This is a genomic window from Bradyrhizobium sp. MI1.4 (genome assembly GCF_055811315.1).
The window spans coordinates 1-56276 of sequence record NZ_JBVVPP010000015.1 but is presented as its reverse complement, the minus strand read 5'-3'; the positions used below and the strand labels follow the sequence as shown (position 1 = coordinate 56276).

Annotated in this window: 55 protein-coding genes and 2 pseudogenes (1 of these 57 running past the window's edge); 35 read left to right on the top strand and 22 right to left on the bottom strand. The window is 61.1% G+C overall.

The window, feature by feature from the left end:
• Positions 1–1227 carry the 5' portion of a threonine--tRNA ligase gene (thrS, locus tag AC0L23_RS18965; RefSeq protein WP_162496431.1) on the bottom strand. Its footprint begins 855 nt before the window's first position, so the window shows 1227 of its 2082 coding nt (coding positions 1–1227); its start codon is at positions 1225–1227; the stop codon falls past the left edge of the window.
• Positions 1228–1413: 186 nt separating this feature from the next.
• On the opposite strand from thrS, the gene AC0L23_RS18960 reads away from it, so the two are divergent.
• The gene (locus AC0L23_RS18960) at positions 1414–2586 is read left to right on the top strand and encodes an MFS transporter (RefSeq protein ID WP_085396177.1); all 1173 of its coding nucleotides are present in this window, start codon (positions 1414–1416) and stop codon (positions 2584–2586) included.
• Positions 2587–2678: 92 nt separating this feature from the next.
• On the top strand, positions 2679–3068 hold the full coding sequence (locus AC0L23_RS18955) for a hypothetical protein (protein WP_085385007.1): 390 nt from the start codon (positions 2679–2681) through the stop codon (positions 3066–3068).
• Positions 3069–3136: 68 nt separating this feature from the next.
• Here the strand turns inward: AC0L23_RS18955 and AC0L23_RS18950 are convergent, their stop codons facing one another.
• Positions 3137–4471, bottom strand: a complete 1335-nt coding sequence (locus tag AC0L23_RS18950) for an alpha/beta hydrolase (RefSeq protein ID WP_473357233.1) — start codon at positions 4469–4471, stop codon at positions 3137–3139.
• A 330-nt stretch (positions 4472–4801) separates the two neighbouring features.
• On the opposite strand from AC0L23_RS18950, the gene AC0L23_RS18945 reads away from it, so the two are divergent.
• Positions 4802–6169, top strand: coding sequence for an APC family permease (locus AC0L23_RS18945; RefSeq protein WP_085385005.1), 1368 nt, complete (start codon positions 4802–4804; stop codon positions 6167–6169).
• A 2-nt stretch (positions 6170–6171) separates the two neighbouring features.
• Positions 6172–7386 (top strand): hypothetical protein, encoded by a 1215-nt coding sequence (locus AC0L23_RS18940; protein ID WP_085351145.1) that lies wholly within the window; start codon positions 6172–6174, stop codon positions 7384–7386.
• On the opposite strand, the gene AC0L23_RS18935 is transcribed toward AC0L23_RS18940, so the two are convergent.
• Entirely contained in the window at positions 7387–7599 is a 213-nt protein-coding gene (locus tag AC0L23_RS18935) for a hypothetical protein (protein WP_026232939.1), read from the bottom strand.
• A gap of 91 nt (positions 7600–7690) precedes the next feature.
• A complete protein-coding gene (yidD, locus tag AC0L23_RS18930; RefSeq protein ID WP_085385004.1) occupies positions 7691–8029 on the bottom strand; it encodes a membrane protein insertion efficiency factor YidD in 339 nt (112 codons plus the stop codon).
• 253 nt (positions 8030–8282) lie between these two features.
• Here yidD and AC0L23_RS18925 point away from each other — a divergent pair, with 253 nt between their 5' ends.
• Positions 8283–9182: a COG3904 family protein gene (locus AC0L23_RS18925; protein ID WP_085385003.1), complete on the top strand. Its 900-nt coding sequence runs from the start codon at positions 8283–8285 to the stop codon at positions 9180–9182.
• A 57-nt stretch (positions 9183–9239) separates the two neighbouring features.
• Here AC0L23_RS18925 and AC0L23_RS18920 read toward each other — a convergent pair whose 3' ends face one another.
• Positions 9240–9695, bottom strand: a complete 456-nt coding sequence (locus AC0L23_RS18920; RefSeq protein WP_007602629.1) for an iron-sulfur cluster assembly scaffold protein — start codon at positions 9693–9695, stop codon at positions 9240–9242.
• Between the two features lie 229 nt (positions 9696–9924).
• Here AC0L23_RS18920 and folE point away from each other — a divergent pair, with 229 nt between their 5' ends.
• The 4 genes from folE to AC0L23_RS18900 all read left to right on the top strand — a co-directional run bounded on the left by folE (position 9925) and on the right by AC0L23_RS18900 (position 13616).
• The gene (gene folE, locus AC0L23_RS18915) at positions 9925–10617 is read left to right on the top strand and encodes a GTP cyclohydrolase I FolE (protein WP_007602630.1); all 693 of its coding nucleotides are present in this window, start codon (positions 9925–9927) and stop codon (positions 10615–10617) included.
• Positions 10618–10644: 27 nt separating this feature from the next.
• Positions 10645–11067, top strand: a complete 423-nt coding sequence (hisI, locus tag AC0L23_RS18910; protein WP_473357232.1) for a phosphoribosyl-AMP cyclohydrolase — start codon at positions 10645–10647, stop codon at positions 11065–11067.
• A 131-nt stretch (positions 11068–11198) separates the two neighbouring features.
• A complete protein-coding gene (locus AC0L23_RS18905; protein ID WP_473357231.1) occupies positions 11199–12236 on the top strand; it encodes a lytic transglycosylase domain-containing protein in 1038 nt (345 codons plus the stop codon).
• A gap of 204 nt (positions 12237–12440) precedes the next feature.
• On the top strand, positions 12441–13616 hold the full coding sequence (locus AC0L23_RS18900) for a DUF2336 domain-containing protein (protein WP_085385000.1): 1176 nt from the start codon (positions 12441–12443) through the stop codon (positions 13614–13616).
• A gap of 124 nt (positions 13617–13740) precedes the next feature.
• On the opposite strand, the gene AC0L23_RS18895 is transcribed toward AC0L23_RS18900, so the two are convergent.
• The 3 genes from AC0L23_RS18895 to AC0L23_RS18885 form a co-directional block, all read right to left on the bottom strand.
• The gene (locus tag AC0L23_RS18895) at positions 13741–14319 is read right to left on the bottom strand and encodes an Hpt domain-containing protein (protein ID WP_473357230.1); all 579 of its coding nucleotides are present in this window, start codon (positions 14317–14319) and stop codon (positions 13741–13743) included.
• A 31-nt stretch (positions 14320–14350) separates the two neighbouring features.
• The gene (locus tag AC0L23_RS18890) at positions 14351–14896 is read right to left on the bottom strand and encodes a response regulator (RefSeq protein WP_007611745.1); all 546 of its coding nucleotides are present in this window, start codon (positions 14894–14896) and stop codon (positions 14351–14353) included.
• 87 nt (positions 14897–14983) lie between these two features.
• The gene (locus tag AC0L23_RS18885) at positions 14984–15763 is read right to left on the bottom strand and encodes an NAD kinase (RefSeq protein ID WP_085384999.1); all 780 of its coding nucleotides are present in this window, start codon (positions 15761–15763) and stop codon (positions 14984–14986) included.
• A gap of 255 nt (positions 15764–16018) precedes the next feature.
• Here AC0L23_RS18885 and AC0L23_RS18880 point away from each other — a divergent pair, with 255 nt between their 5' ends.
• On the top strand, positions 16019–17584 hold the full coding sequence (locus tag AC0L23_RS18880) for a S10 family peptidase (RefSeq protein WP_085396189.1): 1566 nt from the start codon (positions 16019–16021) through the stop codon (positions 17582–17584).
• Here the strand turns inward: AC0L23_RS18880 and AC0L23_RS18875 are convergent.
• Together AC0L23_RS18875 and AC0L23_RS18870 are read right to left on the bottom strand one after the other, a co-directional pair.
• On the bottom strand, positions 17571–18959 hold the full coding sequence (locus AC0L23_RS18875) for a serine hydrolase domain-containing protein (RefSeq protein WP_085396191.1): 1389 nt from the start codon (positions 18957–18959) through the stop codon (positions 17571–17573). The genes AC0L23_RS18880 and AC0L23_RS18875 overlap by 14 nt on opposite strands.
• 110 nt (positions 18960–19069) lie before the next feature.
• Positions 19070–19612 carry a tetratricopeptide repeat protein gene (locus AC0L23_RS18870; protein ID WP_085351154.1) on the bottom strand — a complete coding sequence of 181 codons (543 nt, stop codon included), beginning with the start codon at positions 19610–19612 and terminating at the stop codon, positions 19070–19072.
• A 242-nt stretch (positions 19613–19854) separates the two neighbouring features.
• On the opposite strand from AC0L23_RS18870, the gene AC0L23_RS18865 reads away from it, so the two are divergent.
• The 4 genes from AC0L23_RS18865 (at position 19855) to AC0L23_RS18850 (ending at position 22528) form a co-directional block, all read left to right on the top strand.
• Positions 19855–20253 carry a His-rich protein BRANT gene (locus AC0L23_RS18865; RefSeq protein WP_473357229.1) on the top strand — a complete coding sequence of 133 codons (399 nt, stop codon included), beginning with the start codon at positions 19855–19857 and terminating at the stop codon, positions 20251–20253.
• Positions 20254–20642: 389 nt separating this feature from the next.
• On the top strand, positions 20643–21038 hold the full coding sequence (locus AC0L23_RS18860) for a hypothetical protein (protein WP_473357249.1): 396 nt from the start codon (positions 20643–20645) through the stop codon (positions 21036–21038).
• A gap of 286 nt (positions 21039–21324) precedes the next feature.
• On the top strand, positions 21325–22032 hold the full coding sequence (locus AC0L23_RS18855) for an outer membrane protein (protein ID WP_473357228.1): 708 nt from the start codon (positions 21325–21327) through the stop codon (positions 22030–22032).
• A 253-nt stretch (positions 22033–22285) separates the two neighbouring features.
• Positions 22286–22528 carry a hypothetical protein gene (locus AC0L23_RS18850; RefSeq protein WP_018455389.1) on the top strand — a complete coding sequence of 81 codons (243 nt, stop codon included), beginning with the start codon at positions 22286–22288 and terminating at the stop codon, positions 22526–22528.
• A 39-nt stretch (positions 22529–22567) separates the two neighbouring features.
• Here AC0L23_RS18850 and AC0L23_RS18845 read toward each other — a convergent pair whose 3' ends face one another.
• Both AC0L23_RS18845 and AC0L23_RS18840 read right to left on the bottom strand, forming a co-directional pair.
• Positions 22568–22822, bottom strand: a complete 255-nt coding sequence (locus AC0L23_RS18845; protein WP_018455390.1) for a hypothetical protein — start codon at positions 22820–22822, stop codon at positions 22568–22570.
• 304 nt (positions 22823–23126) lie between these two features.
• Positions 23127–23501, bottom strand: a complete 375-nt coding sequence (locus AC0L23_RS18840) for a hypothetical protein (RefSeq protein ID WP_317246152.1) — start codon at positions 23499–23501, stop codon at positions 23127–23129.
• A gap of 102 nt (positions 23502–23603) precedes the next feature.
• Between AC0L23_RS18840 and AC0L23_RS18835 the strand changes: the two genes are divergently transcribed.
• The 9 genes from AC0L23_RS18835 to AC0L23_RS18795 all read left to right on the top strand — a co-directional run bounded on the left by AC0L23_RS18835 (position 23604) and on the right by AC0L23_RS18795 (position 32980).
• Positions 23604–23768 carry a hypothetical protein gene (locus AC0L23_RS18835; RefSeq protein ID WP_007602663.1) on the top strand — a complete coding sequence of 55 codons (165 nt, stop codon included), beginning with the start codon at positions 23604–23606 and terminating at the stop codon, positions 23766–23768.
• An 826-nt stretch (positions 23769–24594) separates the two neighbouring features.
• Complete coding sequence (locus AC0L23_RS18830) at positions 24595–25314, top strand: class I SAM-dependent methyltransferase (RefSeq protein WP_473357227.1); 720 nt, start codon at positions 24595–24597, stop codon at positions 25312–25314.
• A gap of 67 nt (positions 25315–25381) precedes the next feature.
• A complete protein-coding gene (locus AC0L23_RS18825; protein WP_473357226.1) occupies positions 25382–26125 on the top strand; it encodes a class I SAM-dependent methyltransferase in 744 nt (247 codons plus the stop codon).
• A 73-nt stretch (positions 26126–26198) separates the two neighbouring features.
• Positions 26199–28037, top strand: a complete 1839-nt coding sequence (locus AC0L23_RS18820) for an outer membrane protein assembly factor BamB family protein (protein WP_473357225.1) — start codon at positions 26199–26201, stop codon at positions 28035–28037.
• 75 nt (positions 28038–28112) lie between these two features.
• On the top strand, positions 28113–28520 hold the full coding sequence (locus AC0L23_RS18815; RefSeq protein ID WP_473357224.1) for a GFA family protein: 408 nt from the start codon (positions 28113–28115) through the stop codon (positions 28518–28520).
• A gap of 176 nt (positions 28521–28696) precedes the next feature.
• The gene (locus AC0L23_RS18810; RefSeq protein ID WP_018455399.1) at positions 28697–29428 is read left to right on the top strand and encodes a Crp/Fnr family transcriptional regulator; all 732 of its coding nucleotides are present in this window, start codon (positions 28697–28699) and stop codon (positions 29426–29428) included.
• 3 nt (positions 29429–29431) lie between these two features.
• A complete protein-coding gene (locus AC0L23_RS18805) occupies positions 29432–29659 on the top strand; it encodes a DUF6894 family protein (protein ID WP_018455400.1) in 228 nt (75 codons plus the stop codon).
• A 281-nt stretch (positions 29660–29940) separates the two neighbouring features.
• Entirely contained in the window at positions 29941–31581 is a 1641-nt protein-coding gene (locus AC0L23_RS18800; RefSeq protein WP_473357223.1) for a hypothetical protein, read from the top strand.
• 517 nt (positions 31582–32098) lie between these two features.
• On the top strand, positions 32099–32980 hold the full coding sequence (locus AC0L23_RS18795; protein WP_473357248.1) for a hypothetical protein: 882 nt from the start codon (positions 32099–32101) through the stop codon (positions 32978–32980).
• 214 nt (positions 32981–33194) lie between these two features.
• On the opposite strand, the pseudogene AC0L23_RS18790 reads toward AC0L23_RS18795, so the two are convergent.
• Together AC0L23_RS18790 and AC0L23_RS18785 are read right to left on the bottom strand one after the other, a co-directional pair.
• A pseudogene (locus tag AC0L23_RS18790) lies at positions 33195–33406 on the bottom strand (caspase family protein); the annotation flags it as partial.
• Between the two features lie 707 nt (positions 33407–34113).
• Positions 34114–34878: a bestrophin-like domain gene (locus AC0L23_RS18785; protein ID WP_473357222.1), complete on the bottom strand. Its 765-nt coding sequence runs from the start codon at positions 34876–34878 to the stop codon at positions 34114–34116.
• A gap of 256 nt (positions 34879–35134) precedes the next feature.
• On the opposite strand from AC0L23_RS18785, the gene AC0L23_RS18780 reads away from it, so the two are divergent.
• The 4 genes from AC0L23_RS18780 to AC0L23_RS18765 all read left to right on the top strand — a co-directional run bounded on the left by AC0L23_RS18780 (position 35135) and on the right by AC0L23_RS18765 (position 40195).
• On the top strand, positions 35135–36322 hold the full coding sequence (locus AC0L23_RS18780) for an FIST signal transduction protein (protein WP_473357221.1): 1188 nt from the start codon (positions 35135–35137) through the stop codon (positions 36320–36322).
• 52 nt (positions 36323–36374) lie between these two features.
• Positions 36375–37919: a sensor histidine kinase gene (locus AC0L23_RS18775; protein ID WP_473357220.1), complete on the top strand. Its 1545-nt coding sequence runs from the start codon at positions 36375–36377 to the stop codon at positions 37917–37919.
• Positions 37916–38305, top strand: coding sequence for a response regulator (locus tag AC0L23_RS18770; RefSeq protein WP_473357219.1), 390 nt, complete (start codon positions 37916–37918; stop codon positions 38303–38305). Before AC0L23_RS18775 ends, AC0L23_RS18770 begins: the two co-directional genes overlap by 4 nt.
• A 1704-nt stretch (positions 38306–40009) precedes the next feature.
• Entirely contained in the window at positions 40010–40195 is a 186-nt protein-coding gene (locus AC0L23_RS18765; RefSeq protein WP_473357218.1) for a hypothetical protein, read from the top strand.
• 541 nt (positions 40196–40736) lie between these two features.
• On the opposite strand, the gene AC0L23_RS18760 is transcribed toward AC0L23_RS18765, so the two are convergent.
• The gene (locus AC0L23_RS18760) at positions 40737–41501 is read right to left on the bottom strand and encodes an outer membrane protein (RefSeq protein WP_473357217.1); all 765 of its coding nucleotides are present in this window, start codon (positions 41499–41501) and stop codon (positions 40737–40739) included.
• Between the two features lie 580 nt (positions 41502–42081).
• Between AC0L23_RS18760 and AC0L23_RS18755 the strand changes: the two genes are divergently transcribed.
• Together AC0L23_RS18755 and AC0L23_RS18750 are read left to right on the top strand one after the other, a co-directional pair.
• Positions 42082–43635 carry a Do family serine endopeptidase gene (locus AC0L23_RS18755; protein WP_473357216.1) on the top strand — a complete coding sequence of 518 codons (1554 nt, stop codon included), beginning with the start codon at positions 42082–42084 and terminating at the stop codon, positions 43633–43635.
• Positions 43636–43820: 185 nt separating this feature from the next.
• Entirely contained in the window at positions 43821–44099 is a 279-nt protein-coding gene (locus AC0L23_RS18750; protein WP_473357215.1) for a hypothetical protein, read from the top strand.
• Between the two features lie 9 nt (positions 44100–44108).
• Here AC0L23_RS18750 and AC0L23_RS18745 read toward each other — a convergent pair whose 3' ends face one another.
• Together AC0L23_RS18745 and AC0L23_RS18740 are read right to left on the bottom strand one after the other, a co-directional pair.
• On the bottom strand, positions 44109–44867 hold the full coding sequence (locus tag AC0L23_RS18745; RefSeq protein WP_473357214.1) for an outer membrane protein assembly factor BamB family protein: 759 nt from the start codon (positions 44865–44867) through the stop codon (positions 44109–44111).
• Positions 44868–45069: 202 nt separating this feature from the next.
• Positions 45070–46050 carry a helix-turn-helix domain-containing protein gene (locus AC0L23_RS18740; protein WP_473357213.1) on the bottom strand — a complete coding sequence of 327 codons (981 nt, stop codon included), beginning with the start codon at positions 46048–46050 and terminating at the stop codon, positions 45070–45072.
• Positions 46051–46211: 161 nt separating this feature from the next.
• Here AC0L23_RS18740 and AC0L23_RS18735 point away from each other — a divergent pair, with 161 nt between their 5' ends.
• The 4 genes from AC0L23_RS18735 (at position 46212) to AC0L23_RS18720 (ending at position 50021) form a co-directional block, all read left to right on the top strand.
• A complete protein-coding gene (locus AC0L23_RS18735) occupies positions 46212–46403 on the top strand; it encodes a hypothetical protein (protein ID WP_473357212.1) in 192 nt (63 codons plus the stop codon).
• A 485-nt stretch (positions 46404–46888) separates the two neighbouring features.
• Positions 46889–48955, top strand: a complete 2067-nt coding sequence (locus AC0L23_RS18730; protein WP_473357211.1) for a sensor histidine kinase — start codon at positions 46889–46891, stop codon at positions 48953–48955.
• Positions 48956–49567 carry a response regulator transcription factor gene (locus tag AC0L23_RS18725; RefSeq protein ID WP_473357210.1) on the top strand — a complete coding sequence of 204 codons (612 nt, stop codon included), beginning with the start codon at positions 48956–48958 and terminating at the stop codon, positions 49565–49567.
• A gap of 76 nt (positions 49568–49643) precedes the next feature.
• Entirely contained in the window at positions 49644–50021 is a 378-nt protein-coding gene (locus tag AC0L23_RS18720) for a response regulator (RefSeq protein ID WP_473357209.1), read from the top strand.
• Positions 50022–50445: 424 nt separating this feature from the next.
• Here AC0L23_RS18720 and AC0L23_RS18715 read toward each other — a convergent pair whose 3' ends face one another.
• Together AC0L23_RS18715 and AC0L23_RS18710 are read right to left on the bottom strand one after the other, a co-directional pair.
• A complete protein-coding gene (locus AC0L23_RS18715; RefSeq protein ID WP_473357208.1) occupies positions 50446–50991 on the bottom strand; it encodes a DUF1003 domain-containing protein in 546 nt (181 codons plus the stop codon).
• Between the two features lie 329 nt (positions 50992–51320).
• A pseudogene (locus AC0L23_RS18710) lies at positions 51321–51807 on the bottom strand (DUF1269 domain-containing protein).
• Positions 51808–52221: 414 nt separating this feature from the next.
• Here AC0L23_RS18710 and AC0L23_RS18705 point away from each other — a divergent pair.
• On the top strand, positions 52222–52653 hold the full coding sequence (locus AC0L23_RS18705; protein WP_473357207.1) for a DUF992 domain-containing protein: 432 nt from the start codon (positions 52222–52224) through the stop codon (positions 52651–52653).
• Positions 52654–52761: 108 nt separating this feature from the next.
• Here AC0L23_RS18705 and AC0L23_RS18700 read toward each other — a convergent pair whose 3' ends face one another.
• Entirely contained in the window at positions 52762–53016 is a 255-nt protein-coding gene (locus tag AC0L23_RS18700; protein ID WP_473357206.1) for a hypothetical protein, read from the bottom strand.
• 792 nt (positions 53017–53808) lie between these two features.
• On the opposite strand from AC0L23_RS18700, the gene AC0L23_RS18695 reads away from it, so the two are divergent.
• Complete coding sequence (locus AC0L23_RS18695) at positions 53809–54255, top strand: hypothetical protein (protein ID WP_473357205.1); 447 nt, start codon at positions 53809–53811, stop codon at positions 54253–54255.
• Between the two features lie 279 nt (positions 54256–54534).
• On the opposite strand, the gene AC0L23_RS18690 is transcribed toward AC0L23_RS18695, so the two are convergent.
• Positions 54535–54903 carry a hypothetical protein gene (locus AC0L23_RS18690; RefSeq protein ID WP_473357204.1) on the bottom strand — a complete coding sequence of 123 codons (369 nt, stop codon included), beginning with the start codon at positions 54901–54903 and terminating at the stop codon, positions 54535–54537.
• 656 nt (positions 54904–55559) lie between these two features.
• The coding region (locus AC0L23_RS18685; protein WP_473357203.1) for an HlyD family secretion protein at positions 55560–56276 on the bottom strand (717 nt) is incomplete at its 5' end.

The window sequence follows — 56276 nt, the reverse complement described above, 5'->3', positions numbered from 1 at the left end:
CGGCTCGTAGCGGTGCACCACGCCGAACTCGGCGAGCCGCAGCGGCAGGTCGCGGTAGCTCTTCAGGCCATGCTTGAAGATCTGCACGTGGCCTGGGCAGTTCATCGGCTTCAGCGCGAACCAGCGCTTGTCTTCGGCCTCCTCGCCGGCCGACTGCGCCGCGAACATGTTCTCGCGGTACCAGCCCCAATGGCCGGAGGTCTCCCACAGCGACTTGTCGAGGATCTGGGGGGCGTTGACCTCGCTATAGTCACCGGCCAGGCGGCGTCGCATATAGGCGATCAGCTGCTGGAAGATGGTCCAGCCCTTGGCGTGCCAGAACACGACGCCCGGACCTTCCTCCTGGAAGTGGAAGAGGTCGAGTTCGCGCCCGAGCTTGCGATGGTCGCGCTTTTCCGCTTCCTCGATCTGCTTCAGATAAGCGTCGAGGTCCTCCTGCTTGGCGAATGCCGTGCCGTAGATGCGGGTCAGCATCGGGTTGTTGCTGTCGCCGCGCCAATAGGCGCCGGCCACCTTCATCAGCTTGAAGGCGTTGCCGACCTTACCGGTCGATGTCATGTGCGGGCCGCGGCAGAGATCGAACCAGTCGCCCTGGTAATAGATCTTGATCGGCTCGTTGCCGGGAATGGCATCGACCAGCTCGACCTTGAACGCCTCGCCCTTGTCGCGGAACACCTGTTTGGTCTTTTCGCGATCCCAAACCTCCTTCGTAAAAGGCTTGTCGCGCGCGATGAGCTCGCGCATCTTCTTCTCGATCGCGGCAAAGTCTTCCGGCGTGAACGGCTCGTTGCGGAAGAAATCGTAATAGAAGCCGTTCTCGATCACGGGGCCGATGGTGACCTGCGTGCCCGGCCACAGCGTCTGCACGGCTTCGGCCAGCACGTGGGCGCAGTCATGGCGGATCAGCTCGAGCGCGCGCGGATCGTCCCGGTTGATCAGCTCGATCCTGGCATCGGCTTCGATGGGATCGTCGAGGTCGGAGACCACGCCGTCGAGCGCCATCGCGACCGTACGCTTGGCCAGCGACGGCGAAATTCCCTTGGCGAGTTCGAGGCCGGTGATGCTCTTGGCGTATTCGCGCCGGGCGCCGTCGGGGAAGGTGAGGGTGATTTTTTCCGGTGGGGTCACGGGTCTCAAATTGCTGAGGCTGTACTGGAAGCCGGATTCGGATTTGGGCTGCTCGGACTTGGATTGGTCCTTGGATGGGTCCTTGGGCTGGTCGGTCATGGCATGTCTCCTGAGGCTCACTCCTGCGAACGAGCGCAGGTAAGCGGGAACGAGCGATATATCAGGCGAGTCGGCCTGCGCAATCCGGCATTTCCAAGAAACCGGCGCGCAAAAGCGGAGGCGCTGCACGAACTATTCCGGGCAACGCCCTTTAACTGGTCGCAAGGCGGCTCTACATGCGTTTGCATGGAAAATGCACGCGCCGGCCGTTTCGCGCCAACCGCCCTGATGCTCGGCAATCTCGTCACCGGCTGCTCAGTACTGGCGCCGGCGGGCATGCTGCCGGAATTGGCGACGGGGCTCGACGTCAGCATCCATGCGGCTGCGCTCCTGATCACCTTCGGGGCTGTCATCCTCTGCATCGGCTCGCCGCTGACGGCCTGGCTCACCAGCCGGATCGAGCGCCGGGCGTTACTCACCACGACGCTGGCGGTGCTCGCTTTTGGCAATCTGGCCTCGGCCTTTGCGCCCGACTATGCGAGCCTCCTCGTCATCCGCCTGGTGATGCTCGCGGTCGGCGCGCTTTACACGCCGCAGGCCGCCGGTACGGCGGCGTTGATCGTGCCGGTGGAGCGTCGCGGCAGCACGATTGCCTACATCTTTCTCGGCTGGTCGCTCGCTGCCGCCGTCGGCCTGCCGCTGATCACCTTCATCGCCAGCCGCTATGGCTGGCGCGCGGCCTATGGCGGAATCGGCGCGCTCGGTTGCGTCAGCTTCCTGCTGTTGCTGATGCGGCTGCCGGGGGGCTTGAAGGGGACGCCGGTGGATCTGAAGACCTGGAGCGCGGTCGGTCGCAACAGAACGATCCGGCTTCTGCTTGCGATCACGATGTTGCAGATGTCCGGGCAGTTCGTGGTGTTCACCTTCATGGGGCCGCTGCTCAACAAGCTGACCGGCGCAGGGCCCGATGCGATCGGCCTGGTGTTCGCTCTCTATGGCGTCTGCGGCTTCCTCGGCGTTGTCATCGCGACCCGCATCGTCGACACCTCGGGACCCTATCGCACCTCGCTGCTGTTCACCTGCCTGCTGCTTGCAGGAATCACGGGCTGGGCACTCGGCGCCGGCACGCTCGCGTTGATGGCGGGTGCGGTCGCGATCTGGGGCCTCGGTTTTGCCGCGACCAATTCGATGCAGCAGGTGCGGCTGGTCTCGGCCGCACCGTCGCTGGCATCGGCGACCGTCGCACTCAACACCTCCGTCCTTTATATCGGCCAGGCGGTCGGCTCTGCCGTCGGCGGACTGCTGTTCGCCCGCGAGCTCCTGCATACGCTCGGCTTCGTCGCAGTCGGTTTCGTGGTGGTGGCGCTGATCCTGGTCGTCCTGACCCGGCCCCGGCCGGCAACAGCCGCCCCGGCCTGAACGGAAGCGTGCCTGTGTGCGCAAGGTGCTTGGCAAACCGCGCGCCGGGAGGCTAGAAGGCCGGTCATGGGGACCAAAGAGGGTTGACTGAGATGAGGATGATTCTGGCGGTTGCCGCGGTGCTCTATTCAGCTTCCGCTTTCGCGCAAGCCGACAAGCCACCAATGATCGGAGACAAGCCGTTGGTGCAGGTCAAGCCCAAAGGGACCAAGGCGGGCACCAAGGAGGCTGCGGCCAAGCCGGCTGCCGCGCCGAAGGGCAAGCCACAATCCATCGCGGCGCGGCTGCAGGCTTGCCTGGAACTCGATGACGGCACCAAGGACCGGCTCAATTGCTACGACGCCGTGATCCCGCCGACGCCAAAGCCGAAGCCGGCCAAGGCCAAGGGCTACGCCGATTGCCGTTTCTTCAAGGAAGAGGACGAGCGGCTGGCCTGCTTCAACGGCTTTGCCGAAAGCATTCCGAAGCTGCCAAAGACCTGAGGCAGATCAGGGCCTGCGACAGTTACAGGCCCACCTAGCCAAAATACCGACGGCGCAATATCGCGGGCTTACCGGCTCGACGGGGATGGATTGGTGGAGGCCACGCGCGTGAGCGCGAGTGATGGCGTCGCCGACATCTTCACGAGGACGTCCTTGAGCGGGTCCCGCGCCCACGCTCGCGTCACATAGTCACGATGCGTGATGCCGTCCCCGGTTTCGACGAACACCACGCTGCCCGGACGCAAGGGGCCGTCCATGTCTTCGGAGACGGTTATGCCTTTCTGCCGCAGCGTGCTCATCAGTTCGCGGTCGCGCCGCGCGGTGTAGCGGGTGTAGGAGCTGACGAAGAAGCCGGAGCGGTGGCTCTCGATCCATGAGGCGAACTTGTCCATCTCGCCATAGACGGCGTCGAGCAACACGACGCCGCGGACACGGTCACTGATGCCACCAACCTCGAGGCTCCAGGCCGTCGGCAGGAAGCCGCCGCTGTAGCCGACGACCACGATCGGCATGTTGGCGAAGGCGCGGGCGCTGTTGGGATCGCCGGTGAGGCGGGCGAGATGGTTCGCCGACTCGTCGATGAAGCGCTTGAGGCCGCCAGCCTGCCAGAATTTTCCTGCGCTGGAATCGGCGGCATCGACTGCCATCTGCGGTGCGAGCAGGATGGCGTTGGCGCCGGAATCAGTGATCTGTTGCGGCACCAGCTGGCGGTCGCGCACGTCGCGCTCCAGCGTCGCGCCATTGCCGTGGAAGAACACCACGATCACGCCTGGCTTCCGCACGTCGAAATGTTCGGGCACGTGCATCAGGACGCGGTTATCGTTGTAAGTCTCGTCCTGCCAGAACACGCGCCCGGAATAGCTGCGGTGGCCGCGGCGGTCGCCCTTGGAGATGTTGAGGAATGGCGCGTCGGAGGCAGGGTTGTTGCCGAAATAGGGGAAGGCTGACGATTTCATGCTGACGAGCGTCGTCAGGTCCTCGCGTGGCGGACGCTGGTAGGGGGCCTGCGGCGCGAGCGAAGCAACCTTGTAAGGCGCCTGCTCCGGCTGCGGCTGCACGGCGCGCTTGGGTGAGAAGTCGGACATCTGCCGTTGCAGAAAACCCTCGCTCGCGGATGGGAAGCGCTCCCTGAACTGGGGGGCCGGGAATCGATCCTCGAACGTGTGGTCGTTGCTTGCGACTTGCTGGTTTGTCTTCGCAACGACCTGGACGTTGGCTTGGACGTTGGCCTGCGAGTTCGCCGCGAGCGCTGCCGGATTGGGCGCCTTGCCGCATTGAACCAGTGTCAGCGACAACGGCACCAAGGCTGAGATCAGAGCGGTCCGAAGCGCACGACCGCGTGCGCCGGACGTGGTCCGGTCAGCGCGGATGTCAGCTCTCGGCTTCGGAACGGCCCCGACCATTCACCCATGACCCCAAGTCATGACCACAAGTCCATCGGCAATCATTAAGGCAATTGAGCCGATGGGCGTTTAGGCGACGTTAAGTGTCCGGAGAAACTTCCCCACATCCGGAACGCTCAAAGGGACCACGCAATCGTGTCGTGATTGTGGGGGGAGGGAGACGGGATGTCCCGGTGTTTACGACGCTTTATTGCCCGCATCGTGCATTGATGGTGCTGCAGTACCGATTCGGCCCCGCCTCATTTAACCCTTGTTAACCCTGCTTGAATTGACTGGACCGAGCTGCACGATGCTTCCCACGAGACGTGACGCCTGAGGTTGAGGACGGCGATGACGGCATCAGATGCGGGTACTGCACCCTGGACCGGCCGGCTGACCGGAAGCGGGTCGGGGGTCTCCGTTCTGGTCGCAACCGCCATCGTCGTGGCCGACATGATCGGGGTCGGCGTCTTCACCAGCCTCGGCTTCCAGGTCAAGGACATTCCCTCGGGCTTCTCGATCCTCTTGCTTTGGACGGTCGGCGGCATCGTCGCGCTGTGCGGGGTGTTCTCCTACAGCGAGCTCGGCGCCATGTTTCCGCGCTCGAGCGGCGAATACAATTTCCTCGGCCGAGCCTATCATCCCGCCTTCGGCTTTCTCGCCGGCTGGGTGTCGGCGACGGTTGGCTTTGCAGCACCCGTCGCGCTCGCCGCGATGGCCTTTGGCGAATACGCCAAATCGGTGGTCCCCGATGTGCCGCCGATCCCGCTTGCCATCGCCGTGGTGTGGCTGGTCTCGCTCGTGCAACTGACCGGGGTCAGGCATTCCTCGACCTTCCAGTTGATCTCGACCATCCTGAAGGTCGTGCTGATCGTTGCCTTCCTGGTCGCCGGCTTCATCGTCGGCGTGCCGCAGCCGATCGCCTTCACGCCGCAGGCGGGTGATCTCGTGCATATCGTCAGCGCGCCTTTCGCGATCGGGCTCGTATTCGTGATGTATTCGTTCTCGGGCTGGAATGCCGCGACCTACATCATCGGCGAGATGAACATGCCGCAGCGGGACCTGCCGCGTGCGCTGCTCGCGGGCACGCTGATCGTGCTCGTGCTGTACGTCGCGCTGAATGCGGTGTTTCTCCATTCTACGCCGGTGGGCGCGCTCGCGGGTCAGCTCGACGTCGCCAGCGTCGCCGGCAGCGCGATCTTCGGCAATCTCGGCGGCCGGATCGTCGGCGCGATGATCTGTTTCGGCCTGATCTCCTCGATCAGCGCGATGATGTGGATCGGCCCGCGCGTGATGATGACGATGGGGGAGGATATTCCGGCGCTGCGCGTGTTCTCGCGGAGATCGGTGCGCGGCGCGCCGGCCTATGCCATCCTGTTTCAGCTCGCCGTCGCCAATTTGCTGCTGTTCACGCGCAGCTTCGAGGCCGTGCTCGACTTCATCCAGTTCGCGCTGCTGTTCTGCTCGTTCTTCACGGTCGCCGGCGTGATCAAGCTGCGCATCACGGATCCCGATTTGCCGCGGCCCTATCTTGCCTGGGGATACCCGTTCACGCCGCTCGTGTTCCTGCTCGTGACCGCGTTCATGATGTACTATTTATTGACTGAGCGGCCGGTGCAATCGCTATCGGGGATGCTCGTCATGGTCTCGGGCCTGTTGATTTATGCTGTTTTCCGCAGGCGGCCGGTCGCCGCTGGCACGTCACACAATCGCGAATAGACATGTTTCGACCCATGAGAATTGCGGCCGTGGCTCTCGCCTTGCTGGCTGCGGCCGTCTCGTCCGCACGTGCTGCCGAGGCAACCTTCGACGACACCGCGCGCTTCCTCGCGGGCATGCAGCCTTCGGCGGATTCGCCGCTGGTGCCGCTCACAAAGGACTCGGGTTGGCAACGCCACGCGAGATTCTTCGACAGTGCCTTCGCCCAGCTCGAGGAGCGCCAGCTCGCGAAGATCCGCAACTGGGCCGACGTCAATTTGGCGGCGACCAAGCCGACCATGTTTTATTGGTTCAGCGGCCCCGACTTCCTCTACGCCAACGCCTTCTATCCCAAGGCCAGCACTTACGTGCTTGGCGCGCTGGAGCCGGTCGGTGCAGTGGCTGACCTGACGCGATTGCCGCGCAGTTCGGTCGGCGCCGCGCTCTATAATGTCGAGCGCTCGCTCGGCTCGATCCTGAGTTTTTCCTTCTTCATCACCAAGCAAATGAAGGTCGACCTGCACACCAACCAGGTCAACGGCACCTTGCCGATCCTCTACGTCTTCCTCGTCCGCTCCGGCAAGATCATCCGCAATGTCGAGATGGTCGCACTCGACGACAGGGGCGGCGTGCATGTCGGCAACGACAATCCAGGACCGAACGCGACGCGCGGCGCCCGCATCACCTTTGCGGGCCCCGACGGCGAGGCGCGCACGCTGTATTATTTCTCGACCGATCTCTCCAATTCAGGTGCACGCGCGGCAGGATTCCTGAAGTTCTGCGAGACGCTCGGACCCGGCAACAGCCTGATCAAGAGTGCGTCCTATCTGCTGCACTCCGGCAATTTCACCGTGGCGCGCGACTGGTTGCTCGCCAACAGCGCGACCATCGTCCAGGACGATTCCGGCATTCCGCTTTCGAGCTACAATTCGCGGCAATGGCGGTTCTTCCCGTTCGGCCGCTATCTCGGACCGATCGGCGAATTCCCCGGCCGCTACCAGGAACGCTACGCCGCGCTGTTCACGCGCGCCCAGCCGATCGATTTCGGCGTCGGCTACCGCTGGCGGATGCACGAGTCGAACTTGCTGCTGGCGGTGAAGGTGCCGGGAAGCGAGACGGCGCCGGGGGCGGAGACCACCTCGTCCGCCGAGCCGTCGCCGAAACCGCTGCGTCCGAAGCGGCCACGTCCGCCTGAGCCGGTCCCGCCGCCACCCGGACGCTTTTTCTGGTCCCGCTAATTACCAGTGCACGCTCTGGCTCGGCACGATGAATGCCGTCGTGCTAGGCGGCGTGGCAAGACTCGTCTCCAGATACCAGCCGGAGCCGACCACGAGCAGCAGCAGGGCGATGATGGCGAGCATGTCGAGGGTTCTGGGATCGTGGCCTCGCGAACCACCCCGGGAATCCGGTCCAAGTCTGACGTGAAAATGAGGGCTGATTTTCCAGCGCATTGTTGTTTCCTCCCGCGGGAGCATCACAGCAACGCGAGGAGAGAGTTTCGGTTCCACTCAAGGTAGCGACACCTGAGGCGCCGCATCATGCTCAGGATGCGTTGACGCCGCGCCAGCGGCCGTAGCGCCAAGGCAAGTACCAGCGCGCGCCCTGTGGTGCGGTGAGGGGCACGTTGTCGATGCCCGAGGTGCCGAAAGGGTTGCAACGGAGCAGGCGTGCGAGCGTCATCCAGCCGCCGGCCCACAGCCCGAACCGTTCGATTGCCTCGTCGCCATAGGTGGAGCAGGTCGGCACGTGCCGGCAATTGTAGCCAACCAGCGGCGAGAGCGTGTGGCGGTAGAGCCAGATCAGCGCGCGGGCGAATCTGCGTGGAAGCCGGAGCGCGCCCGCGACGGGATTGGAACAGGGCTCGCGGGCTGATTGCTTCATGGGCGCTTTGCTGAGATCGTGGGCGAGGTTTTGCGCGGTTCCGGTGCAGGGAACTGTAAGCTGTTGTTTGTACGTCATATTTTGCGTGCTTTTTGGGAGCAGTGCAGCAAATGCCTATGGACGAGCTGTATTCCCCCGGATACCATTTTTGTGACGTCCATGTGAGACTCATTGGAATGTCGGAACGGGGCTTGGCTGAGTCGGCTCGCCGTAAGGCTTGGGCTAAAGCTTGGGACTTGGGGAAGGGACCAGTTTGAAACTTCTGAAGGCACTCAATCTTCGCGGCTGGTTGCTGGTGGGAACCGCTGCTTGTGGAGTCGTGCTGGCTGGCGCCGTCGCGACGCTCGGGTCGTCTGCCCGGGCCGGTGCTGCCCTCGAAGAGCGCAAGCTGCCGATGAAGTTCAATTGGGTCGCCTGCGAGCCGAATTGCCGCGGTTGGGTCAGTGCAGTCGGCATCATCACCGCCGATACGCCCCGGGACTTCGAAGAGTTTTCCCGCGGGCGCCAGCTCGGCGGCGCCACCGTGGTGCTGGATTCCAGCGGCGGTTCCGTCAACGACGCGATCACGCTCGGCCGGCGCTTCCGCAATCTCGGACTTCTGACCACGGTCGGCGTTAGCGTTCAGAACCGCGGCGGGCAGTCGGCCCGTCCGGCAGTCGCGCCGGAGGCCTATTGCGAATCCATGTGCGTGTTCCTGCTGTTGGCGGGCAAGAAGCGCTACGTGCCGGAAGCGGCCCATGTCCGGGTTCACCAGATCTGGATGGGCGATCGCGCCGACGATGCCAAGGCGGCGAGCTACAGCGCGCAGGACCTGATGATCGTGGAGCGCGACATCGGCCGGCTTGCCAAATACACGTTCGACATGGGCGGTGCCGGCGATCTGCTGTCGCTCGCGCTCAGCGTCCCGCCCTGGGAAGATCTGCATCAGCTCGATGCAGGCGAGCTCAAGCTGACCAATCTCGTGACGACGGATCTCGTGGCCGACGTGCTGCCGCATGTCGACATCTCCGCGCCGGCAATGGCGGAGCTTGCACCGAAGACCCAGGCGAGGTTCGGTGCGGAACCGGAGCAGCCTGCGAAGTCGACCAAGACGGCGGAAGCCCTAGTGCCCACGGGCGGCGTGGCCACGCCGGTTGCGGCGTCGCAGAAATAGCCTCGAATCTCTGATCTATTTCCGGGTCGAGCGACGAGCCCGGATCAGCCTCCGGAATCAGCCTTGCGCCGCAGCCGGCTGCTTCGCCTTCGCCTCGATCTGGCCGATGGCATCGACCACGGCATCGAAGGTCAGGAGCGTCGAGGCGTGGCGCGCCTTGTAGTCGCGGACCGGCTCGAGGAACTTGATCTCTTCCCATTTGCCTTCAGGAGGCGCGCCGTTCTCCTTCAGCATCTTGCGAACAGTTTCGCGTAACTCACGGAGTTCGCTCGCAGTCGATCCGACGATCTGACTTGCCATGATGGAGGAAGAAGCTTGTCCCAGCGCGCAGGCCTTCACGTCATGGGCGAAGTCAGTGACCTTCTCGCCCTCCATCTTGAGGTCGACCTTGACCGTCGACCCGCACAGCTTGGAATGGGCGGTGGCAGTGGCATCGGGATCCGGCAACCGCCCGAGCCGCGGAATATTCCCGGCCAGTTCGATGATCCGCTTGTTATAAATGTCGTTCAGCATGTGATGGAGTCCAGCAGGACCGGCCTTGGCGTGCGCCGTCCACAGCCTTATATAGGGTCGGAACTGGCGAAAAACAGTCCAGCGCTGCAGCAGTGGTGTGATCCAGAACCCTGCTGCCGGCGTTACGGCTTGCAGACTTTTCGCCGAAACTGTTCTCTCAGGCGTCCGGCGGTTCGCCGCCCCGTCTGCCGGTGACACTCCGGCCGCAAGGCCGTCGAACGGAGTCGACATGGACGCTACCATCAAATCCATCCGCCCCAACAAGCCCTCCGATCGGCAGCCCGAGAGCCGTCCGGCGGAGCTTGATCCTTCCGAATTCCTCGCCGCCGCCGTCCGCGCCGACCAGCCGCGCCCGGCGCGCGCCGAGGCCGAGCAGGCGGTGAAGACACTGCTCGCCTATATCGGCGAGAATACCAACCGCGAGGGACTGCTCGACACGCCGCGCCGCGTGGTCGAGGCTTTCGACGAACTCTATCAGGGCTACCACCAGTGTCCGGCCGAGGTGCTCGATCGCACCTTCGGCGAGACCGCCGGCTATGACGACTTCGTCCTTGTGCGTGACATCGAGTTCACCTCGCAATGCGAGCATCACATGATGCCGTTCTACGGCAAGGCGCACATCGCCTATACGCCGGTGGAACGCGTGGTCGGCCTGTCGAAGCTTGCGCGCCTCACCGACATCTTCGCCCGCCGGCTCCAGACCCAGGAGCACATGACCGCGCAGATCGCGGCGGCGATCGACGAGATCCTCAAGCCGCGCGGCGTTGCCGTGCTGATCGAGGCCGAGCATACCTGCATGTCGGTGCGCGGCGTCGCCAAGCATGGTGCCTCCACCTTCACCAGCCGCTTCACCGGCATGTTCCGCGACAATCCGGCGGAACAGGCTCGTTTTCTGTCCCTGGTGCGAGGCCTGCAGCGCTGACCTCGCGAATAGACCGGCGAGGGCGTTGTGTCCGCTCACTCCCATGAAACCGAGGAAGGTCTCGCCTTCCTTCCGAGATTCGATGCGGTCGGGCTCGTCACGGTCGTCGCGACCGAATTTGCCACCGGCGACGTGCTGATGGTCGCGCACATGAATGACGAGGCGCTGCGCAAGACCATCGCGACCGGCGAAGCCTGGTACTTCAGCCGCTCGCGCAATGCCTTGTGGCGAAAAGGTGAGACCTCAGGTCAGACCCAGCGCGTGCTCGAGATCCGCACCGATTGCGATCAGGATGCGGTCTGGCTGCGCGTCGAGCAGATCGGCGCTGCGTGTCACACCGGCCGCCGGTCCTGCTTCTACCGCAAGGTCGAGGCCGAAGACGGCGGCGCCAGGCTCGTCTTTGTCGATGCGGACAGGCTGTTCGATCCGGACGCGGTGTACAAGAAGTAGTCCTGCCGTCATGCGGAGGGCGGCGCTGGCGGCCCGAATTTACCCCGCATTAACCATATCTGTCCCACGGTGAGACGACAGGGCGTCGAATTGCCGGCGCGCCTCAACGCCATGCGGGCGGGCACTTCATCATGTCGGTCGACAATTCCAGTGTCTCACAGGCGGCGGTCCTTGATCCGTCGCGGGCACGCGTCGCCAGTGCGATCAAGCAGGCCTCGAACGTAGGTGGCGTCAGCTTCCAGTACATGCTGACCACCGCCAAGATGGAATCGGATTTCGATCCCACGGCGGGGGCGACTACGTCATCCGCGCACGGGCTCTACCAGTTCATCGACCAGACCTGGCTTGGCACGGTGAAGGAAGCGGGCACCCAGCTCGGCTATGGCAACTATTCGGACGCCATCACCAGGACGTCGTCGGGCACCTACACCGTCGATGATGCCGCGATGAAGCGGTCGATCATGAAGCTGCGCGACGATCCGGAGGCCGCCTCCAGCATGGCGGCTGCGCTGACGCAGTCGAACAGCTTCAAGCTCACCGGCCTGCTCGGCCGCAGGCCGTCCGACAGCGAACTCTACATGGCGCATTTCATGGGCGTCGGCGGCGCCGCGAAACTGATCGCCAATGCCGAGGACAATCCGCAAGCGGTTGGCGCGCGGTTGTTTCCTAACGCGGCGTCCGCCAATCGCTCGATCTTCTACGCCAAGGACGGCCGCGCGCGCAGCATCTCCGAGGTCTATTCCGTGCTGGATGCACGCTACGCCGGCGCGGCAAATTCGAAAACCACCCGCAGCGCGATGGCGATGTATGGCGGCACGCCGTCGACCACGCAGGTCGCGAGCGCCAACGGCGTACAGCCTGCCGCGCCGCTGATCGACAATGCCGCGTATCTCCAGACCTTTCCGAACACACGCGCGGTGATGCCGGTCAGCGCGACAGCGCCAACGACGATCGCGGACAATGCGCCAATCACGCCGGTGTTTCGCTCGATCTATCAGCCCGGCGACACCACCCAGCCGGTCTCGACGACCGTGCAGAAATTGTGGGGCAACAATGCCTCGCTCACCTCGGTCGCACCCGCGACCTCGGTCCCATCGGCAACGCCCGACCTCCGGCCGCCCCAGCCGCTTGATCTCTTCAGCGATCGCAGCGGCACGTTCTCAAGCTAATACGCACTCCCGTATCTCGGACACGTCGCAGCGTGAACGCTGCTGCGCAGGGCCAGACGTGAACCGGCCGCCTTTGTTCCCTTAACAAAACGTCAATAAAACCAGCCAGTTATGGTGAACGCTTTGTTAAGCGTCGTGGTTTATTTTGTGTTGCAGGTGACAAGCCGTCACCGCTTCGTCTTCGTTGCGTAAGCCGGAAGCACCATGATCGTTCGGCAGTTCATCAATTGGATCAGGACGGCGCCCGCCGGCGAGCGGGCCGAGGCGACGCGGGCACTGGCCCGGGCCTGGTTGATCTCAGACCTTTCCCATGACGACCGTATTGCCGCTGAAGGCGCGCTTCTGATGCTGCTCGACGATCCCTCGCCGCTGGTGCGGCAGGCGATGGCCGAGGCGTTCGCGCGCAGTACCGAAGCGCCGGCGTCGATCGTGCGGGCGCTGTCGGCGGACCAGCCGACCGTCGCGCTGCCCGTGCTCGAACATTCTCCGCTGCTGATCGACGCCGATCTCGTCGACATCGTCGCGACCGGCAGCGACGAGGTGCAGTGCGCGGTCGCGCGCCGCATCGCGCTGCCGGTATCGGTCTGCGCCGCCATTGCCGAAGTCGGCTGCGCGGCGGCAGCGCTCGAGCTGATCGAAAATCCTCATGCAGAGCTTGCGCCGTTCTCCTGGGATCGCATCGTCGAGCGTCACGGCCATCTTGCCGCGATCCGCGAGGCGATGCTGGTGCTGGAGGATCTGCCGTCCGCAACGCGCGCCGCGCTGGTGGCCAAACTCTCAGAGACGCTGGCTCAATTCGTCGTGGCCCGGAACTGGCTGAGTGCCGACCGCGCCGAGCGCATCGCGACCGAGGCGCGCGACCGCTCCACCATGAACATTGCGGCGCGCTCCCGCGGCGAAGACATGGAAGGACTTGTTCGGCACCTGCGCATCACCGGCCAGCTCACCGCGGGTCTCATTCTGCGCGCGCTGCTGTCGAGCAATCTCGACCTGTTCGATGCGGCGCTGGCTGAGCTCGCCGAGCTGCCGCTGGCGCGCGTGTCCGCGCTGCTGCACGATCGCGGCGGCAACAGCCTGCACGCGCTGCTCCGCCGCGCCGGGCTTCCCGAGGCGACGTTTGCAGCCTTCCAGGTCGCGCTCGATGCCTGCCACGAGCAGGGCTTCGTCGACAGCGACGACAATGCAGCGAGGCTGCGCCGCCGCATGGTCGAGCGCGTACTCACTCATTGCGAGACCGACCGCGGCGCGACCGAGCCGCTGATGGTCCTGCTGCGCCGCTTCGCCACCGAATCCGCGCGCGAAGAGGCAAGGCTGTTCTGCGACGAGCTGGTCGCGGAGGAGACGGTTGATCCGGTGTATGACGATCTGATTGCTGCGTAACGAGACGCTGTAGGGCGGGGCAAAGGCGCATTGCGCCGTGCCCACCGTCTCTCCGCACAATTCATGTCGATTGGTGGGCAACGCTTCGCTTTGCCCACCCTACAACACCTCGCGAACGGCGAAGCTACCCCGCCGGCGCGATGCTCGGTGCCAGGATCACCTCGAGATGCTCGGGGCGATCGCGGTTGGCGTCGGCGAGATAGTCGTCGGCGACCTTGCGCAGGCGCCGGCTGAGTTCGGCGGAGACGCTGATGCTGTCGAGCTTGGTGTTCTCGTGCACGATGGCAAGGATGGCGTTGATGTGGTGCGTGAACAGCTCGGCCGGTACCTTTTCGAGATCGGGCGCGTGTTCGATGACGCGGCACAGGCTCTCGGCTATGCCCGCCGCCGCCGGATAGCCGAAAGTCGCGGCATCGCCCTTGATGTCATGCGCGGCGCGAAACAACTCGTCGCGCCTGTCCTTGCTGAAGCCGTCGTGCCGGATGGCGACGTAGGCGGCCGACAGCCGGTTGATCTCGGTCGCCATCCAGTCCTTGAACTCGCCAGCAAGGCCCGCGAGCGCCTGTTCGGCGCGGCCGATCGGATCGTCCATGTCTTTGTCTTCGACGCGGCGCAGGACCGACCGCAGCGGGTTGGGCTGCGTGATGATTTGATGCGTGGCGAAGGCCGTGATCTCGATGTCTCTTGCGCTGTTCTTCGCCATGATATCGGCCTCGATCGTGAGAGACGTTGCGCTAGATGGAGGAGCGGGCCTTGTCGAGCAGCGAGGGCTGCTGCAGCACCTCGTGCTTTTCGCCGACGCGGCGCTCGGGGCCCATATAGGCTGAGTTGATGTTGCGGCGGCGGTCCGGGCCGAAATAGGTCTTGGTCTTGATGAAGGGGCGGGGACTGGCGACCACGTTGAGGATGCGCTGGTAGAGCCCCTTGGCCGAGATCGGCTTGGCCAGAAATTCGGTGACGCCGGCATCGCGCGCCACCGTGACGCGGCGCTTCTCGGAATGGCCGGTCAGCATGATGATCGGCGCGTAGGGATTGCCCTTGGATTCCGGCTGCCGGATCATCTGCGCCAGCTCGAGCCCATCGAAGATCGGCATCGCCCAGTCGGTGATGACGATGTCGGGCACGTAATGGCTGTACATTTCCAGCGCCGTGGCGCCGTCCTCGGCCTCGTAGACTTCACGCGCGCCAAAGGAATGCAGCAGCGTGCGCAGGATGCGGCGCATGTGCGGATTGTCGTCGCAGACGAGGAAACGCAGCTTGTTGAAATCGATGCGGAACATGGAGCCCGGGCCGAAGTGGTCAACTTTCGTTAACCATATCTCGCCGGGGGTTAATGAAGGGTTGCGATCGGCAGTCCGGCGGGCGGCTCAGGAGCCGAACTGTTCGCGCAGAATGCGCTCTTCCAGGCTGTGACCGGGGTCGAACAGCATGCGCATCGAGATGGTCTTGTCGGACAGCACCTCGACGCGGCGAACATCGCGCACCTCGTCGTGGTCGGCGACCGCCGCCACGGGGCGCTTGTCGCCCTCCAGCACCTCAATCACGACATAAGCCGTGTTCGGCAGCAGCGCGCCGCGCCAGCGTCGTGGGCGGAAGGCGCTGATCGGCGTCAGCGCCAGCAGCGCGGCGTTGATCGGCAGGATCGGTCCTTGGGCGGACAGATTGTAGGCGGTCGAGCCGGCTGGCGTTGCCACCATGATGCCGTCGGCGATCAGCTCGGACATGCGCTCGCGCTCGTCGATCAGGATCCGCAGGCGCGCGGCCTGGTAGGTCTGCCGGAACAGGGCGACCTCGTTGATGGCGTGATGCAAGTGGACGCGGTCGTTGGCGTCGGTCGCGCGCATCAGCAAGGGGTGGATTTCGGATTCCTGCGCCGCCTCGAGGCGGGCTCGAAGATCGACCGTCGAGTACTCGTTCATCAGGAAGCCGACGGTGCCGCGGTGCATGCCGTAGATCGGCTTGCCCGTATGCATGTGCTGATGCAGCGTCTGGAGCATGAGCCCGTCGCCGCCGAGTGCGACGACGATGTCGGCGTCCTTCGGGTTGCAATTGCCGAAGTCCCTGGTGAGCTGGCCGAAGGCGGCTTGCGCCTCGCTGCTGGGGCTGGCGACGAAGGCGATCCGGTCGTATCGCGCTGGCTTGGTCATGGCTTCCGGGCAGGGCCGCTGGCTCGAGAAAGTTCCGCCGGGCTCGTCTAACGATCTCGACCCCGATTGTCGAGGACGACCACCCTTCACAGCAGTCCGGCAACTGCCCATTCCGATTTGAGGATGAAACCGGGTCGATTTGTGCCCCACCGGGCTCTTCAGGCGCCGCCGGAGCCATGATCCCCCAAACCGTCGCAATTCCGCGCTAGCCTTGCGGTCCGCACCGGTGGTCGTCGCCGGGCAGGGAGAACGACCATGAATATGAATATGCCGGTGCTCCGCCGTGCGACCCTGGTGCTGGCGGTATCGGCATTCGCGCTCGCAGGATTGGCGCGCGCCGACGATCCGCCGCAGCCGCGCGCCGAGGCGGCAGCGCCAGCCGGACAGAAGGGCGGGCGCGGCGGCGCACAAAGCGCGTCGCAGAATGCATCGCCATCCGCCGAGCCGCACCGTCTTCCGTCGGATTCGACCACGAAGCAGACACTCGATCTTCCCGGCCGCAGCCTCAATTTCGCAGCGACCGCTGGTTCGATCCGCGTGTTCGACGGCAAGGGTGAGCCGGTGGCCGACATCGCCTATACATCCTATGAGCTCGACGGCGCAGACCGTGCGACGCGTCCCGTGACGTTCCTGTTCAACGGCGGGCCCGGTGCGTCGTCGGCATGGCTCCAGTTCGGCGCGGCCGGGCCGTGGCGGCTGCCGCTCGATGGCGAAGCGCTGTCGCCGTCCGCCTCGCCCGAGGTGAAGCCGAACGCGGAGACCTGGCTCGATTTCACCGATCTCGTCTTCATCGACCCCGTCAGCACCGGCTACAGCCGCTTCGTCGCGACCGGCGATGACGCGCGCAAATCGTTCTACTCCGTCGACGGCGACGTCAATTCGATCGCGTTGGTGATCCGCCGCTGGCTCGAGAAGCACGACCGGCTGACCTCGCCGAAATACGTCGCCGGCGAAAGCTATGGCGGCATTCGCGGGCCGAAGGTGGTGCGCCAGTTGCAGCTCCAGCACGGCGTCGGCGTCAGGGGATTGATCCTGGTGTCGCCGCTCCTGGACTTCCGCGAATTCACCGGCACCAGCCTCCTGCAATATGTCGCGACGCTGCCGAGCTATGTGGCGGTGGCGCGCGAGGCGAAAGGCCCGGTCAAGCGCGCCGATCTCGCCGACGTCGAGGCTTACGCGCGCGGCGAATTCCTGGCCGACCTCGTCAAGGGCGAGGCGGACAAGGAGGCCACCAATCGTCTTGCCGACAAGGTCGCCGAGCTCACCGGCATCGACCAGGCGGTGAGCCGTCGGCTTGCCGGCCGCTTCGACGTCGGCGAATTCCGCCGCGAATTCGACCGCAAGAACGGCAAGGTGACGGGGCGCTACGATGGCTCGGTACGCGGCCTTGATCCCTATCCGGATTCGAGCAGCTCGCGGTTCGGTGATCCCTCCGGCGATGCGCTGCAGGCGCCGCTGACGAGTGCGGCGGTTGACCTGTTGACACACAAGCTCAACTGGCGGCCCGATGGCTCCTACGAGGTGTTGAACGGCGCCGTCGAGGGTCATTGGGATTTCGGCCGCGGCATCAATCCGCCGCAATCGGTCTCCGAGCTGCGCCAGATCCTCGCCACGGATGCGAAGCTGAACGTGCTGGTCGCGCACGGCCTGTTCGATCTCGCCACCCCCTATTTCGGATCGAAGCGGGTGCTCGACCAGTTGCCGGCCTTCGCAACGCAGCGGGTCAAGTTCGTGGTCTATCCCGGCGGCCACATGTTCTATTCGCGCGACGGCTCGCGGCAGGCTCTTCGGAGCGAAGTCGAGACTCTCATTCGGGAGTAGCCCGTCGCTTGCGCGGCTTGTATCGCCGCGCGATCTCGCGGGCTACGACGGCCGCAGGCTTGATATTGGCGCCCGCGATCCAGACGTCACTGACCTTGCCGCGCTTGTCGCGGACGCGGCGCACCGGCTCGCCGTGGCTGGAGTAACCGGCGGCCCAGGCGAGCTTGCCGGTGTCGCGGCCGGTGACCTCGATCTCGGCGGCGTCCATGAACGGGTTGTTGAACTGGGGATTGGCGACCAGCACGCGGTTGCCGACCGGCACGAGGTCGTTCGCGCCCCAGATCGTCCACCAACGGCCGGTCCAGTCGCGCACGCGGCGGTCGGGTGCACCACGGGACTGGAAGACGCGCAGGATCTGCATCGCGCCGTCCATCCAGAACGGGGCCGCGCCGTCGATGGAGTTGCTGAGGATGCTGATCGCGAGCTCGCAAGCGGGGATGGAGCAGGTCCTGGAGATGTAACCTTGAAAGCCGCCGCCATGGCCCAACCAATCCCAGCCGTCGGTTTTGCCGGCGTTGACGCCGAGGCCGTAATAGGCCTCGAAGCTTTGCGGCACGCGCCAATGGTTTCGCGTCAGCTCGCGGCGGCTTGCGACCGATAGCACGCTCTTTTTCGCATTGGGCGCGAGCTGCGCGTAGAAGCGGGCGGTATCGGCGGCGGTCGCGATGAAGCCGGCGGCGGAGGCCATCGCGTGCGCGGGATTGTCGCCGGGGATCACGCATCGCTCTCCGTACGGCAGCTTGCGAGTGTGGCCGCGCGCGAACGACGCGCCCTTGGGAAGCGGCGCGTCCGGCTCGATCTCGCGCAGGCCCGCAGGTTCGATGATCTCGCGCTTGATCCAGACCGGGTAGGGCTCCTTCGTCACGGCCTCGATGACGAGACCGATCAGCCCAAAGCCGTGATTGGAATATTTGAAGCGTGTGCCCGGCTCGATTACGGTCGGCCGCTTCAATTCCGCGAGCAGCTCGTTCGCGTCGAGATAGGGACGGCTGTCGATGAACTGGCCGGAATCGGCGCCGTCGCGCGTCAGTCCCGCGCTGTGCGAGAGCACTTGCGCAATCGTCGTTTCGGCGACGCGCGGATGCAGGCCGGCGACATGTTGGCCGATGGAATCGTCGAGCCGGAGCTTGCGCTGCTCGCGCAGCTTCATGACGCCGGCCGAGGTGAAGCTCTTCGAGTGCGAGGCGATGCGGAAGCGATGGCGCGGGGTGAGCTTCTCGCCGGTGTCGAGATTGGCGAGGCCGAACGCATGCTCGGCAACCACCTCGCCGCGATGGACGAAGGCGACCATGACGCCCGGCTGCTGGATTGTGGTGTGCTGGAATTCGATCCAGGAGCCGATGTAGTCGATCGCGGATCGCAGCCACTTGTCCATTGCGCACCGATTTACCAGGAGAGTGTTTGATGCGAGAGGCTAACCGAGAACGCAGAACGGGCACAACCCTGAGGTTGTGCCCGTTCGTCCCATTCGGAGATGCGATGTTCTTAATAGACGAGGGTCGCTCCGGTCGGCTTGTCGAGCGCGGCGGCGAGCGAGCGATATTCGGAGCTGTCGGTGCCGGCGAGCGAGGCGAGCTTGTTCAGGTGATACTGCGCCTGCTCGCGGTTGCCCTGCTCGAGCTGCCAGAGGCCATAATACTGCCAGGTGCGGACGTGGTTCGGATCGTCCTTCAGCGCGAGCTCGTAATAGACCTTCGACGACTGGTAGTCGCCGAGCTTGCGATAGGAGTAGCCGATCAGATTGGCGACGTCGGCGACGTCGTCGCGCTTGAGCGACTTCAGCTGGCCGATCGCGCCGGTGTAGTCGTGATTGTCATAGATCGTGGTGTAGGCGGTGCGATAGGCAGCAAGGAATTTCGGATCGCTGACCGAGGAGCTCTTCTTCTTGCCCTTCTTGGTCGAGGTGTCGGATTTCGGTGGCGAGGAGGGCTCATCGCTGCCGGCGGCATAGGCGCTGGTCAGCACCGGCGCCGCTGCCAACGACACGGCGACAAGTCCCGGCACAAGAAGCATTGAGAGTTTGCGCATATAAGTTCTCCGGTATGGAACGTGGCGATCCTACACGATTGCCCAAAGACCGGAACACCCATCAGGCAAAAACATTCCCGGCATCCTGGCCTAGGGCGGATGACAAACTTGTCATCCAGATGAACGGGAGCCTGCTGTGGGCTTCAGATTGGGTTCAGTGCGAGCCTCCTAGGCTCCAACCTACGATCAAAGGGTTGGCGAGAGGGCGCCCGCCTCAAGATCCTTCCAAGAGGAGACCAACCATGTTGAAGACCATTTCCGCAGCCTTGCTCGCAGCCTCCGTGATCGCAGCCCCGGCCTTCGCAGCCGAGACCGCCAAGACCACCACGACCACGCCGGTGATCAAGGCAGACCAGAGCCAGACCAAGGTGTCGACCACCGCCGCGAAACCCGATGCCGGCCTCAAGGCCAACGTCAAGGCTTCGGACGTCAAGGCTTCGGACGTCAAGGCTTCGGACGTCAAGACCGATGCCAAGGTGGACACCAAGTCGAAGGCGATGAACGCCAACGCCGCCGTCACACCGGACGAGCACAAGACCGTGCGCAAGCATCGCCACCACCACAAGCATCTGTCAGCGAAGAAGTCGCTGAAGACGCAGCCGGACGTGACCAAGCCGGCGACGATGGAGAAGCGCAGCTAACGACTGAGCCTGCGCGGCGGCGTCCTAGCATTGCCCCGGCCGCCGCGCGAGGAATTCAGGCCCGGCCCGTTCGTCACGCCTTGCGCGAAAGCTCGAGGTGCTGGCGGCGGGCCGGTATGACCATGCTGAAGCCCGCGAGCAACGTCCCAGATTTGGCGGCCGCAAACAAAACCTCGAAAACAACCCCATGCACAGTAGCGGGTCGTAGATAAATCAATGGTTTAAGGGGTGGCGTATTTGCGGATTTTACGAATCTGTTTGACTCGTCGGGCAAAACACCTGTAGACATGCATCATTGCAACCTTGGGGCTGGAACGTCTCCGAGACTGATCGAGCGGAGAGCGTAAGCGGTGCGGCGACTAGCGGAACGCGCAGTGAGCTTGGCGTTGATGCTGGCACTGCTGCTGGCGCTCACGGGATGTTTCGGCAGCGATGGTGACCGTCCAACCCTGATGGAGGGGACCCAGGCCGGAGGTCCACAACCGTTCCCGGATAATTTCCGTGGCGACACGCTGGCCTTGATGCGCAGCTATCTGAACAATCCCGTCGGCGTGCGTGACGCCAGCATGGCCGAGCCGGCGCAGCGCGAGGTCGGAGGCCGCCAGTTCTACGTCAGTTGCCTGCACTTCACCCCACGCGAGACCGACGGCACCTACAAGGCCATGAGGGAGCGCGCCGTGATCTTCGTCAACGGCCGGGCGGACCGCGTCGTCGATCGCGCCAGCGAGCTGTGCGCGGGCGCGGTTTACGTACCCTTTCCGGAACTTGAAAAGATGACGCGGTAGCGCAAAGCCCACCTTCATCGCTTGGTGATAGACAAAGCCCGCCGGAGCTGCCGGATCACATTTCGGGGAGCTTTGAACGGGGTGGTTTCGCGTTGCGACTAATCGTTACGGCAGGTTTTGTTTCCGACGGAAAAAACCGTCGGCACGCGCCTGTCGGACGGAACAAAATCGCGCTGTTGCCGCTCCGTCACAGTAACGAACGATCAACGTTCCGGCATCGCCTCGAAGCAACCCAATTCACGCCACGTTGTTTCCTGAGTGTCGAATTGAAAGAACGGGGATAATCATGAAGAGGATTTTGCTGGGCGCGGTTGCCCTGCTTGCGCTGGCTGCGCCGGCTGCCGCAGCCGACATGCAGGCGCGCACCTACACCAAGGCTCCGGCCTACACGCCGCCGCAGGTGATCTACAACTGGACCGGCTTCTACATCGGTGGCCATGTCGGCGGCGCCTTTGCCGGCGACAGCAGCTTCCAGTCGAGCGACGCGCGCTTCCTCGGCGGTGTTCAGGGCGGCTTCGACTACCAGTTCGCGCCCAATTGGGTCATGGGTGTCGAGGCCCAGTATTCCTGGCTGCCGACCAACAACGGCGGCGCTACGTTCCCGCTGGGCACGCAGGTGACCTCCAATACCGACCAGCTCGGCTCGGTGACCGGTCGCATCGGCTACACCTGGGGACCGGCGCTGCTTTACGCCAAGGGCGGTTATGCCTGGCGCAATGGCGGTCTTGGCGTCAATGTCGCCGGCGTCCCGCAGCCCTTCACCGCCAGCGGCAACAGCAAGGACGGCTATACCGTTGGCGCTGGCCTCGAATACATGTTCGCGCCGAACTGGTCGGCCAAGGCCGAGTACCAATATTACAACTTCGGCAACACGACGATCACCTCCGGTCCGGCTGACGTCGTCGGCGTCCGCGGCCGGGAGGACGAGCATACCGTCAAGGTCGGCGTGAATTACCGCTTCGGCTGGGGCGGTCCGGCAGCCTCGCGCTACTGACGCGCCACCAGCGACCCACGACCTGACAAAGGCCGGCTCTCGCCGGCCTTTCGTTTGCCCAGCCCTCGTTCGCAAGTCCTTTGTTTGCATCGCGTCAACCATCTGGCGCGTCATTTGCAGGCAAACGTTCTGGCGGGCGCTTTCTCGCGCGCGTCATGGAGCTCGGGTAAAGCAAAAATAATTTTTGCAGCTTACGGAACTCGCGCGCCGGAACGCGTTATATGACAATTACCGGGCTGGTGGGACGACGGACATGCGTATCTTGGTGTCGGCTGTGGTGCTCTCGTGCTTCGTCAGTTTGCCGTGCGCTGCCCAAACAATCCTCAAATCCGAGCCTCTGATGCTGGCACCCTACGAGGTGGCCTTCGTCAAGGACGCCTCGTGCTCCTCCGGTAAGGTGCTGAAGGTCACCGGCGCGATCCGTGGGCTGCATCGCCGGAAGGCCTGCGTGGCTCTGGCGGGCGAGCAGGCGTCACTGGCCACCGCGACCCCCTAAGCTTTTCCTGAGCTCTGGCTTCCCAGCTTCGATTCCTCTTTAGGAATTCAGCTCAAGCTCCATCCTCGCTTGGCGATCAGCCTCGGCCTTGTTCCGGGCCGGGTCCTCGCCCTGTGCGGCCCGGCACGGCTTGATCTCGTAATCGTTGTCGAGCACCCGGCGTGGCCCGGGACGGTTGTCATCCGCAGTTACGTCCACGACGAGGCCACTTCGCTGCGCGAGCCTCCAGACGTCGGACTCGTCAGGATAGGCCTTGCTGATCTGGGCATCGTTGCAGAACAGGGCGTAGGGCATTGTTCCCGCTCCTGGAAAGCGCATTAACGAATTTGACGGGGTAGGGGTTCCGCTCGCCGGTCGATCACGCGGCCGTGATCAGGGCCGCCGGGTCCTGAGTCCTTAACGAGTCCTGAATCCCGGAAAAAAGAATCCACGGGACTCATTTGGCGGAATCAGCGGATGTTTTCGGTCATGACGACGGACCTGAAAACCTCTTGCGGGCACATGCTGCTGCCCCTCACGCTGGCCCTGTTCGGCGCCTGCGCGGCCAATCTCTGGCTAGTGTGGTCCTGGCTTTAGGCCAGCGACGGGAGATCCGGCTTTACTTGTCAGCCGGTGGACGGGAGGAGGGCTCGCGGATGGCGGCCCGCAATTTGGTCAGGGTGGCCGCGCAATATTCCTCGCGCTCCCGCTCGAACCGCTCCTGATGCTTGCGGAAATTGGCGATGCGGGCCTGTATTTCGGTGCGGACGTCGTGGCTCGCCACCCGGGGCGACGGGAGAGGTAACGGCTGCGGCGGAGCGGCCTTAAGTGGCTCGGTCCCCATGATGGTGTTGACGGGGGCGATCTGCACCGACGCGGCCACTGTCGCCGTCGGGATCTCCGGTGGATGCAAGTCATCCTTTTTGCCGGTTACCGATTGGACGAAAGCCATTGTCTGCGCGATCAGCGCGTCGCGTTCCGCGATCCACTTCATGGTGCACCCCTGTTGGCGCCATTCCAGCAAAGCTGGCCGGCCGAATCAAGAAGGTGTTGGGTGGGGGATTGCATATTTTTCCCGGCCGCCCGACAGTGGGGAATGGATGCCAAAGCAGACCATTCAGCCGAAGCCGAGGGCTTGAGGCTCGTCCGCGCGTTCCTATCGCTGCCGCCCGACAAACGGGCGGAGGTGATCGCGTTCGTTGAGGAGTTGGCCCGCGCCAAACGCCGTCCGGAGGAGGGCGCCGACGTCTCGCCGGGGTGAGCGCTAGCGCTCCCGCGGATTGAGGTTGGGCTCGAACGGCGCCCCGACCACCCGAACCGGCGTCGGCGTGGTCCCGTCTATTGCTACCGTTTCAGCCCGCTGCTTTGCCGGAGCCGGCCAGGGAGACTGTTCGAACAGCGCAACAGCCCCGGCCAAGGCGCTACAGCACAGCGTCACCGTGGCCAGCAGAAACATGTTTCGATTTTCTTCCCTGATCCGCATGGGTCGACAACGGCCGACGCCCTTCACGGGTTCCGCCTGACCATGCCCGGATCGCTCCCCAAACTGCCGGCGGGACGCGATCGGGACATGGCCAGGACAAATCTTCAAAGACAAATCTTCAAAAACCACGGATCGAGGTCGTCTCACGGCAGCGCAGATCGAGGTTGAGAAGCAAGCCGCCCATCAGCGCAAGCGCGATATGGTCAACCTTGCCGACGGCTTTGAGCGCGCAGCCGGCGAGATCAAGACGGTGGGCGCGGCGTCCACCGAGCTTGAAGCGTCGTCCTCGACGCTGGCCAAGTGCTTTCCACGGCCAAGATGCTGGTGAGCGACAGCAACCGGCTGGGTGGCACAAACTCCGGCGGCACGGCGCCCCGGCAAGCAGCTGATTTATTGCGGCAGCAAGAGGGACATCGCGATCGCGAACAGGAAGCCCGTTGCGACGATCGCCGCGACAGCACCCGCGGTGATCTTGGCGATCTCTCGGCTGGTATAGGGACGCATGGGATGCGCATGCTACCTCATGTTGAACTCTGATCCAATCTGTGGTCAGTAGCCGCGCCCGAAATGCGTGCGGCCAACGTCCATTCCCGAAGGTCGATCCATGAACGAGGATATCAGCGACGGCTGGACCGCGTCCGCGGCTGCTTGGATCGTCGAGCAGGGTGAAGACGGCGACTATGGTCGCCGCTTCGTGCTGGACGCGCCGATGCGAGCGCGGATCGAAGGGCGCGGCTTCCGCAATGCGCTCGACGTTGGCTGCGGCGAGGGGCGCTTCTGTCGCATCATGCAGCGCGCCGGCATCCGCACCACTGGCATCGACCCGACCGAAGCGCTGCTCGCGCGTGCCATGAAATTGGACCCGCAGGGCGACTACCGGCTTGGCCGAGCTGAAACAATGAAGATCGAAGCGCCATTTGATCTGGTCGGCAGCTATCTCAGCCTGGTCGACATGCCGCATCTCGGTGCAGCGATCGGGAAGATCGTGGCAGCGCTGCGGCCGGGCGGTACGCTGCTGATTGCCAATCTGACCAGCTTCAACACCGCGGGTCCGCCCGACGGCTGGACGCGTGACGGCGACGGCGCCTTGCGCTTCAACATCGATCATTACATGGAGGAGCGGCCGACTTGGGTGACATGGCGCGGCATCCGAATTCTGAACTGGCATCGTCCGCTCAGCACCTACATGACGCTGCTACTCGATCAGGGGCTCCTGTTGCGCCTTTTCGTCGAGCCGCAGCCCAGCGGCGGCGACCCCGACAGGAATGCCTTTCATCGCCGGGTGCCTTACTTCCACATCATGGAGTGGCAGAAACCGGTTTGAGGATGGGATGAGATTCGGATGGAACGCATGACCACAGTGTTCACAACGTAGTCTTAAGGTCCGGACGATGATCTCCAAGCGCCCACCCGTGCTCGCCCATGAGCGGTTCACCGCCGACCGCGAGAATTTTGTCGGCCTCGGCCTCGCCGCGCGGTTCGAGCGGATCGAGCGGACTAACCTGTGGGGTGCGGCCAGTTCGGTGTCGGGCCTCGGCTCGGAGGATCCCGCGACCGTCGCGGTCCGCGAGATGCTTCCTGCACTGCTGCAACGGCTCGGCGCGCGCTCGCTGCTCGATGCGCCCTGCGGCGACGCGGGTTGGATCGGTCGCATCAAGCTGCATCTCGACTACACCGGCATCGACATCGTGCCGTCGCTGATCGCGGCCAATCGCAAGCGCGTGGCTGGCGGTGAGTTGTCAGGCCGGTTTCTCGTTGCCGACATCACGCGCGATGCACTGCCGCGCGCCGATGTGGTGCTGTGCCGGGACTGCTTGGTGCATTTGAGTTTCGACAACATCGTCCGCGCCGTCGCGAACTTTCGCGCCAGCGGCGCACGTTTCCTGCTGGTCACGACGTTTCCCGAATGGGACGACAATCGCGATTGCGAGGACGGCGACTGGCGGGCGCTGAACATGGAGAAGGCGCCGTTCGACTGGCCGGCGCCGCGCGAGCTGATCAACGAGCGTTGCGAGGAGGGCGATGGCGGCTGGCGCGACAAGAGCCTCGGGCTGTGGCGGCTCGATGAACTGCCCGATCGTGTCCTCACTGCCCCGGGGGATATGACGGATGCGGGCGGAACGTCCGTTGCGTGAGTGATTGCCGTCGCGCTATACTTTTGGTTGCATGATGCCGTCTCGCATTGCGGTGACGATGTTGGAGCACGCCATGAGACCGAGTGTTGTCGCCGTCGCCATGCTGGTCTGGTGCTGCGCGCCTGCGTTGGCGCAGCAGGACGGCGCTGCGCTCTACGCAAGCCACTGCGCGCAATGTCACGATGGCGGTGATGGCCAGAGCCGTGTGCCAGGCCACGGCGCCATGCAGGCGATGTCGTTCGATCATGTGCTGGGAACGCTGACTTCCGGCAGCATGGCGGCGATGGCGAAGGACCGCAGCGACTCGGAACGGCGCGCGATTGCCGCCTTCGTTACCGGCAAGGCCGCGGTGGGCGACAATGCAGTCGATGCGGAGGGACGCTGCACGCAGCAGGTCAATTTCTTTCCGCAACCGCTCGATGGTCCGCGCTGGAATGGCTGGGGCGTCGACGCTGCCAACAGCCGCTTCCAGTCGGCCGAAATGGCCGGCCTCACCGCGGAAGAGGTGCCGCGCCTGCGGTTGAAATGGGCTTATGCCTTTCCCGGCGCCTCGGTGTCGTTTGCGCCGCCGACCATCGTGGGCGGTCTGCTGTTTATCGGCGGCACTGACCGCAAGGTGCACGCGCTGGACGCGCGAAGCGGCTGCACGCGGTGGACGCTGCCGACCGATGCCGCGGTGCGCGCGGCGATCAGCTTCGGGCCGCTTCCCGGCACCGATCAGTTCGCGATCTTCTTCGGTGACCTGCGCGCCAATGCCTATGCGGTGAACGCACTGACTGGCGCGCTGATCTGGAAGACGAAGGTCGAGGAGCATCCGGCAGCGCGCATCACTGGCGCGCCGACGCTGCATTCCGGCGTGCTCTATATCCCGGTCTCCTCGCTGGAGGAGGCCGCCGGTTCGCAGGCCAGTTACGAATGCTGTACCTTCCGCGGCAGCGTGGTCGCGCTCGAGGCAGTGACCGGCAAGCCGGTGTGGCAGGCCTACACGATCCCCGAGGTGCCGCATCCGACCGGCAAGAATGCGAGAGGCACGCAGCTGTTCGGCCCGTCCGGCGCGGCGGTGTGGTCGGCACCGACGATTGATCCGAAACGCAACGCCGTCTACGTCGCGACTAGCAATTCCTATTCGAATCCACCCGCCGCAACCGCCGATGCGGTCCTCGCCTTCGAGCTTGCGACCGGTAAGCTGCTCTGGAAGCAGCAGGCGACCCCGAGCGACGCCTTTATCGTCGCGTGCTTCGGCGCGGACAAGACCAATTGTCCTGAAGATCACGGGCCCGACCACGATTTTGGCCAGTCGCCGATCCTCGTGACCTTGCGTGACGGCAGGCGCGTTCTTGCCATCGCGCAGAAGTCCGGCGTCGTGCACGCGCTCGATCCTGATGATGGCGGCAAGATCCTGTGGCAGACGCGGATCGGGAAGGGCGGTGCGCTCGGCGGCAGCGAGTGGGGCTCGGCCGCCGACCAGGATCGCATCTATGTCGCGAACTCCGACGTGCGGTTCCTGCGCGATGGTACGCGGCGGCTCGATGCCACCCAAGGCGGCGGCCTGTTCGGCCTCGACCTCGCCAGTGGGAAAATTGCGATGGAAGTATCTCCTGTCGCCTGTGGCGATCGCCTCCAATGCAGCCCTGCGCTGTCGGCTGCCGTGAGCCTGATCCCCGGCGTCGTGTTTTCCGGCGGCGTCAGCGGCTTTCTGCGCGCCTACGCGACAGCCGACGGAAAGCTGTTGTGGGAATACGACACGGCGCGAGACTATACGACGGTGAACGGCGCCCCTGGTCATGGCGGCGCGATCGACGGCCCCGGGTCGATCATCGCCGGCGGAATGCTCTACACCAATTCCGGCTACGGCCAGTGGGGCGGCGTCGCCGGCAACGCACTGCTGGCGTTCGAGGTTGCGAAGGAGTGAGGGTCCGTCCTGGATTGCTCTGCGCTCCAGCCGAGCGACAGAACCTGTCAGCCAATTGAGGAGGAAGGAGCTTCGATGATCGATGCCCAATGCAGGTGCGGCGCTCTCGCGCTGTCGCTTGCAGGACCTTCCAGCCTCGTCGTCGCCTGCCACTGCATTGACTGCCAGCGTCGAACCGGCGCGCCGTTCGGGGTCGGTGCGTTCTATCCGGCGGAGGGCGTCACGATCTCAGGGACGTCGAAGGAGTACGTCCGGACAGCCGCAAGCGGCGGCAAGGTCCGCAGCTATTTTTGCCCCGCGTGCGGTTCGACGGTCTATTGGAAGGCGGACAATCTGCCTGCGATGATCGGCGTTGCCGTGGGCGCGATCGCGGTTCCGAACTACCCGGCGCCCATCCGCTCGGTTTTCGAACAGTCGAAACATGCCTGGGTGGAGATATCAGGCGCCGAGCACTTCCAGCAAAGCAGCGCACATTCGAAGTGAGCGTTGCGCGTCAAATTTCGCTCCAAGGCTTCGCGGCAAGATGAATCGACGCCGTTCCCGTGGGTTCCGCCGAGGGTTGGAATTTGCGGCAGTCCCTCTGCTTCGCGTGAGACAATAGCTAGCCGTCCGGATTGGAACGAACGTCACAAAAACTCGTTTGCCGACCGGAGCTAACGATGAATAACGCGGAAATTTTCGAACCTTTCTTGAGGCGGTTGCGGGTCAGCACCGAAATTGATGAAGAGGACGAGGCCGCTATCCGTCATCTGCCAATCACGGTGAAACGGATGGCTGGCGGTCAGCCGGTCGTTTCTCTCGGAGATCGACCTTCGGCGTGCTGCCTTGTCGTTGATGGCTTTATCCTGAGATCAAAGATCGTCGGCAATGGCCACCGCCAAATCATGGCCTTTCACCAACCCGGCGACATTCCCGATCTGCAGGGTCTCTTTCTACATGTGATGGACCATGACGTCAGCACGCTTGGCGATAGCGTTCTCGGCTTCATTCCGCATGCAGCGGTGCGCTCACTGATAAGAAAGCGGCCTAACGTGGCCGAAGCGCTTTGGCGCGATACACTGACCGACGCCGCGATCTTCCGGGAGTGGATTTGCAACGTTGGTCAACGCGAAGCCACAAGCCGCGTGGCGCATCTCGTGCTTGAGCTTTACACCAGATTGAAGGCGATCGGTCGAGCGGACGGCCTGTCCTTCGACTTTCCGGCCTCTCAGGCACTCCTCGCCGACGCCGTCGGCACCAGTGTGGTCCACATGAATCGGGTCGTTCAGCAGCTACGTGCTCAGCGCGTGTTGGACCTGGAGCGGGGAAGAATATCGATCCTTGATGAAGCCAGGTTGCGCGAAATAGCAGACTTCGACGTGCTTTACCTTCATCTCAATCCGTCGCTCTGAGCCATGAAGTTCTACTTCGATATCAAGGACGACTTTTTCGCTGCGGTCGACGAGGATGGGGTGGATTTGCCCGGCCCGGAAGCCGCCGAAAAAGAGGCGATCGCAATGGCGACCTCGATTGCCAGAGACGTTGCGTCGGCAAAGGGGGCGCAGGTCCTCATTATAGTCAGGAACGAGAAGCACCCGCTGCTCGAGTTGAGTGTAACGGTCGCCCGGAAAGCTCTGACGTGATTGCGTGGGAAATCGATTCTAGCTGTCGTTAGACGGAGGAGTGCCCCGATCTATCAGGCCGCGGTGTCGGCTAAATCGGTGGTGCCGGCTGAGGGGATTGAACCCCCGACCTTCGGTTTACAAAACCACTTGCCTGTAAGCAGGATATCACCTGGAGCGGTATCAAAAGCAAACTTTGTTGATAATATAATAGGTTATCGGGCGATCTAAATCGACCGCTTGCAGGGCGGGCCTTCCGTCTCCATATGGGTGTATCCCCATGTATCCCCAAATGGCCGCGAATGGCAAACAAGCGATACGCGCTGACGAAGGATTTGCTTGGCGAGGCCGGCGCGAAGCGCGACGCGGACGCTGAATGCCAGTTCGCTATCGATAATCCCAGAGGCCTGAGCGTCCGCGTCAGGGGCGGGGAGGTCGCCTACTATGTGCAGGCCCGCACTCGCGTCCGAGGCCAGAAATCCACGGTTGTCAAACGGCGGCTTGGCGCGGTGAGAGACTTCACTTTCGCCCAGGTGAAGAAGATCGCCACCGAGGCAATATTCGCGATCAAAAACGGGCGCGATCCGGACGCCGTCATCGAAACCAGGCTGATGGGTGGCGACGAAAAGTCCGTCGCTATCGCAGTTGATCGCGCTGAAGCCCTAAAGGGAGAACTGTGGACTTTCGAGACGCTGATTAATCAATACGCGCAACGAACCAAAAGCTCGAAAGATGGCGGTCGGAATGAAGCAGCCAAATTGCGCCTTGCGCCTTCGTCGATTACCGAGCTTGAGACCCGATTGCGAGATCGGCCGGAAAACGCCGACCTCAAGAAGCGCTTCGTAAAGGAGCTCCGCCTCGAAGATCTTGAAGAAGTTCGGGACCACATTGATGCCAGCGGTTCAGGTCCCTCCGCTGGAGCAAAATACGTCGATCTCGCAAAGCGGGTCTTGCGCTGGGGACTCAAGCAAAAGCGGCGCTTCACTGGCCTCGACCCGGCCGCTACTTGGTGGGAGGCGTTATCCCACGAGTATGAGATGGAGGACCGCTCGAAGCGTTATCTGACCCCGGCGCAGATCGGGATGCTCATTGCGCTTCTGGAGGCCGTCAGGCCTTTGGGAGGCAATAACAACGATGCCGTACTGGGTGCCCTGCAGGTTTCATGGACGATCCCCCAACGGAGCTCCGCTCTGGTGAATATGCTCGCGTTGGGCTCCGATCGCTGGCTTCCTGATCCTGCGCCGGAACGTGTCGGGTGGCGTGTCTATACCTGGAAACCTGAGGAGGTGAAAAACAAGCGCGAAATCAAGTTGAGCGTGCCGCCTATTGCGCTCGAGATCCTCGAAAGAGTGGCGCGGTACTCGAAACAGCAGTTGGGCGCGGTGTCGACCTGGGCGTTTCCGCAGGACCGCAACAAGTATGTTGTGCGCGCTCTCGCCGCTACACAACCTAACGACAATCGCGTACCGGCCCACCTGGACAAGGCGATTACACCTTCCTCCCTCAATCACGCGCTCGATGCCTTGGCAGGACGCAAACCGGGCTGGCCGGACCTACTTACCGTCGTTGGGCTGCCGAACCGGATTGGCCCTCATGACGAGCGTCGGTCGGTCACGAGTTTCTTTGAGAATTTCGGCGAAGGTGCATATGCATCCGCGCTCCTGGATCACCGCGTGAGCGGCGCAGACAAGATGTCGCGCGAGGTTGCTGCAATTACCCAGACCGTCTACAGCGCCGCCGACCGCGTCGTGTTCAAGGCCGAAGGCATGCTGATGTGGATGGAAGCGGTGTTGCCGGCCTACGAAGCTGCGAAGAAGGATCCGCGCTTGGCGAAGGCAGTTGAAATGCGAAAGGCCGCGTTGGCGAATGGCTTGCCGAATGGGAAGACGAGAGGGCGAGCCACGGCGCGTTCCCCGCGGGCGCTTGCGCCCCGGTTAGGCTAAGGCTTCGACTCCTCTATCGCTACCATCCAAATATGCGAACGAAGAGTTCGGGATCGAGTTTCTTTTCGTCGAAGACCGGGCCGTCGGTATCCGCGCGCGCGAGGCGGACAAATAGCCACCAGGACACTATCGGGCATGATTGGTGGCGTACGCGCCAACCCTACGCTCCTTCCAGCCGGCAAAGGGACATGGCGGCCTCGAGGCGTGAAACGGGTCGCCTAGAGGAGCCCCCGTCCTCAATGACGCGGTTCTCGTTTCGCTTCTGCTTCGGATCAGGAGCGCCAGTTTGCCGACCCCGCATGCTTCCGGTGTCGACATTCAACCGAGTCGCATCAACGGCAGCGATGGGCCAGAATCAGACATTAGAGCCACATTGGACAAGCTATTACATCCGCCCCATACTGCCGCAGTTATCAAGCGGCCGGTTGGGATGAAAATGTTCGCTTTCCGAGCTCGAACCAAAGGGACGGCGCAAGAGCTAGGTTTTACCGGTGTGGTTCGATCGTACTGTTGCCTAATGTTAGTGCCGACTTTGGTATGTCTCTCCGGTCCTGTCCTGGCTCAGGATCCTAGCGACAGCAATAGCGGATCCGGATCGACTTCGTGGCCTAATATCTATCTGGATTTGAGAACGAACTACGCCACAGTGCCCGCCAATACACTTTCGATCGGCTTCAGCAGTCCTTCACTGTCGACGGCCATCGCGGCGCTTCGAACTCTCTCGGATCTGTCGAGTTCTCCGCGACTTCCGGTACCTTCTTCGCCGTCAAGCCAAAGCATCGCACTCGACGTTCCGCTGACAGTCGATGTTAGCGACACCGTTTCATTGTATGGCGGGTTCACGGCGAGCGCTTTGCAAAGTGGGACGTCTGATTGGTCGTCCCTTGCGATCTCTAGCTGGAACGTGGGTTTCCAAGCTGACCTTTATCAGCAGAATGGCGGATCGATACCAACGATTACACTGCAGACCACCGTCACGAGGTCCGTGCCGGACTCGGCGCTCGCGACGACGTCCCTTAACAACATTCTGGAGCTCGACTATGCGCTGAACGAAGACGAGACCAACGGGTTGCTGGCCGGCGTCCAATACACGAGGATCAATGTCGACTCTCCACTCGCAACCATCAACCCGAATACCATCGGCTATCTCGGCGGCTACTATCAGTGGCCCAACAACTGGAAGTTCACGGGTCGCGTCGGCGTTCAATCATTCGGTGGTGCGCAGCTGCTGAACCTTGCGACAGTGCCATCCTTTACTCAGCCAATTGTACGGTTCGACCTCGACCGGCTGGACGATAACGATAATCGCCTGTTTGGTATCACAGCCCTGATTGCATGGACACCAAAGCCCGCCTATCAGCTGACGATCAGAACTCCGCTATACTTTGTCAGAAACTGAGACGGCGGGGCAGCGGCTCGACATTCTCTATAATCAACTAGTCAAGTTGCTACAGACAACCGTTCACGAGGTAGAGTCAGGGCGGAACGCTGGCCTCGGTGCGGCGTCCGGCGGCAAACAATCCTCGCGAGAAGGGAAGCCCGCTAACTTCAGCGCACCCCGGGGTATTCACGGCGCCAACGCATGTCAGCACGCACTAGGCGCGCGGTCGCCCGCTCAGATCGAGCTTGGTATCGACAACGTCGAACCGGCCTTCTTCAACATGCCCCCGACAAGCGTGGCATCGTTGACGGGGTTGGGGAGGCGGGGCACGCTCTTGTAGGCGGAGTTGCCGATCACCAGCGCAACGCGCCGCTCGGCCTGCGCCGGGGCGGAGCCTAGCGAGATCGCAAAAATCAATAGAAGCAATAACCGAAGAGCGCCCACTTGGAGCCCCAAATCACAATATGGGCAGAGTATTCACAGGCTGCCGGAAGGCAAGTGGCCGGTTTGTAGCTCTGGTCACGCTGCGTCGGCCTAAAGGCGACCTCTGGCTCGGCGCCGGAGATCCGCGCTTGGCGAGGCAGTTGAACTGCGAAAGGCCGCGTTGGCGAATAGGGTGTCGGAGGAGAAGAAGAAAGGGCGAGCCAGGGCGCGTCCCGCTTAGGGCTGCGCCTGCCAGCGACAAGCGGGGCCTTGCGCAGGCCTCCACAAGTAGTCACTCGGAATCCACGCTTATGCAGGGCTGAGCACCTTAAGCCTCGAACGTTCTTCAGCCCGGCCAGCCGCCAAGATCAGTGCAACGGTCGGAAGGGCGAACAGCACAGCGCCGGTCGATCCGGCGCTCAGGACAACCCACATGGGCCATAGCATCTTCAATGCGCGCTTTTGATCGGCACCTGATCCGCGGAGGTCATTATAGCCCGCGGTCATGAGTAATACCGAACACATGGTTGCTCCGATCAACGCCGCAAGTGAAGATTCTCCTTGCTCCTCCGCATCGTGGGAGCCTCAAACGGCGCCCAGTCTTTGGCACTCTCGTGCCCGTGGGGCAGCCGTCCACAGCATCAAAACCGGACGTCGTCGTCGTACCAAGCCGCCCCTGTCGTGCTTGGAAAGTCTCCGGGATCTGTGTGGACGTAGATGACCTGCACCTAACCATTAAGGGACTTCGCCAGGCTTTCCAGATTCTGCGGCCGGACCTCGATCAAGCCATGCCGCGGAGCATCGATGTCGGCGATCAGGAGGAAGGCAACCGAAATGATCAGCGGAAGTACCAAAACCAGCCCCCCGCCGGATTTTCCGGTTCGCGAGCGATAGCCCATCAGCGCGTTGGAACACAGTGCGATCGCCGCCATCAGAAACCACGCGGCGACGGGGATCCGATTCCAGTATGCCGCCTGTGCATACCCTTGCGAATTGATCACGTCGTTCATGCCGGCAAGCGCCAGCGCTTCTACCGGCGTTGGCTGTGCTGATGACGAAGCACGAACTGCGGACCAGAGATCGCCCTGCAACTTGGCCGTCCGCTTGTCGATCCGCTTGCGCTGATCGTCGTCCCGTTCGAGGTAGAACTGGATCCGCAGGCCAGTGTATTCGGCAAGAAGCTTGCGCACGTTTGCAGCTGCAGCAGAAGGCAGAAAGTCGGCGCGCAGCATTTCGGTTCCGATGGCGTTGGCTTCAGCTTCTTCGAAATTCTTGCGCTGCTCATAGCGACTCGTCGCCATGGAAAAACTGAAACCAATGATCAGGCTGAGCAGCGTCAGGGTGGCCGCAAGGATGATACCGAGATGCTCGCGATGATCGTCGTCGGTGTCCGGAAGGCGCCTGCCCAACCAGGCCCCCGCTGTTGCGAGGATCGATAGCACCACGAAGGAAACGACGAACAAGAGCAAAGGGTAGTGCGTCAGATTTTCCATGGAGCACGCGACAAGAGGATCCGAAGCGCTTTCAGGCAAGTTGCGGCAAAATCTCAAATTCCACTATGCCTTCGGCAGAATGCGGGCGCAACGGGTGCCGTCCGCGCCGCGCGATTTGCCGGATTTGCATAGGCAGCGCTTAATTCTGCGAATAGCCTCGGCATGGCGTGCTCATCGTTCATTGCTGCGTGTTATCGTCGGCAGTCTGGTCGTGGAGCTAAGCCGTACATTCCGCTCGGGATTTGAAGGATAAGCCATGGGTACGAGTGCGGGTGTCGGAATGAGCCATCACCGCAACCCGAAGGTAGCCGGTCGCGAGGCAGCCGAGAAAGCGTTGGCGGCGGCGGGAATCGAAGAACCCGACTTCGTTTTTATGTTCGCCTCAGTCGGATATGAACAGCGCGCACTCCTGTATGCGGTTCGCGCGGCAACCGGTGGTGCTCCACTCGCCGGCGGGTCTGGCGGGGGTGTCATCGCAGGTATCGAAGCCGACGAGTCGAACTTCTCAGTGGCTGTGATGGCCATCAGCTCCGACGAATTGATTTTTAAGAACGCAATCGCCTCCGGCCTCAAGGCTGATTCGGAAGCCGCGGGAAGGACCATTGCTCAGAGCCTGGCTTGCGAGGTGCAGCCTGATACGGTTGGGCTAATAATGCTTGGTGACGGGTTGACCCTGAATTTCGACCGATTCGCAGCAGGACTTAAGAGTGAATTGCAGCTTGATCGTCACCTGCCCTTATTCGGAGGTACGTCGGCCGACAACATGGAATTTAAACAAACATATCAATATTGCGACGATCAAATCACATCCGACGGGATCACGTGCGTTCTGCTGACCGGTTCAGCTCGGCTTGCTTGGGCAGTTAACCACGGCTGCCTTCCCATCGGCGGCGAACGCAAAGTGACCCGCTGCTCCGGTAACGTCATCTACGAGATCGATGGCATGCCAGTCCTCGATGTGCTCAAGGAATATCTCGTCGGTGACGAAATTGACAATTGGAGCAAGGCGGTCCTCAGTCTCTGCATAGCATTTAAAGCGCCCGAGCAGATCAAGGGCTACGACGACTATCTGATCCGCTTCATGCCGACGAAAGATGACAAGGCGGGGTCAATCACAATTCCGACCGAGGTGGAAGAAGGTACAAGCATCTGGATGAGCCGGCGCGACCACCAGAAGATATCGGCCGGCGTCGACCGCATTGGCGAAGAAATCAAGTCAACACTAGGCAACAACGCGCCGAAGATGGTGTTTCAGTTCGACTGCATAGGCCGCGGCAAAGCCGTTTTTCGCTACCAGCAGAAAAGCCAAATGCTGGAAAAGCTTCAAAAGAAAATTGGGCCCACGGTGCCATGGATAGGCCTCTACACCTATGGAGAAATTGGACCGATAGGAGGCCGCGACTATTTCCACAACTACACCGCCGTAGTCTTAGCGGTTTATTGATTAGTCAATGTCAGCACCGCTATACTCCGCGTCCCCTGGAAAGACCGGTAGCATGAGCGAGATCGAGCGCCTTCGCATCGAAAACCAGCGCCTTTCAGATGAGGTCAAGCGCTTGGTCACAACCGAGAGTCAGCTCTACGAAGTCCAAGAGCACCTCGACGGCCAGATGAGCGCGTATCGTCAGCTCTACGAGCTCGGCAAGAAATTCAATACGACCATCGACCTCGCCACGATCCTGAAACTTGCCTGCGCATTCGTTTTGTACGAACTCAATTTCGAGCGCTGCCTCATCCTTTTTAAGCGCTTCGGGGCGAACGTTTTCTCCATCGAGACGATGGAGGGGTACTATGACGATTCCGAGAGTTCTCGCATCGCCAGGCTGGTTCTCCCTGCCTCGTCGCTGGCGCTCGCCCCAATTTATGACGGCGTGGAGCGGGTAGTGTGTTTGCCCGATTGTCGCCGCAGCGAGTTGACGTCATTGCGGCGTCTCTTCGGTATGGACGAGTACATCGCCTCGCCGCTGGGCGGAGAACCGAGCAACCCTACCCGCTTGCTTCTCATAGGGAATACAGCGGCGCAGGCTCATTACCAGCGCCGGGTTGTCCAAGATGGCGAGATCCTACTCCAGTTGGCCAACCTAGTCAGCCAGACTTCTACCGCGATCAATAATGCGAGCTTCTACCAGGCGCTCGACCAGGAGCGGCAGTCTCTCGAGGGAAAAGTCCGTGAAAGAACGCAGGAGTTGTCGCACTCGCTAAACGAACTGCGCGCGGCGCAGGATCGGCTAATTCAATCCGAAAAGCTCGCCTCGCTAGGGCAACTCACGGCCGGCATCGCTCATGAAATCAAGAATCCCCTTAATTTCATTAACAATTTCTCCGCACTCTCGGCGGAGTTGGTCGATGAACTAGGTGATATCCTCAAACCAGCGCCGTTGAACGAGATGATGCGCCGAGAAACCGATGAAATCGCAAGGCTTCTTAAAAGTAACCTCGAAAAGGTGGTGCGGCACGGCAAGCGCGCAGACTCGATTGTGAAGAATATGCTGCTGCATTCGCGCGACGATTCTGACGAGCGGCGTGCTGTCGACATCAATACGCTGGTTCAGGAGAGTCTCAATCTTGCCTATCATGGAGCGCGGGCCGAGGAGCAGGGATTTCATATCAAGGTGGACCAAAAATTCGATCCTGCGGCAGGTGAGGCCGAGGTGGTACCCCAGGAGATTACCCGTGTGCTACTGAACCTGATCAACAACGGATTCTATGCGGCGAGGAAGCGTAAGGCAGACGATGGTCGCAACGGTCATGATCCTCGCCTTACTGCAACAACCAGAAATCTGGGGAACCGCGTCGAAATTCGAATTCGCGACAATGGCTCGGGCATTCCGTCCGAAGTGAGGGAGAAGATGTTCAATCCATTCTTCACTACCAAGCCGCCCGGACAAGGGACTGGCCTTGGGCTTTCGCTGAGCTACGATATCGTTGTCAAGCAACACGCTGGCTCGATTGACGTCGACACTCAAGCCGGCCAGTTCACTGAATTTCGAGTCGTCCTTCCACGCTCCGCCCATGTGAGCAACGCTGAGACTCATTCGTGACTGCCCTCATACTCGTGGTCGACGATGAACCCGACGTCGAAGACCTGTTTCGACAGCAGTTCAGGCGCGACATCCGTTCCGGCCGCTTCACTATTGAATTTGCTAGTTCGGGAGACAGCGCGCTCAAGAAAATGGGTCATGCCAACACTGCGCCTTTGATCCTGATTTTGTCGGACGTCAATATGCCGGGAATGAGCGGCATTGAACTTCTACCGAAAGCGAAAGCGTCAAGACCGGATGTGCCTGTGATCATGATCACGGCCTACGGCGATGACGACACCCGACGAAGAGCTCTGGAGGGAGGTGCAGAAGCCTTATTGACGAAACCAATCGACTTCACTGCGCTCCGTAGCGAAATAGACGGACGGCTCAAGTCTGGACACTAGTTCCATGCTCTCTCTGGGCGCAAAATGCGAAGAATTCAAGGTGAGCAGATTTGGTCCGCCATCCCTCCGGAGCGAACCTTTTGGAAGTCCGCCGCCCCTTCGCCGATGACCAAGCTCGGACGAATTTCCTCGAAATGCGGTCCAAAGACATGGGTTATCGCCAATGCCCGGCGCGCGAGGAGGGCGCGCAAGGGGCACGAGAAGGGAAGGGCGCTGAACTCAGCGCACCCAGGGGTATTCACGGCGCCAACGCATGTCAGCACGTATTAGGCATGCGGTCGCCTGCCGGTCGCATGCAACTATGCATTTGTTCTGATACCCTCGGAAGTCACCGGCGCCAGCAGTGAAGGTGTCACAACTGCCCACGCAATTCGCAGCTCGATTGTTGCACCGAAAGTGGCTTGCTTCAGCCGCTGAGTTAAAAAGCGCTGTGGTGCCTACAACCGCGATGGCGAAGGAAATGCGCCGTGCCATTCAAACCTCCTGAGAGAATCCCTAACAGCGGAACAAATGGATTGACGCATCTGCTAAGTGCCACGTCGATGCGCTAGATCAATCACTTAGGGGCGGGTGGGCGGATTGGCCCATCTCGGGTTTCCGGTGATAGCGTTCGGTTGGGCCCCCTGACATAGGGCCTCCTGCGATTTCCATGCGAAGACCTTCGCGCGATTATAGGTTCGGCTAGAAAGCACGCCTGACGGCTAAGCCGCCGATAGTGGTGGAAACCTCGCCCAAAATAACGCGAGCGTCGTGCCTCGCCTATGCAGTTTCGGCGCGACTGCCGAATTAAAGGCGTGGACCGGCAGCAGAGCTCGATATCATCTCAAGCAGATTTTCTGCCTACGAGTCTTCTGCGGTCGCGACCAGATCCCGCTTCGGGGCAGAAGCTGCGGTTGAAGGTAGTTCAGCGTACTCACTCAGCCAGCGATGGTCGAAGCGGAGAACGAGGGCATGTGGTCGGATGGCAGACCGGTCGGACCAGGCGATCAACGGTGGCTATCCTTGGGTTGAGATCCAGTGCTCGCGCAGAAGGCCTCGCAGGAAGCGATCCCGCCGCGCTCGCCGCACGCGCCGACGACCTTAGTTCATGACGAGGCCCACCGTCTCCACTGCAGCACGTGCGCCAAGGCCCGGCCGGCGACGATGTTGCTGCAGTTGATAGAGCGGGCACGGGGCGCGATTGGGACCTGACACAACCAGGCTGCAATAGCCGCTGTTGCGTGTGCTCGTGCCTATCCACTCCCGGCCTCCGGCTACTAGCGCATCCGTCGTGCCAATGATTTGTCGTCTGAGACGCCGATCGCTTCAGCGCTTAAGCCTATAGGAGGCCCTCTTATGGGTTGCTTGGCACGGCTCGCCCTCGCCGCGACCGCGGTCGGCGCAGTCGCGGCCTCCCGGTGGGAATGAGCGTGTGGCGCCTGTCGCCTGCGCGCCTGCATTTTCATGGAGCAGAATCTTGTTCGTGAAGGGCTTAGGTGGACAAAGAGGCGCTCAGAGCCAAACGCCGATCCGGCAGACATGCACTAGATGTAATTTTACACACGACCCGCTTCATGCGATGCATCCGCAGTTCGCGGAGCGGTCCCACGGGACGATGCGGCCGGCCTTAACATCTGTCCGGTGCTGGATCCGATCAGCCGAAAATCACTCAGTTCAGCGCCACGGCGGGGCGCGAGAGCGAGCTTATAGCGAGAACAGCGTGCAATGACGTTTGAAGACGAGGAATCGTCAAATCTGACGGTTGAGCAGTGTGAAGAAATGGCCGCAGCCATATCTCAGGACGCAACACAACTGCCGCCCGGACCGAGAAGAAACGAGCTGTTGAAGTTGGCGCAATACTATCGTGTGCTTGCAGCAATGAAGAGCACGATAGCGCGGAAGCTGAATTGATGGACGACTTGATCCAGCAGCAACGGTTAGCTGACGTTCCGGGCCGGAGGTTGTTCGGCTCGATTCCGTGCTCATGGAGCGGCTGCTCAACCACCACCGACGAGCAGGACTGTTGCGATGATCAGCCAGCGGGTGGTAAATTCAACACTACGATTGTTGAGTACGTTGCTCGGGCAAAACTCGAACGCACCCGCATCAGATGGGCCGGGAGATGGAAGCCGGACGACCTAGACTCTCGACAGCCGACTTTTCCTGGCTCAGGCGCTGCTCCAAATACTGTCGCTAAAGTTTTGAGAGATTGGTCTTAAGCAGCCGTCGATATCGGCTGAAGTTGCTGTCATGGGCGCGCAGACGGGCGACTTCCTCGTCCGTCAAGGTACTCCGTATAGACAAAAGAATCTACGGGTACGGAAAAGGTGTGAAGGCAAGCTTCGTGCCTAGCCGGTTCATTGTCAATAAAGGTGCCGGTTCGGGATGAGTATCCATAAAAAAAGGCCGGCAGTGTCTGCCGGCCCAGTTTACGGGAAACGGAATTATCGAGTTAGTACTTGGCCATCACCGGACCGCCAAAACGATAGTTGATGCGTGCGGTGATCAAGCTCGCGTCTGACCGCGTGTTGACATTGATCGAGGTTACGGCCGGAGCGAGCGCGGGTGTCACGAACGTCCTGCTGTCGCTGACTCTGAACAGATAGTCGTATTCGAGCGCGACAGACCAGTTTGGCGTGAAGCCGTATTCAATTCCTGTTCCCACAGTACCGCCCCATCGTGTCCGGCTCGCCTGGGCAATGCCGATGCCTGTGGCAGTGTTGAACAGATCCCAGCGCTGGTCTGCGACCGCGGCTCCGCCCTTCACGTACCAGAGGACGTTGTTCCACGCGTAGCCCACCTGACCCGTGAACAGGCCGAGTGCGTTGGTCTTGGTGCTCCAGGTGTTGCCGGGGAAAAGCAGGCTGCCGTTGGAATTTCGGAAATTGGCCCAATCGCCTTGCGCCTCGAGGCCGAACACCCAATTCGCTGACTGCCAGCGATAACCGATCTGGCCGCCAGCAACGCCACCGCCTGCGTCACGACATCCTTCGGCTCCGATGAGGTTCACGCCGTTGACCGCGTTAACGTTCAGGCAACGATTGCTCCAGCCATAACCCGCGTTCGCACCAACATAGAAGCCGGTCCAGTCGTAAACCGCGGCCATCATTGGCGGGGGCGCCTTGGCATAAGGACGCGCTGCCAGATCAGCGGCCGAAGCGGGAGCAGCTAATCCAAGTGCCGCGAAGCCGGCGGCCGCCATCATAACTTTTTTCATCAGATATCTCTCTCTCCGTCGCTGCCATCTTCCCAGGAACATGCGCTGGCGACCACTGGATGATGCATCGAAACTTGCATTGCAGAGTAATTCAACGATGCAAGTCTACGCGGTCGCCCGGGGAGATGCTGTGTCAAACATGCAACGGTTGAATTTTATAAGACTCACACCGCCGCAAACGCGGTGTGTGTCGGACGCGATTTCGGTAAGTTTGCCGATTTTGCATAGTCGGGCGCTGCTCGAAATCTGCACACCACATTTTCGCAACAATGCAGCGCCGCTCTTGCAGCCGAGCGCTTCGTTCAACGCCGGCGTTTCGTGAGGCGCGAAGATCGGCTGCGAGGTATAGGCAGGCCACCTGCATCCCGAACATGTTGCCGACAAGACCCGCACCGGAATGGCAGCCAGCCTCCCTGCCAAGCCTGCGATCTCGACTCATTGGAATGTCGCGACCATCCGGTTTCTCCATTAGTTTCGAAACCTTAATTCTCTGGTCAGCATTGTGTAATGGGAGAGCTCTTATCAGCAGCGGCGTTAGCGCGCGCAACTGCGCTCTGAATCGTCAACCTGGAGCTCTCTTATGATCGACCGAAACCATTCTGCCTCTCATCGGGAGCAGACGCGCTCGATTTTCTCGGCACGAAAAGTGGCCTTGATGGCGTCGGTAGTGACCGGACTAGCGGTGTACGGGTTCAGCTCGCCTTCCGATCGCTTTGAAATCTTTGGCCGCGCAGCTCACGCCCAGGTTGGTAACGCTGCGCCAAGCGCCGTCCAGTCTTTTGGCTTTGCCGATGTGGTCGAGCGGGTCAAGCCGTCCGTGATTTCGGTCAAGGTCACAATGAAGGACAAAGCCAGCGAGTTAAGCAACAAGGACGACGCGGATGAGCCGGGCACTCCCATGGAGCGCTTCTTTCGTCAATTCGGTGGCTCCAATGGTGAATCTCAAAATCCTGGGCGTGGCGGTCGGCATGGTACGACGGGGCAAGGTTCCGGATTCTTCATTTCATCCGATGGATACGCGGTTACCAACAACCACGTCATAGAAGGAGCCGATAAAGTCGAAGTAACGACGGCCGCCGGAAAGACCTACACGGTGAAGGTGGTCGGGACCGATCCCCGGACAGACCTTGCCTTGATCAAGGTCGAGGGCGGTTCGGATTTCTCGTTTGCGAAGCTTTCTGAGGGTGAGGCCAGAGTTGGTGATTGGGTACTTGCAGTCGGCAACCCGTTTGGTTTGGGTGGCACAGTAACCGCCGGCATCGTCTCGGCTCGTGGCCGCGACATCGGAAGTGGTCCTTACGATGACTTCATTCAGATCGACGCGCCCGTTAACAAGGGCAATTCGGGCGGCCCGGCGTTCAATATGCAAGGCGAGGTCGTCGGCGTAAATACTGCAATCTATTCGCCGTCCGGTGGCAGCGTCGGCATCGCGTTTTCGATCCCAGCCTCGACGGTCAAGAGCGTAGTCGCCCAACTCAAGGAGAAGGGAAGCGTCAGCCGCGGCTGGATCGGCGTTCAGATTCAGCCGGTCACCCAGGATATCGCCGACGGCATGGGTTTGAAGCAGGCGGAGGGCGCTTTGGTAGCGGACCCTCAGAAAGATGGACCTGCAGCGATGGCCGGCGTCGAAGCGGGCGATGTCATCACTGCAGCAAATGGACAGCCAGTCAAAGATGCTCGGAACCTGGCGCGCATCATCGGTGGCTTTGCGCCTGGCAGCGCCGTCAAGCTGGACGTGCTGCATAAAGGCGAGAGCAAGATCGTCAGCATGACTCTTGGTCAATTGCCAGATGCCCAGCAAGCCAGTGTCGACGCCGAAAGCGATGGCAAAGCTGCCGCCCATGGCACCAGTGTTCCGTCTCTCGGTTTGACGCTCGCGCCTGCAGAGAAGGCGGACGGCGCAGGCAAGGCCGGCGTTGTTATCACGAGGGTGGAGCCTAAAAGTGCGGCAGCAGAGCGAGGGTTCAAGAAGGGCGACATGATTCTAGAAGTTGCCGGAAAGAGCGTTTCCAAATCCACTGATGTCAGCGAGGCGCTCGAAGTGGCGCGCGCCGGCAAGAAAACCAGCGTGCTGATGCGCCTTCGATCCGGCGATTCGTCGCGTTATGTCGCTGTGCCACTCGCAAAAGGTTGAACGAACAACCTGATCGGCAGCGGGCTTCTGACCGCTGCCGATTATTCGGATGATGGCGATCCGAAGCTGCATCCTGGATCGAAGCACAGCTGGTCTCCCGGGCGGCAGGGCCACCTCCCGAAAGGGGCATCGCGCTTGGCTGCGGTGATGAAAGTAACAAGCATTCAGACATTCCGGGACTGATCGTGTGCAATGCATCTGACATCGAGTTCAGCAAATCGCGGATAGCACAGGCGTATATCAAGCTCTTGTGTATTCCGGATGGCGCTGCGAAACTGGTTTCACTCGCGCGTATCGGAAATTACGAGGTTCGTATGCTTGAGTGTTCGCAAATCGATCTCGGCGCGACGCCGCTGTTTTCGATAGAATTGTTCGACCAAGACGAGCAGTTGCCACTCGCTGTTTGTAGTTGCTACGACATCGACGAAGGAGCGGCGGCGTACCGGAATTTCATTTCGCGATGAAGTCATTCCTTATTGGACCAGGAGGAGATGCTGACTTCGACGATGATCCGTGCAGCAAGGGGACTGCTCGGTCTCGATCCGGCAGGAGCAGCCAAATTGGCAGAGCTTAGCCAGCGGACGATCTCGAAATTGGAAGCCGAGGACGACCTCTCCTCCAAAGATCTGCGTCGAAGGAATGCCCTGAAGGCCATCAGATCTGGCTTCGAGAAAGCCGGCATAGAATTCATTTTTCCGGACGAGAAATCCGGTCAGGGAGTTCGGATTAGGCTCTCCTCCAAATAGTCGCTCAGGAAAACGGGAATATGCGAACCGGCTAGATCGCCAGGCGCTGTGATGCCGGCGAGTTGATGAGACCTTCTTGGATCGGCGAATCGAAAGGGACACCGGTCGGGGTCTCGATCCATGGAATGGCCGATCGGCGTCTCCATGCAATGATGACCGCTCGCCCGTGATCACGAGGTACTGGCGGTCGCTGGCCTCATAGCTGATCGGCGTGGCCTGGCCGCCGGCAGGAAGCACATCCTTCCAAATGGTTTTTCCGGTCTTGATGTTGATGGCACGGATCAGATTGTCCGTCGTCGCTGCGATGAAGATAAGTCCGCCGGCGGTCACGACCGCGCCGCCATTGTTGGGCGTGCCGATCGTGTCGGCAGCATCGACGGTCCCGAACGGGCCGTTCGTCCGGGCTTCACCTAACGGACGATCCCACAGCGTCTTGCCGGTCTTCAGATCGATCGCGCGAATTCCGCCATAGGGCGGCTGCTGCACAACAAGCCGGTACCGGGTTGCCGCCAGCCGGCATTGACGTTGATCGCATTAGGGGGAACCGAGCTGTGGATCGCCCGCGCTTTCCTGCTCGCCGATTTCGGCGCGCGCTTGGTCCCGCGGCGCTGAACCAAGACGATTGGCCTGGTCGCGCGGCACCAGCCGCTTACCGCGTCGGGTTGTTTTGGCCGGCTTCAACTCGCGCTCACGCCACATCGGCCATCCGAAGAGCCGGTCTCGCGGTGGCTCGGAACAACGTAGCGGAAGGCGTTTCCCCAAACATCGCGCGGTAATTCACGGAGAAGCGCCCCAGCTCCCAGAATCCGTGCTCCACGGCAATTCTCGTCACCGTTGTCGAGGAAGAACCGGCTCGCAAGAGTGCACGGCGAACAAGGTGCATTCTCCTCAGCGCGAGGTAGCGGATAGGACCCATACCGAGATGTGTTTCGCAGGCGGCGCGAAGGCTGCGTTCCGCAGCTCCGATCGCTCCGCATATGTCTCCTAAATAAAGCGGCACGTTTGGGTTAGCTTCGAGATATTCATGGAATTTTGCGATTATCCGAGCCTGACGCAGGCCGCAGTTAATGGATTGACTAGAGGCGCTCTCGGTCAGACACCTGACTAATAGATGGATGAACTGGTTCTCCAACGAGCGCGCCGCCTCGTTCACGACAAGAATCTCAGGCGCGCTCGCAGCGATTTGGCCCACTATCTCATGCAGGTTCAGCAGCCGTGACATCATAGCAGCGTCTGGCCGAACAAGCTGCCTTTGCGAAGAGCTCGAAAACAAGTCGCAACCGGCTATGACTTGGCAAGCCGCATTAAGTTTGCACATCTCAAGAGATATCGATCCCAGACGAAACTCGGCCTCGGTCTGCTGGTGTATCTCGTCGCTGTCATTGACGATAATGTTCCCAGACGAAACTTCCATCCCGCAGTGCCGCATACTGGCTGGCGACGATGACGTCAGGAACGTAAAAGCGCTGCGTCCGGGCTTGATGAACCCGGTGTTGATCGTGGGCAAATTGTGGAAGAAGCGTTGCAGCAATAACTCACCCAGGCGGACCTTGGTCAGCTCCGCTCTAAACGAAAAGCCCGACGTGGGTAGCACCTCAAAATCCGCAGTGGTGATCGCCGCCTGGTAACAAAGTGGATCTTCAAAGCTGAGCGTCGCACTCCGATCCATCTTCTCCTCCGCAGTTTTCGGCACAAGGCTTTGGTGTGGCGGCGTGTTCTTATCGGACGGTTGGGTCTAGCGGCTCGGCGGCGGGCTCCAACTAAGCGATCTGGCTGCCACCACTAATAGACTTGCAAGGCCCTTTCCCTTAAGGTCTGAAGGGGTCGGGGATGGTTATGGGCACCGAGCCAGAGCAGCCGATTAACCTGACAGCAGACGAGTGCGACGAACTCGCCGACGCACTGACCGAAGAAGCTGCCGCACTGCCGGCAGGTCAAAAACAACTTAAAATAGTAAATTTGGCGCATTGCTATCGCCATCTTGCGAGAATGAAGCGTTTGGTCGCCCGGAACGTGAATTGATGGATCAAGAGTGGATCGTGATCTTCACGCTCGCTGTGGAGTGCGGGTGTGCCGCCGCGCCGCAGCGAAGGTATCTGCGTGCAGAAGATATTCGGCCAAAGCGCCTCGCTGAATTGGACCAAGGTCCCACAGTGGCAGTTCCGCCAAGGACTTGAGGCATGAATTTGGGCTCTGATCCGGTGCGGCTTACTCCAGCCACGGCCTCAAGCCGAGTTCACCACTCGACAGTTCCCGAATGAATGCTCTATCCTCGCCCAAGTGTCGAATGGACGAGCGCCGTGAAAGCCTGCGATCGGGGTGGTTGGCCGGCTGTTAGGTACGCCCGTTTTTGGCGTGGCGTATTTCTGCTGATTCTTTTCGCGCCTTGGATTCTCATCGCGCAATCTCAGGCTGAAGATGCATCGCGGCGGGTCTTAGTTCTTCACTCATACAATTATACGTTCCCAGCTACGGCAATTGTTTCGGATGCGGTCCGGAAGCGCTTGTTGGAACGTTCTGCCGAGCGGATTGAAATCGACGCCGAATATTTGGATTTGGCCCGACGTCCGGATGAGGCCCACGCCTCACGAATGGCCAATTTCCTTCGCGAGAAATACGCCGGCGTACATTTTGACCTTCTGTTCGTAATCGGTGTCTCAGCGATACCTTTTATCCTGAAGTATCGCGACGTGGTCGGCCCCGCGGTTCCCGTCGTATTTTCGGATGTCACCCGGTCGACTTACGAAGCGCTGCAGCTTCCCCCAGACATCACCGGCGTAATCAATAACTCCTACCCTGGAAAGACACTTGAGCTTGCAGAACGGCTTCAGCCCCAGGCACGTCGCTTAGTGGTCATTAGCGGGACCGATGCCGTCGATCTGCGCTGGCGTGAAATCGCACGCACTGCGATTGAGAGCCAAAATGCCGCGTCTGAGGTGCTCTACTGGTCTAACCTCACACACGCGGAATTGCTGCGCGATGTTTCGCAGCTGCCAAGAGACAGCATTGTCATGATGCTAACCTTTTTCGCAGATCGCGACGGCAAACGCTTCATCCCAAGAGACGTGGCTGCCGCTGTGGCCAAAGCTTCCGCCGCTCCGGTCTATGGGATATTCGATACCTATATCGGCGCCGGGATCGTTGGAGGGTACACAGACACTTTCGAATCGTTGGGCATAACTGCAGCTGACATGGCCCTTGATATACTTTCGGGTGCCGAGGTGACAAAGGTACCTCCCAGATCCAATCCCAAGCCCGCCTTCCGTACTGATGCGCGGGCTATGAAGAAGTGGGGCCTCAAAGAAAGTGACCTTCCGCTCGGCAGCATCGTGCTCTTCAAGGAGCCGACTCTCTGGAGTGAGCATCGCTACCTCGTACTGAGCACGATCATGATTGTCGGATTGCAGGCCTCTTTCGTCGTCGCATTGCTGTTCCAACGACGTCGGCGCCATCAAGCTGAGATCTCGCTCAAGGAAAGCGAGGAGCGAATGAGCTTCACCGCGGCTTCGGTGAATGTGGGCCTATGGCAGTTTGATGGAACGACCAACGAAATGTGGACGACTGAGCATTGCCGAGCAATGTTCGGACTCCCGGGAGACCTGCCGCTTACTCGCGATGCGTTTTTGGAGGTCGTACACCCTGACGATCGCGAGGTCGCACTCGCCGCGATCCGCCAAATTAGGAATCCCGGGGAACCTGCCGTAACGCGAGTTCGTGTTATAGCAGAAGGGCGGGTCCGGTGGATCAGCATCCGGACGCGTGTGCGCCCTGACGACCATGGAGCTCCGAACCGATTTAGCGGAATCTTCGTTGATGTCACCGAACAAAAGGCCGTTGAGGCCGAAGCGGAGTTGCAACGACAGGAAGTCGCGCACTTGATGAGGGTTTCCGTTCTGGGTGAGCTCTCCGGCGCGATCGCGCACGAAGTTAACCAGCCCCTCACTGCGATCTTATCGAACGCGCAGGCGGCGCTCTATCTGCTGGGTGACGATCCCCCCAACGTCGCGGAGGTTCGAGACGCGCTGCAGGATGTTGTGCAAGATGTTAACCGGGCGGGCGATGTCATTCATCGGCTGCGAAGCCTGCTGAAGAAAGGCCGGGCGGAGCTGGAATCGGTCAGTATGAACGCACTGATCGATCAGACGGTCGCGTTGCTTCGGAGCGAAATGATCGATCGCCGCATTGTGGTCAATGTGGATCTTGCGGCCGCTTTGCCTCATCTCTTAGGCGATGCCGTCCAATTGCAGCAAGTTCTGCTAAACCTTCTCGTGAACGCGATGGACGCGATGGCTTCGACCGAGGGGACGAGGATAATCACGATCTCTAGCCGGGCAACGCAGGGCTGCATTGAGGTTTTCGTCAGAGATCGGGGACCAGGGATCGAGGTTGCCCAGGCAGACAGACTGTTCGAGCCTTTCTTCACCACAAAGAACCATGGCCTTGGACTTGGACTGACGATCTGCTCGACCATCATTGAAGCGCATGGAGGCAAGATTGTCGTGGCGAATGACAGTACTGGTGGCGTCGTCGCCACCATATTGCTGCCAACGCAAGAAGTCCTTGCGGAGGCTTAAATGAAAGATCCCGCGTTCACGATTTTTCTTGTTGATGATGACACGAGGGTGCTGAATGCGTTGTCGCGGCTGTTACGGGCGCGAAACTTCGGTCTCAAGGCATTTACGTCTGCGCCGATGTTTCTGGCCGAACACGATGGATCGGTACCCGGCTGTGCGATCCTCGATGTGTCGATGCCGGAATTGAATGGGCTAGAGTTGCAGCAGACCTTGACTGCAGCAGGTTCGCAAAGGCCAATCATCTTCCTGACTGGCAAGGGCGACATACCGACCAGTGTCCGCGCGATGCGTGCGGGCGCGATCGACTTCCTGACCAAGCCGGTTAAGGAAACAGAATTGTTGGCTGCAATCGCGCGAGCCGAGAAACACGATGCGGCGACCCGTGTCGCTATCGCTGAAATCAACGAGATCAACGTACGACTCGCGATGCTGACACCGCGGGAGCGCGAAGTTATGACCCAGGTAGTCGCCGGCCGCCTCAACAAGCAGATCGCGGGGAACCTCGGTACTGCGGAGAAGACGATCAAGGTGCACCGCGGGCGGGTGATGATGAAACTCGGGGTACGCTCGGTGGCGGACCTCGTGAGGTTGACGGAAAAAGCACGGATCTAGTCCGAGTGGGATGAGGGGCAATGTTGGTCCAAGGGCCAACTCGACAGGCCACCCCGCTGACGCCCATAGTGCCACCATGGGAGACAACTCGGGCTGGATCGCGATCGTCGATGACGACCCTTCTGTGCTGAGGGCTCTCGAGCGCTTGTTAAGAGCACGCGCGCTCCAGGTCAGGACATACACCTCTGCTCGGGACTTTCTAGCCAGCCTGCCGCTCGGACCACCAGTGTGCCTGATCGTGGACTTGCAGATGCCCGAACTGAGCGGCCTTGAGCTTCAGCACCAACTCACTCGCTCAGGGGTCCGGATTCCCACCATCGTCATCACGGCTCACAACGAGGCCAGCGCTCGCGAACGCTGCGAAGCCGCCGGCTGCGCGACTTTCCTTACCAAGCCGCTGCAATCTGCATCTCTGCTGGTCGCCATCGAAACCGCGACGAATACCAAGACGTAAGCTTCTGTCCATAGCCAGTCGGCGATCTTGGCGGGAAAGCAGGCTACTCCGACATCTGTTAAGGGCTTAACCGCGCCGCGACTTGGTTGTCGCGAAGAAAACTTAGTTTCCGATTTCGGGTTTTCAACGCCCTTGAGACTCGCGGCGGATTCGACTCGCTTATGTTTGCCCCGTCACGCCATTGTCGCTGAGCGACCTAGAGGCGAGAGGAAAGATGGCAAACGAAAGAGTCGGGACACCGTTAGATTAACACCACCGCGAGCATCCTGAGCTCGAGGGCCGCAGGTCGTAGCATGTGCCCGAGCTCGACGGGCGGCCGCAAATGTCTGCTCCATTAAAATCATCGCGTGCTTGCCAGCCTTGTTGCCAACATATCGATCTAAGGCCCGAAGCCAACTTCTGTCGCAATGATTCCTTGGCGCGCCTACGCGACGCCGATTTTCTTGTGCACCTCGAGTGTCAGGCTCTCCAATCTTTCGGTTAGAGCCTTGATACTTTGGGTTAGTTGCGTGTTCTGGTTTAGCATTTCGACAAGTATTGTTGTCTGAGCGGTCATCGACGTTTGTCTCTCCGCGCTTGCCCGAGCGATGTCCTCTCGATGTTGTGCGTCGGCTTCTGCGTGCGCTTTGTCACGGTCGGCTTGACGCGTCTGGGCCAGAAGTATGAGTGGTGCTGCGTACGCAGCCTGCAAACTGAAAGCGAGGTTTAGAAGGATGAATGGATAAACATCGAAGTGGGCCAATCCCAGAACATTGACAAAAATCCAGATCGCCACGATGATGGTCTGAATAACCAGAAAGGCGGGTGTTCCAAAAAAGCGAGCAAAAGCTTCTGCCTTTAGAGCAAACCAATCTTCGCCGTAAAGTGAGCTTAGGTGCAGATGAGGCGCATGGAATCTAAAAAAATCGGAATTAGACTCCGTTGTTTTTACTACATGGCCTGCATTCGAAGCGATCTCGTTCGTCGTCATGGTTTCCCACTCCCTAAGGTAGTTTTGCGAGGCGGCTCCCTGAGTGATTCGATGGATATGTGTTCGCGGCATTAAGGTCGGCGAGAATTTGGCGCGTCCAGGCGATAAGGAGAACAACTTCTCGCCGGCTTTTTTAGCGACTAAATCCGTTCCGGATTACAACCGCCGTCCCTAATTGACGAATGCGAACAAAGCACCTCGAGCCAGTCGCGCTTTGAAAGCTGGTCCATCTATTTCTCAGCCCGGTGATTACTTGTTAGATACATGGCCGCGATAAACCCGGCTTGCGCCAAGGTAGGGTTCAAGGTAGCTGCGGCGGCGAGGGCCATTCAGGAGGCAACCGGTACCGCCGCCTTAACCTCAGCCAAGGCCGCTTGCAGGGCAGCTTCCTTGGTGTGGTCAAGAGAAGTGTTGAGGATCGTGCCGCCTTCGCCTTTGAGGCGGTCAAGAACCTTGTCTCCAGTGCCTTGCGCATCAGCACGAAGAGCGCCGCAGATCCAAATTGAACGGCGGCGCCAGTCTCTTTCATCCACTTTGTCAGTCAAATACACCGAGGGCGCCCGACGCTGCGCCAAGAGCAGCGTCAGCCAGTAGCATCAAAAAGATCAGACCAATCAACGAGCCCAAAATGCGCCAGTAACCGCACCGGTTGTTGTGGTGCTGTCCAGTTAATTCAGTTTGAGGTGTCCTTTGCTATCCTTCACGGCGATCATCACCGAGCTCGATCAAATACTCTTTCTGCATGGCCAACAATTTCTGGCCAACTTCCTCCTCCTTGGCCTCGGTGGGGAACGCAATCACAACAAGATCACTCATCTGCTCCGCTCCTGTAGCCCCCCGGGATTGATCGGCTGCCCACAAATATTTTGCGGATACAGTAGCCTCACGCTATGCGAAAACGGCACGCTCATCGGATCTACGTTTCATAATCTTCTCGCTGATTTCGCCGTGCAGCCACAAGCCGCTGGCCTCCGCTTGGCACGATCCCATGGCGTTGTCTTGTTTGCGGCATGGTCACGGCGCGCATTTAAGTGACGCCGAGCCGCTAGTTCGTGCGACGCGATCTCTGCGGCGTGCATTGCAGTGGCGCACCGCATGAAAAGGGCTATACTCGGCGAGGAACGTCGGTTGAAGAGGTCGCAAATGTTCAAGCGATACTTGATCGCGTTCGCGTGTATTGCCGTGCTTGCCGCACCTGCCAACGCTTAAGCGCCGGCCCCTTGGACTAAGGTGGGCATGCTAAGATGCTTACTCGATCCCAACGTTGGCTTCATAATCACCGGCCACGAGTCGATGCAGTGGTCGTTCGCGCAGAGTGCAGGAAGTCCTCAAGCCTACGAAGGAGCCATCAATATGGTCGGGCTCGACGTCATCAGGACCGCGGCGGGCGGCGCATTCGAATGGGCTGTGTTCGCATCAACGCCTGGCAGACCTGCGGGCGCCCTGGCCGGAGAATATGTTGGCGCTTCAGGCGACCTCGGGATCATCCCTGGTGTTTCAACCAATGTCCTCATCGGCGGTCGGGACGCACCTTCGCCCTACAGCCGGTCTCGTTGGGGGGATCGGCTGCCGTCAAAGTCGCCCTTGGCATTTCTGTTCTTAAGCTCCGCCCAAAGTTGTCCTAGCCGTATGGAATTGGTCCTTCCGCTATGGCCCGATTAACGAACATTTCACTGCCAACGTCATGCATTCGCGCCGTGAATCCAGGCAATCGGCGCTAGGGCAGCAACGCTGCAAGCGCAACTGTCGCCGTGTCCGACGTGCGGGCTCTTACGGGCAAACGTCCCAGAAACCCTGCGTCCGGCTGAAATCGGTGTAGTACCAGCAATAGCCGGGCACCGGGGGCGCGCCTGCATAGGCGACCGCGGCGCTTGCGGCCACGAAACCCAACGCCGCTCCGGCGGCGATCGCACCGCCTGGACGCCATGTGTAGTACGGCGGACGCACCCAGGGACGGCCGGGACGTGCGATCGGATGAACGGGCTTTGCGCCGGGCCGTACGCCCGGGCGCGCAATCGGATGCACCGGCCGGGCTCCTGGACGAACAACGTTCGTACGGGCTGCCATGCCGCCGTGCGGACCCCGCACAGCGACGGACCGGCGCGCGGCTGCCGGCTCGGCGCCGGACGAAACGGCGGCCTTGAACGAAGCGCCCGGCTGCAAGAGGGGCACTGCATTTCCTTGAGCCATTGTCGTCGCCCCAACCAAAATTGCGGTAAATCCGGCCGCGAATCTTCGAAATTTCATGGCGAGCTCATTGTTCAGATCGGAGCGCGTCGGTCGAGGACATGGAGATGCCACCAGTCGTGTCCCGTCCGGGGGCGATCTGGGAGAAAGAGTTTCGGCATCTGATCCGCACGCGCAAAGTTTGCCGCCTGGTTTCGCCTCTGGCTATGCGAAATCGGCACCAACAAGCTGTCGGCATAGGTTGATGCGAAAATACTCAACCTGCGAAAATGTAGTCGGCCATGCCCCTGGTATACGTATGATTGCAGCCATGAGAAGAAACAGGCCGGCGATAGGTCGTAGCTTCGTTGAGTTCGCCGGTCAGGTGCGACGAGGACCAGTGCCTCAAAGGGGTAGACGGGATATGATCGGCTGGACGCTGCGGAGCGTTGCGCCGTCTGGTCCCAGAGCAAGTAACTACGCTGCCGCACCCAGATCATTTGCCCCTAAAACCGGCCGGAAGCGCATAGTACAGCAACGAGGTTGCAGCATATCTGCATTGCCAGAGCCTGCCCCAATCGTGTTGAGAACGGGAGGCTCTTACCGGGCCAGAAACTTCATCAGCAAGAGTTACAAAGGGGAGGGTACAATATGTCACTCATCATGGATCTTCTTGAGCGGCCATTCGATCAGGCGATCACATCAAAATATACGGCAATGAACGGTTTAATCTATTTGGGGGGCGGAGCATTGGTTCTTTTTTGGCCAGGAATAGTGCAGACCATCTTCAGAGATGCGGCGTTCGTCGGAAATGAGGCTTCACTCATCCGCGTGCTGGGTATGACCGTGATGGTCATTGGCTGGCTATACTTATTCGGCGGTCTCTCTGGCGGCAGACGGATCGTCGCCGCCAGCGTATTGGACAGAGTGGTGCTCGTTCCATTGGCGCTCGTACCCTTAGCCATCGCGGGGGTCTTTCCTCATTTTCTGCTGGCATTTGCGCTCCTCGATCCGACACTCGGCATTGGCGCTTGGCTGCTTCTCAACCGATCGGACAGCCCTCGATTGCACTCGGCCGCGGGTACGTCATCGCGGTAGCCCTCGAACTGTATAGCGTTCAATCGCCTGAGACGCGATGAAAGCTTCATGTCTCAGTTGGATCAAAGGCAATCGTCGCGCAGCTTGCAGGAGTTGGTCGGCTCACCCTTCCCGAACTGGCGGTCGCGCCTTGTGCGGTCACGTCAGTAACGGGCCAGAGGCGGCCATCAGCTGGCAGACAGGACCTGCCTGCCTACATGCTGGCCCAGACGAGAGCCACTCTCGACATGAAACAGACGGCCGCAAAGGGCCGTCTGTTCTAGCCTTAGAGTGGGTGACCTATTGACAGAGATGCCGGAGACCGTCAGCGCCCTTGAAATAGGTGCCGGGCCTGCAGACGATGCCGTTGCGGGCAGCGTACCGATTCCAGTTGCCGTGCCAGCCCATCTCGCCGGACATGGCGTAGGAATTGCCCCAGCTGCCGACGGTAGCGTCCGCCGCCACCGGCTGGCGATACGCCGTTCGCCGAGTTGATTGTCGATGTCGATAGCCGGTGGTGGGGGTACTCCCGGTTCCAAGACCCGTGCAGCTGGCGAATTCAGCTTGGCATTCGTCCGGATTTGAGAGGGCCGCCTGCGCCAGCGCAGCAGAGCCGGACAGGGCGGATGCCGCAACAACGAGCGCGCCAAGAACTTTCAGATTCATCATGACTTCCTCCTTGCGCTTGAACCATGGTCCGATGCCACGACCGATAGTAACCGGCCGGCATTTGCGTGCCTATGCTACTTCGGCAAAACTCGCATCGTCAGGGGACTGCCTTGCGTCAATGCGAAGAACTCAACTTAAGCAAATTCCAAATCCACTTCAATTCATCTTCATACCGATCTTCCCGATGATCTCGCGAAGGTCATTCGCGCACTCACCAAACATTCGGAGCACCTCCCCCAAGCGCGTTGGTCAGGGCTCTGATTTATCGGATTCGGAAGGCTGTCGCGACATCAGGCCTGCTCGCTAGGACCTTCGTCCAAGCGTCCTTGCGTCGGCCGCTTGGGGCATTGGGATCAAAGTGTCCCCATCATCTTCATGAGCGCAAACGACGAGCGTACCTGCCAACAGCGCGATGAATGCCGGCTGCATCGCTTATTTGCGCAGACTCTTTTCGTAGGCACTCTTGCTGAAGGCCATATCAAAAGCTGCGGCCTCGCCGATGCAGATCAAATAAGGTGCGAGGTCACTGCCTCCGTTTTCAGCGCAGAAGTGGCATCCCACCGACGACCAGAATGGATCAGCTGAGGCCTAGGCCAGAAGCAGCATCGAAGAAGATTTGTTGATCGCGGGTCCTCATCGAGCAGCTCCAGGCGCCCTTAATGGCCGCTCAGCACCAAGGTCTTGACAGGCAGCACGAGCGCCTGAATGCGCAGCAACATGGCGTGCACGATGCCGGTGGCGTCGACCCCGTGTAGGGCAAAGCGCTTGAAGGTGCCGGTCTCTTTCGCCTCAATCACATCGTGATTGCTGGTGTAGGCGTTTGCGATGCAGCTGCTGCCTGGTGTCACGCCCTCTAGCCCGCCCTTGTAGATTGGCTCCATGAAGACGAGAATGGTGCCCGGACGGACGACCTGCTGCGCCTCGATCAGTTGTTCGCCCCCCCTGAACTGGCCCGCCGCGATGTAGTCCTGCACACTGGTCACCACCATCGGGATGATCGTCCACGGCTTGGAGATGCAGGTGGCCTCGGCTACCATTCCGACCTTCATGACCTGAGCCTCGATTTGCCCAAAGCCTGCCATGAGAGCGCGGCGACCAGCGCCCTCCGGAATGAGTACGCCGGCGGACCGTATCATCGGATTGACGATATCACCTGGCCTTAGCCCGAACTGCTCGACGCGCCCATCGACACCAGCGCGAATAAAGGTCTTATCCAGGTCGACTTGCGCTTCGGCCAGAGATGCCTCTGCGCTTGCCCTTTCCGCCGGTAGCAAAGCGTCAAGCCGCGTCCTCGCCGATTGCCTCGAGGAGGTTGCAGCGTCGAGAGTGCCCTGGCGACCTGCGACGGCCACGCCGAGCTTTTCAATGTCGCG

What these genes read in the sequence shown, in the direction of transcription:
- AC0L23_RS18875 (WP_085396191.1), bottom strand. Translation starts at nt 18,959, where the DNA reads ATGGACAAGTGGCTGCGATCCGCGATCGACTACATCGGCTCCTGGATC.
- AC0L23_RS18795 (WP_473357248.1), top strand. Translation starts at nt 32,099, where the DNA reads ATGTTAGTGCCGACTTTGGTATGTCTCTCCGGTCCTGTCCTGGCTCAG.
- AC0L23_RS18725 (WP_473357210.1), top strand. Translation starts at nt 48,956, where the DNA reads ATGAAAGATCCCGCGTTCACGATTTTTCTTGTTGATGATGACACGAGG.
- AC0L23_RS18945 (WP_085385005.1), top strand. Translation starts at nt 4,802, where the DNA reads ATGACGGCATCAGATGCGGGTACTGCACCCTGGACCGGCCGGCTGACC.
- AC0L23_RS18850 (WP_018455389.1), top strand. Translation starts at nt 22,286, where the DNA reads ATGCGTATCTTGGTGTCGGCTGTGGTGCTCTCGTGCTTCGTCAGTTTG.
- AC0L23_RS18800 (WP_473357223.1), top strand. Translation starts at nt 29,941, where the DNA reads ATGGCAAACAAGCGATACGCGCTGACGAAGGATTTGCTTGGCGAGGCC.
- folE (WP_007602630.1), top strand. Translation starts at nt 9,925, where the DNA reads ATGGACGCTACCATCAAATCCATCCGCCCCAACAAGCCCTCCGATCGG.
- AC0L23_RS18815 (WP_473357224.1), top strand. Translation starts at nt 28,113, where the DNA reads ATGATCGATGCCCAATGCAGGTGCGGCGCTCTCGCGCTGTCGCTTGCA.
- AC0L23_RS18695 (WP_473357205.1), top strand. Translation starts at nt 53,809, where the DNA reads ATGTCACTCATCATGGATCTTCTTGAGCGGCCATTCGATCAGGCGATC.
- AC0L23_RS18775 (WP_473357220.1), top strand. Translation starts at nt 36,375, where the DNA reads ATGAGCGAGATCGAGCGCCTTCGCATCGAAAACCAGCGCCTTTCAGAT.
- AC0L23_RS18690 (WP_473357204.1), bottom strand. Translation starts at nt 54,903, where the DNA reads ATGATGAATCTGAAAGTTCTTGGCGCGCTCGTTGTTGCGGCATCCGCC.
- AC0L23_RS18955 (WP_085385007.1), top strand. Translation starts at nt 2,679, where the DNA reads ATGAGGATGATTCTGGCGGTTGCCGCGGTGCTCTATTCAGCTTCCGCT.
- AC0L23_RS18715 (WP_473357208.1), bottom strand. Translation starts at nt 50,991, where the DNA reads ATGACGACGAACGAGATCGCTTCGAATGCAGGCCATGTAGTAAAAACA.
- AC0L23_RS18940 (WP_085351145.1), top strand. Translation starts at nt 6,172, where the DNA reads ATGTTTCGACCCATGAGAATTGCGGCCGTGGCTCTCGCCTTGCTGGCT.
- AC0L23_RS18735 (WP_473357212.1), top strand. Translation starts at nt 46,212, where the DNA reads ATGGTTATGGGCACCGAGCCAGAGCAGCCGATTAACCTGACAGCAGAC.
- AC0L23_RS18830 (WP_473357227.1), top strand. Translation starts at nt 24,595, where the DNA reads ATGAACGAGGATATCAGCGACGGCTGGACCGCGTCCGCGGCTGCTTGG.
- AC0L23_RS18780 (WP_473357221.1), top strand. Translation starts at nt 35,135, where the DNA reads ATGGGTACGAGTGCGGGTGTCGGAATGAGCCATCACCGCAACCCGAAG.
- AC0L23_RS18950 (WP_473357233.1), bottom strand. Translation starts at nt 4,471, where the DNA reads ATGGTCGGGGCCGTTCCGAAGCCGAGAGCTGACATCCGCGCTGACCGG.
- AC0L23_RS18880 (WP_085396189.1), top strand. Translation starts at nt 16,019, where the DNA reads ATGAATATGAATATGCCGGTGCTCCGCCGTGCGACCCTGGTGCTGGCG.
- AC0L23_RS18865 (WP_473357229.1), top strand. Translation starts at nt 19,855, where the DNA reads ATGTTGAAGACCATTTCCGCAGCCTTGCTCGCAGCCTCCGTGATCGCA.
- AC0L23_RS18805 (WP_018455400.1), top strand. Translation starts at nt 29,432, where the DNA reads ATGAAGTTCTACTTCGATATCAAGGACGACTTTTTCGCTGCGGTCGAC.
- AC0L23_RS18890 (WP_007611745.1), bottom strand. Translation starts at nt 14,896, where the DNA reads ATGTTCCGCATCGATTTCAACAAGCTGCGTTTCCTCGTCTGCGACGAC.
- AC0L23_RS18935 (WP_026232939.1), bottom strand. Translation starts at nt 7,599, where the DNA reads ATGCGCTGGAAAATCAGCCCTCATTTTCACGTCAGACTTGGACCGGAT.
- AC0L23_RS18755 (WP_473357216.1), top strand. Translation starts at nt 42,082, where the DNA reads ATGATCGACCGAAACCATTCTGCCTCTCATCGGGAGCAGACGCGCTCG.
- AC0L23_RS18835 (WP_007602663.1), top strand. Translation starts at nt 23,604, where the DNA reads ATGGATGCCAAAGCAGACCATTCAGCCGAAGCCGAGGGCTTGAGGCTC.
- AC0L23_RS18900 (WP_085385000.1), top strand. Translation starts at nt 12,441, where the DNA reads ATGATCGTTCGGCAGTTCATCAATTGGATCAGGACGGCGCCCGCCGGC.
- AC0L23_RS18810 (WP_018455399.1), top strand. Translation starts at nt 28,697, where the DNA reads ATGAATAACGCGGAAATTTTCGAACCTTTCTTGAGGCGGTTGCGGGTC.
- AC0L23_RS18855 (WP_473357228.1), top strand. Translation starts at nt 21,325, where the DNA reads ATGAAGAGGATTTTGCTGGGCGCGGTTGCCCTGCTTGCGCTGGCTGCG.
- AC0L23_RS18870 (WP_085351154.1), bottom strand. Translation starts at nt 19,612, where the DNA reads ATGCGCAAACTCTCAATGCTTCTTGTGCCGGGACTTGTCGCCGTGTCG.
- yidD (WP_085385004.1), bottom strand. Translation starts at nt 8,029, where the DNA reads ATGAAGCAATCAGCCCGCGAGCCCTGTTCCAATCCCGTCGCGGGCGCG.
- AC0L23_RS18920 (WP_007602629.1), bottom strand. Translation starts at nt 9,695, where the DNA reads ATGCTGAACGACATTTATAACAAGCGGATCATCGAACTGGCCGGGAAT.
- AC0L23_RS18765 (WP_473357218.1), top strand. Translation starts at nt 40,010, where the DNA reads ATGACGTTTGAAGACGAGGAATCGTCAAATCTGACGGTTGAGCAGTGT.
- AC0L23_RS18860 (WP_473357249.1), top strand. Translation starts at nt 20,643, where the DNA reads ATGCTGGCACTGCTGCTGGCGCTCACGGGATGTTTCGGCAGCGATGGT.
- AC0L23_RS18720 (WP_473357209.1), top strand. Translation starts at nt 49,644, where the DNA reads ATGGGAGACAACTCGGGCTGGATCGCGATCGTCGATGACGACCCTTCT.
- AC0L23_RS18740 (WP_473357213.1), bottom strand. Translation starts at nt 46,050, where the DNA reads ATGGATCGGAGTGCGACGCTCAGCTTTGAAGATCCACTTTGTTACCAG.
- AC0L23_RS18825 (WP_473357226.1), top strand. Translation starts at nt 25,382, where the DNA reads ATGATCTCCAAGCGCCCACCCGTGCTCGCCCATGAGCGGTTCACCGCC.
- AC0L23_RS18820 (WP_473357225.1), top strand. Translation starts at nt 26,199, where the DNA reads ATGAGACCGAGTGTTGTCGCCGTCGCCATGCTGGTCTGGTGCTGCGCG.
- AC0L23_RS18895 (WP_473357230.1), bottom strand. Translation starts at nt 14,319, where the DNA reads ATGGCGAAGAACAGCGCAAGAGACATCGAGATCACGGCCTTCGCCACG.
- AC0L23_RS18840 (WP_317246152.1), bottom strand. Translation starts at nt 23,501, where the DNA reads ATGAAGTGGATCGCGGAACGCGACGCGCTGATCGCGCAGACAATGGCT.
- AC0L23_RS18785 (WP_473357222.1), bottom strand. Translation starts at nt 34,878, where the DNA reads ATGGAAAATCTGACGCACTACCCTTTGCTCTTGTTCGTCGTTTCCTTC.
- AC0L23_RS18760 (WP_473357217.1), bottom strand. Translation starts at nt 41,501, where the DNA reads ATGAAAAAAGTTATGATGGCGGCCGCCGGCTTCGCGGCACTTGGATTA.
- AC0L23_RS18905 (WP_473357231.1), top strand. Translation starts at nt 11,199, where the DNA reads ATGTCGGTCGACAATTCCAGTGTCTCACAGGCGGCGGTCCTTGATCCG.
- AC0L23_RS18885 (WP_085384999.1), bottom strand. Translation starts at nt 15,763, where the DNA reads ATGACCAAGCCAGCGCGATACGACCGGATCGCCTTCGTCGCCAGCCCC.
- AC0L23_RS18845 (WP_018455390.1), bottom strand. Translation starts at nt 22,822, where the DNA reads ATGCCCTACGCCCTGTTCTGCAACGATGCCCAGATCAGCAAGGCCTAT.
- AC0L23_RS18960 (WP_085396177.1), top strand. Translation starts at nt 1,414, where the DNA reads ATGGAAAATGCACGCGCCGGCCGTTTCGCGCCAACCGCCCTGATGCTC.